The following is a 55342-nucleotide window of genomic DNA, read 5'->3' as shown; positions in this document are numbered from 1 at the left end:
GGCCGGCTTCCTGGACGGCAATGGCCGCATCTCGGTCGACGTGTTCCGGATGGATTACTCCAACCTGCAGGTGAACCAGCTCATCACCGTCGCGGGCGTGCCGCGCTTCACCACCTCGAACGCCGCAAGCGCGCGCAGCCGGGGCCTGGAGGCGGAGCTGGCGCTGGTCCCGGCGCCGGGGCTGGAGCTGACCGCGACCTACACCTATCTGGACGCGGACTTCATCGATTTCCGCAACGCCACCAGCGGCGGTGCCGATTATACCGGCAACGTGCTGGCGCTCGCCCCGCGCCACAGCGGCAGCTTCGCCGCGCAATATGTCGCGCCGGTGAGCGGCTCGCTGGAACTGTTCGCGCGCGGCGAGATGTCGGTGCGCAGCCGCGTGTTCTTCGAACCGGACAACAGCTATTCGCAGGGCAGCGTCGCGCTGTTCAACGCGCGGCTGGGCATCCGGGACGAGAAGGCGGGCTGGGGCATCTATGGCTGGGCGCGCAACATCGGCGACCGGGAATATGTGATCAACCGTTCCGACGGCGCGATCGTCCCCGGCCAGGTGATCCAGACGCTGGGCGCGCCGCGCACCTATGGCGTGGAGGTCAGCTTCGACTTCTAGTCGGGGTTCCCGGAGCTGGGGCGGTACAGCGGCCGCCCCGGCTTCGCCGGAACCGGAGAAATCGGGGGCGGGAAGGGTTGCCTTCCCGCCCCCTTTCTTGTGTCAGCCGGCCTTCCGCATCGGGAAATCGGCGTCGTAATAGCGCATCGTCAGCGTCACGCTGCCGTCGGCGGCGCGGGTGAAGGCGAAGATCTGCTCGGAATCGAGCGTGGAGACATAGCGGCCACCGCCCAGCGCGGTGAGCGGCACCAGCGGCGCCCCGCTCGCGGCGCCGCCGTAGCTGAGCTGGAGCGCGCCGTCGCGGACGACGAAGCCCAGCGCCTCGAAGCCCAGGCGGCGGTTGGTGATCCTGTAATCGCCCGCGATCCACGCCGCTTCGGCCGCATCGAACGGCGTGGCGGTCAGGTCCGGCTCGGGAAGGCCCAGGAAGATGCGCGCGATGCGATGTTCCAGCGTGAGCGGCGGATAGCGCTCGCCCTGGCTGTTGGTCAGCACCACCACCGTCAGCCGGTCGTCGGGATAATAGGCGAGGTGGCTGGAAAAGCCGTAGATCGATCCCGGGTGCGAATATTTGCGCTTCCCGTCCAGGTCGCCCGCGATCAGGCAGCCCTGGAGATAGGCGTTGGCGCTGCCGTCCTCCAGTTTGTCGCCGGAAAGCGCCATGTTGCGGACCTTGGCGGGCGTCTTGCCGCCGAACAGCCCCTGCGAGAAGCGTACCAGATCGCCCGAGGTGGATACGATCGCGCCGGCCGAGAAGGGGACCAGCCAGTCATAGGCGGGGGCCGCGCGATAGGCGCCGCCGCGGCTCAGATAGCCCGACGCGCGCACGGAGCTGGCGCCGAAATCCGAATGAGTCATCCCGAACGGCTTGAAGATATTGGCGGCGACATATCCGTCATAGCTGTCGCCCGACGCCGCCTCGGCGATCAAGCCGAGCAGATAGGTGTCGGAATTCGAATAGTTGAAGCGCGTGCCCGCGGGGAACATCAGCGGCTTGTCCGCGAAGAAGCCGAGCATGTCCTTGCGGGTGAATCCTACGGGCTTTCCATAGGGAAAATCCGGGTTCTCCAGATAGTTGGGTACACCAGCCGTATGTTCGAGGAGCTGGCGCACGGTTACGCCGCGGCTCGGCTCGGGCAGGTCGGGCAGATAGCGGCCGGCGGGTGCGTCGAGCGCGACGCGGCCCTTGCCCACGAGCTGGAGCACCGCCAGGCAGGTGACGGGCTTGGTGATCGATCCGATCGGGAAGCGCGTCTCAGGCGTCACCGCGGTGCCGCCGTCGCGATCGGCCACGCCGAAGCCGCGCTGATAGATGATCTTCCCGCCGCGCGCGACCGCGACCGAGATGCCCGGGAACGGCCCCTCCGCCATTGCCGTCTTGATCGCGGCGTCGGCGCGGGCCTCCGGCGTCTGCGCCCGGGCGGCCGATCCGGGGACGGGCAGCGGCGCGCAGGCTGCGGCCGAGACGGCGGCGAGCGCCAGCGCATTGGCCAGATAGGCTGGGGCCAGACGGGAACGGGATCGCGGCATCGGCATCACTCCAGGCACCTCACAGCCGCGAATCGCCGCGGCTTTCATAAAACTGACGTCAACGTCATAAATTGCTTGTGGGGCGCATGCAATGTGCGGCAAAGCGCGTCCGACGACAGCTTGGGGACCCCGCCATGGCCACGCCGATCGACCAGGAACTTGCCGCTGCGCTCACGGGCCTGCGCGACGCGGGGCTGTTCAAGGCGGAGCATCCGCTGGTCTCGCCCCAGGGCGGTGTGGTCAGCGTGCAGGACGATACGGGCGGCGGCGAGCGGCGGCTCATCAACCTGTGCGCCAACAATTATCTGGGACTGGCCGATGACGCGCGGCTGATCGAGGCGGCGCGTGCGGCGCTGCTGGAACATGGCCTGGGCATGGCCTCGGTCCGCTTCATCTGCGGCACCCATGCGCTTCACCGCAGCCTGGAGGCGCGGCTGGCGGCGCTGCTGGGGCAGGAGGACGCGATCCTCTTCCCTTCCTGCTTCGACGCCAATGCCGGGCTGTTCGAGGCGCTGCTCGACGAGCGTGACGCGGTGATCAGCGATGCGCTGAACCATGCCAGCATCATCGACGGCATCCGTCTGTGCAAGGCATCGCGCCACCGCTATCCGAACGGCGACCTCGACGGGCTGGAGACGCAACTCAAGCTCGCCTCGGGCGCGCGGCGGCGGCTGGTGGTGACCGACGGCGTGTTCTCGATGGACGGGGTGATCGCCGATCTGCCCGCGATCCGGGCGCTGTGCGACCGCTATGGCGCGATGCTGGCGGTGGACGATTCGCACAGTGCCGGCGTGCTTGGGCCGGACGGCAGCGGCACGGCCGCGCATCATGGCGGCGTGCGGGTGGACATTGTCACGGGCACGCTGGGCAAGGCGCTGGGCGGCGCGGCCGGGGGCTATGTGGCGGCATCGCGCCCGGTGGTCGAATGGCTGCGGCAAAAGGCCAGGCCCTATCTCTTTTCGAACGCGCTGCCCCCCGCGCTGGCGGCATCGGCGCTGGTTGCGCTCGACATCCTTGCCGCCGAGCCGGGGCGGCGCGCACGGCTGGCGGCGCTTTCGGCGCGCTTCCGCGGCGAGATGGCGGCGCTGGGCTTCACGCTGGCGGGGGCGGGGCATCCGATCGTGCCGGTAATGACCGGAGACGCGCGGATCGCGGCGGGGCTGGCCGATCGGCTGCTGCGCGCGGGCGTCTATGCCGTAGCCTTCTCCGCGCCCGTGGTCCCGCCGGGGCAGGCGCGCATCCGCACCCAGATGTCCAGCGCGCTCTCCGACGCGGACCTCGACACCGCGATCGCGGCGTTCGCCGATGCCGGGCGCGCGCTGGATCTGATCGCGTGACCGCGCTGGCGGGAAGGGCGGCGCTGATCACCGGCGCGGGGAGCGGCATCGGCCGGGCGAGCGCGCTGCGCTTCGCGCGCGCCGGGGCGCTGCTGTGCCTGGCGGATGCGAACGGCGATGCGGCCGCGGCCGTGGCCCAGGCGATCGAGGCGGAGGGCGGCCGCGCCATCGCCGTGACGGCGGACGTCACCGATCCCGTGGCAGTGGGGGCGATGGTGGATGGCGCGGTGGCCGCGTTCGGCCGGATCGATATCCTGCTGCACAGCGCCGGGATCGGCATCGAGCGCGGCTTCCTGGAAACCGGCGCGGAGGAATGGCGCCGCGTGATCGACGTTGACCTGACCGGCACCTTCCACTGCTGCCAGGCGGCGGCGCTGGCGATGCGCGGACAGGGCCATGGCCGGATCGTGACCATCGCCTCCACCGCCGGAATCCGGGGTGGCACCGGCCGTGCGGCCTATGGCGCGGCGAAGGCCGGGGTGATCGGGCTGACGCGGGTGATGGCGGTGGAGCTGGCGCCGCTGGGCATCACCGCCAACTGCCTGGCCCCCGGCGCGATCGAGACCGAGCTGGTCGCGCGGATGCACTCGGCGGAGACGCGCACCGTCTATCGCGCGGGCATTCCGATGGACCGCTACGGCACGCCCGAGGAGGTGGCCGAGGCCGCGCTGTTCCTGGCCGGCGACACCGCCGGATACATCACCGGCCATGTCCTGGGCATCGACGGCGGCTTCCTGGCGGCGGGGGTGATGCATCGCCGCCATGCCCCGCCGCCACCGCAATGACAGCAATGGGAGAGGGACCGATGACCGAAGACGATATCGCGCGGGCACGCGCCGCCTATCTGCGCGACGGCGCGACGGTGCTGCGCGGCGTGCTCGACGCGGAGTGGATCGATCGGATGCGGGACGCGATCGAGCGGGTCATCGCCGCGCCGTCCGAATCCGCGGTCGAATATACGCCGCAGGGACAGTCGGGGCGCTATGTCGGCGACTTCTTCGTGTGGATGCGCGATCCCGATTTCGCCGATTTCGTGCTGCGATCGCCGCTGCCCGCGCTCGCCCGGGCGATGATGGGATCGCAGGTCAGCCGCCTGTTCTACGATCAGCTATTGGTGAAGGAGCCGGGCACGCGCGAGCATACGCCCTGGCACCAGGACCTGCCCTATTGGCCGGTCCGGGGCGAGCAGGTGCTGTCGCTGTGGATCCCGTTCGATCCGGTGACGATCGCAACGGGCGCGGTGCAATATGCGCGCGGATCGCACCTGGAGAAGAAGCTCTATGCCCCGCGCGCCTTTTCGGCCGATTCGGGGTTCGGCGCGCTGTACGCCAAGATGGGGCTGGAACCCGCGCCGGACGAGGCGGCGCTGCGCAAGCGCTATGAGATCGTCTGCTGGGAGACGGAGCCGGGCGACGTGCTGGTCCATCATCCGCTGACCTTCCACTTCTCGGCGGGCAATCTCTCGCCCGTGGTGCGGCGGCGGGCGCTGGCGGTACGCTATCTGGGCGATGATGCGCGCTGGGACGCGCGGCCGGGAACCTTCGTGGAGAAGGACACGATCCGCAACGGGCTGATCGAGCCGATGGCGTTCGCCGACGGCGACGTACCGGAAAGCGCGAACTTCCCGGTCTGCTGACGCCTGAACCGGCGGCCGGCCGCGCGGGATGCGCCGCCAGCCGCCGTGCCGGTCACATCGCCTGCGCGCCGACGCGGAAGTCCGGACGGACCCAGCAGGCGCAATCGTCGCGGAAGCTGAGCGGGCCGGTGGGGACCAGATCGCCGCCTTCGCCGCGGCGATAGGAGCCGCCGGCCTTCTCGCCGGGGATGTCTACCTCGACCACCACCTCGGTGATGCCGTCCAGGAAGGCCTGGTTGCCTGCGCGGCGGATCGAGAAGCTGGGGCCGCCCCATTCCACGCGCTCGCACGGGCCGTCGTAATGGCCCTTCGGCGTCTCCAGCACGCAGCTTTCGATCTTCTGGACGGCCTCGCCGTCGCCGGCCACGGGCGCCGCGGCAGCGGCCGGGGCGGCGCTGGCCGGGGCCGAGGGCTGGGCGGCCGGGGCGGCCGGAGCCGCGGCGTTGCCGGCGGGCGCCGTCGCGTTGCTGGCGTTGCCGCCGGTGGCGCCGCCGCCACAGGCGCTCAGCGCCAGGATTGCGGCCATCGCGGTCGCAGTTGCATAACCAAACTTCATACGTCCTCCTTCAAACAACCCGTGACCGGGTATCTCTATTGCGCTTGGCCCCAGTCGCCGCCCGCGGTGTCGAACTGCGCGAGCAGGGTGAAGGAGCCAGGATCGAACTCGGGGTGTCCGCGGCCGAGGCGGAAAAACCAGGAAATGTGCTGGAACACGCGCCAGAACGCGGGCGAATCCGCATCCACGCCATAGGGGCCGCACGGCCTGCGCGATCCCCTGCTGCTCCGGGGCGGGACGGCGCCGGGGCGGAGATCGACGACGAGGGCGTCGGCCGGCCAGCCTTCCACCCCCGCGTTGCGCACGGTGCAGGCGGCCGCCTGGCCCCGATCGCGGATCGCCGAGCGGGCGAGCGCCAGGATCGCAACGCCGGGATCGCCCTCCTCCGCGCCCGCGAGCACGACCGCCACCTCGCCTCGCCGATCGCCGAACGCGGAGGATTCATAGGTGAGCTGCGAGGTTTCGATGTCCCCCGAATAGGCCAGTTGCGCGGTGCGGGTGCCGCAGCGCAGGGCGAGATAGAGCAGCGCGTCGCCGCCGGGCATCTCGGTTTCCTGGGGAACCCAGCGGCATCCCTCGGCCGCCGCCGGGCGCTTGCCCTCGGCGAACTCCATATAATCCACCGCGCGCGAGGCACAGATGCCGGTCAGCGGCAGCCGCTCGCAGGCAAGCCCGGCGCCGGGCGCGGTGACGTTGGCTGCCCGGGCGGGCGCCTGCGTCCGGGGCGGCTCCGCGCTGTTGCCGGCTCCGGGTTCACCGCCGCCCGAGCAGCCGGCGAGCAGCGCGGCGGCCAGGGCCAGCGGAAACCCCTGCCGGGCACCCTGGCCGGGGCGGCCGCAAGGATCGCGCCTCATCGCGCAAGGCCCGGCCACTGCGCCTGCGCTCGCGACAGGAGAACATGCGCGGTGGCGCAGGCGCAGGCCGCGCTCCCCCCCAGGGCACGGCCGGACGCGCTGGACCGGTAGGCGGAAGCGAACAAGGATGGCGTCTTCCGTGGGCGTCCCCGCGGCTCTGGGTCGCAGCGCATGGCGGCAGGATAGGCCGCGGGCGCTCCGCGGGAACTGGCCGGGAAGCCAGTCGCCCCTGTACGAATGTCCAGTGTGGCGGCGTCCCCGCGGCCCGGCCGGTGCTAGAAATCCGATGCCGCGACCAGGCCGTTGCGCACCGCCAGCGCGGCGGCCTCGGCGCGGTTGGAGACGCCCAGTTTCAGCAGGATCGCGCTGACATGATAGCGCGCCGTGGGCAGCGAGATGCCCAGATAGGTCGCGATCTCCGCATTGGTATAGCCCTTGGTCAGCAGCGCGAGCACGCGGCGCTGCTGGCCGCGCAGCGTCATGTCGCCTTCGCCCGCCGGGGGAACCGGGGCGCCGGTCTCCGGCGCGCCGCAACCCGCGCCCACCACCGTCTCGCCGGCGTGGACGCGGCGGATCGCGTCGGCCAGCTCGTCCGCGGACACCGTCTTGGGCAGGAAGCCGCTGGCTCCGGCGGCAAGCATCTGGCCCACCGTCTCGCCGTCCGCGAAGGTGCTCAGCCCGATCACGCGCACGCCGGGGTGATAGCGGCACAGCGCCTCGGTGGCGCCGACGCCGCCCATGCCCTGCATGCGCACGTCCATCAGCACAACGTGCGGCCGGTGGCGCTGGCACAGGAACAGCGCCTCCTCGCCATTCTCCGCCTCGGCGACGACGGTGAAGCCGGGCATGGCGCCGATCACCTGGGAAAGCCCCGCGCGCACGACCATGTGATCGTCCACCAGCAGGATGCGGATCGGCTCAGCGTTCATCGGAAGCCATCCATATCAGCGTGATGATGGTGCCGCGGCCGGGCGCCGCGTCGATTTCCAGCGATGCGCCGATGCGCTGCGCGCGTTCCCGCATGATCTGCAGCCCCAGATGATCGCCCACGACCGCGGCAGGATCGAATCCGCGGCCATCGTCGCCAATGACGAGCAGCGCCTGTCCCGGCAAGCCCTCGAACGTCACCCGCACGTTGCGGGCGCCCGCGTGCTTGGCGATGTTGTTCAGGCTTTCCTGCGCGATCCGGTGGAACATCGCCTGCACCTCGCCGGGCAGCTTCGCATCGCCGACGATCTCCACCTGCGTCGCCACGCCCTGGTTTGCCTCGAACGCGCGGGCCAGCGCGACGATCAGCTCGCCCAGCGGCCGTTGCTCGGCGGTGCCGGTGCGCAGCTCGGTGAGCAGCAGCCGCATCTCGGCCAGCGCATGGCGGTTGAGCTGGCTCAGCCGTTCGAGCGCGCGTTCGGCGTCCTGCGGACTGCGCTGCCATTGCTCGGGCAGGCTGTCGGCCACCATCGCGGCGGAGAACAGCGTCTGGCTGACCGAATCGTGCAGATCTCCGGACAGGCGGTTGCGCTCCTCCAGCCGGGCGTTGCGCGCGGCGAACTCGGCAGCTTCCTCGGTCCGCTCGGTCACGCGGTCCTCCAGCGTGTTGACCAGCGCGTGCTGCTCCGACGCCATGTCGTTGAACGAGGAGGTGAGATAGCCGATCTCGTCGGCGAAGGTGACCGGCACGCGCGCGTCCAGGCTGCCGCGGCGGAACCGCTCCACCCCGCGCAGCAGCCGGTTGAGCGGCACCACCAGGTTGACGCGCAGGAACACCGGCAGCCCCAGCAGGATCAGCGGGATCACCGCCAGCAGGAACCAGGCGATCGGCGCATAGATGCGATCGAGGTAGCGCAGGAAATCGAGGTAATAGTCGCTCATCATCCCGCTGCCTGGCGCTCCGTGCAGCGGAACGCCGCGCAGATCGATCCGCTGCACCGGCCCCGCGTTGCTGCCCGGGGTGATGCCGATCAGCCAGGCGGTGGCGTTGGCCAGATACAGGTCGTAGCGCGGCCGCGCGGGCAGCCTGTCATAGGCGAACTCGATCGCCCCGTCCGGATAGAGCGCGAGCTGGAAGCTGTAGCGGTTCGCCGGGTTCTCCGTTTCCCGCAGCGCGTGCCAGCTTATCAGCACCTTGTCCGCATAGCGGCTGACGAACACGCCGCTGCCCGGTGCGATCGCTTCGCCATTGTTGCCGCCCAGTTCCACCGCCAGCGGAAAGATCGCCGGCTGCGGGCCATAAAGATGCGCGGTCTCGCGCCACAGCGGCAACCGATCGAAGCCGGTCAGCCCGTCCTCGCGCACGAAGATCCGCTTGTGGTTGCGGCCATAGAAGGGGAAGGCGAAGGGCAGCGGCACCTCCGCCCGTCCGCCCGCGATCCGCTCGCCCAGCCGGTGATCGTAGAGATAGGGGACGCGCTCGGCCCAATAGCCGCCCTGCCCGTCCGGATGGAAGCGATAGGCCTGGCGCTCCGCCACCATGGTGCGGTTCTGGTACGCTTCGATATAGACCGGCCCGATCAGCCAGGCGAGGCTGGAGATCACCGCCAGGATCGCCGTGATGCTGACCCCGGACAGCTTGACCAGGAACGAGCTGCGATCGGGCAGGTGGTTCAGATAGATCAGCGCGAAGCCCGCGATCTGGGCCAGCGACAGCCAGCACACGGCGATCTCCGTGAACAGGACGCTGGTGAGCCCCATGCCGTGCGCCATCAGCGCGCCGGCATGCGCCAGCGGCAGCAGCGCGAACAGGAAATAGGCGCGCGCTGCCGCGCCATCGCGCCCGCCCCCCGAAAACAGCCGCCGGGCGATGCCGCGCTCGCCGCCCGCCTCGCCGCGCGTCGCCTGAAGGATCTGGCGGATCAGCAGGATCGCGATCCAGCCGAAGCCGCCGACGAGCCCCAGGTCCATCCAGGCGGGGCGGAACCAGATCGCGCCCTCCAGCGTGTCGCGGAAGCGCCAGACCGCCACCGCTGCCTCCCCCGCCACGCAGGCGCCGGAGACGGCCAGCGCCAGCCGTGCCTCGATGCGCGCCCCCTCCAGCGGCGCGGGGAAGCGATAGGCAAGCTGGATCATCGCCGCGAGCGTCATCGACGAGAAAGGGGCGGTCCATGGCAGGACATAGGCCTGAAGCCCCGGGACCAGCGCGACGCGCAGCATCCACAGCACCACCACCGGCACGAACAGCACCGCGGTGGCGAAGATCAGCGTCTGGGCGGCGGGCAAGCGGCCGGTTCCGCGCTCGGCAAGGCTGCGGCGCAGCAGATATCCCGCGACCGCCAGCACGAGCACGAGCTGGGCGAGATAGCTGATCGCCCGCGGATTCCAGAGCAGCCAGGTCATTCACGTTCCCGGGGAGGCGGCGCGCCTGCCCCTTCCAATCCCGGCTTATCGCACGCCCGCGCGCGAATCGGCCCTGTACGAACGTCCAGTCGCCGCTGGCCGGGCGGCCAGTCGAGGGGTCAGGCCCCGGCGGCGGGCCAGATCAGCGTGATCGCGGTGCCCCGCCCAGGCGCGCTGGCGATCTCCAGCGCCGCTCCGGCGCGCTGGGCGCGCTGGCGCATGATCTCCAGCCCGAAATGACCGGCGTGATGCGCGTCGGGATCGAAGCCGCGGCCATCGTCGGCGATGCGCAGCAGCGCCTGTCCGCCGATCGCCTCGAACCCGAAATCGAGCCTTGCGGCGCGGGCGTGGCGCGCGACGTTGACCAGGCATTCCTGCGAAACCCGGGCGAACGCCGCCTGCACCTCGGCCGGCAGGCTGTCGTCGTCGGCGATATCGGCAGCAACGGCCAGGCCGGTCGCCGCCGCGAACTCCGCAACCTGCGCCGTCAGCCGCTCGTCCAGCGGCCGTTCGCCCGCCTGGCCTGCGCGCAGTTCGGTCAGCAGGTCGCGCATCTCGTGCAGCGCGTGGCGGTGCAGGTCGCGGATCCGGTCCACCGCCGCCGCGCAGGCATCGGGATCGCTGCGCCATTGCTCGGGTAGCGTATCGGCGAGCAGGGCGGCGGAGAACAGCGTCTGGCTGACCGAATCGTGCAGGTCGGCGGACAGGCGGTTGCGCTCTTCGAGCTGGGCATTGCGCGCGGCGATATCGGTCACCTCCGCCACGCGCTCGGCCACCATCGCCTCCAGACCATGCACCATCTGGTGCTGCGACCGGGCCATGGCGTTGAAGCTTTCGGTCAGATAGCCGATCTCGTCGTTGAAGGTCACCGGCGCCTGGGCGTCTAGCTGGCCGTCGCGGAAGTGGCGCATCGCGTGCAGCAGCCGCTCCAGCGGCCGCACCAGGAAGCTGCGGAACAGCAGCGGCATGCCCAGCAGCACCGCGATCGTCGCGCCGATCATGAAGCCGGCCAGTGGAGCATAGAGCCGGTCGAGATAGGCCATGAAGGCGCGGTAATTGTCGAAAAGCATGGCGCCCGGCGGCACCGCGCCCGGCGCCGCCGATCCTGGGGTGAAGCCGAACAGCCAGGGCGCGGCCAGCGGCTCGAACAACTGGTATCCGGGGCCGCGCGGCACCGATTGATAGACGAGATCGATCCGCCCGTCGGAATGCAACACGGTCTGAATGGCAAGGCAGGGGGCTTGCGCGCCCGGTGGGCAGCGATCGCGCCGGGTCACCACCAGCCGCCCGGGCTCGACCCGCGCGGTCACGCTGCCGCCCTGCGCCGGCATCGCGACCAGCACCGGATAGATGGCGGGCTGGCGGCCATAGCTGAACACCACGTCGATCGGGTGCGGCACGCGCTCCATCCCGATCGTTCCGTCCGCCCCGATATGGACCGCGCGATAGCTGCGCCCGAAATAGGGGAGCGCGAACGGCAGCGGCACGCGCGCGCCCTCGCCGCCTATCGCGGCCCCGCCTTCCGGGGCGAAGGCGAGGTCGATCCGGGCCGGGGCATAGCGGTCCGGCCCGGCCGGCGTGTAGCGATAGGCGTCGCCGGGCATGGGCGAGGCGGGCGGCTCGAACGCGGAGAAATAGCCCGGCGCGATCGCCCAGCAGGCACCGTTCATCGCCGCCAGCAGCAACGCGACGCTGATCGTGGTCAGCTTGAACTGGAACGAGGATCGTTCGGGCAGATAGCCGAGATAGACCAGCGCAAAGCCGGTAAGCTGCGCCAGCACCGACCAGCAGATCAGCACGTCCATCGAATATTGGCCGAGCAGCCCTTCGTGCTGGAGAACCAGCGCGCTGGTGTGCGCCACCGGCAACGCCGCGAAGACCAGCAGCCCGCGCGCCGCCGTGGCCTCGCGGCTGGCCGCCGGGCCGGTGATCGCGCGCAGCACCGCCCGTCCGCGCCCCGGAAGCCCGGCCGGCACGCCGGTCAGCGGGCGCTGCGCATGGAGCAACTGGCGCAGGAACAGCACCGCCGCCCACACCATCCCGGCGTTGAACCAGCCGGCGAACCAGTCCGGCCGGAACCAGGCCTCGCCCGCCAGCGCCGCGGCGCCGGTGCGCAGCGCGATGGCGAGCTCCAGCACCACCAGCGCCGCCATGATCGCCCCCGCCACCATGCTTTCGCGCTGCGTTCCGGGCAGGCGGCGCGGAAAGCGATAGGCGAACTGGACGAAGGCGGCGGCCGCGCCGCCGCCGAAGACCGGTACCCAGGGCATCGCCAGCACCTCGGGCGAGCGCGGCGACAGCCACGGCATCAGGTAGCTCGACCAGCCCCCTCCCGCCATCGCGTGGAGCAGCGATACGAGCAGCGCCGGCACCAGCAGGCCGATGGTGAGGCCGAACAGCAATGTGGGGCCGGACGCGCGGCCCAGCCGCCGTTCCTCCAGCACCCGCCGCGCGAGATATCCGGTCAGGATGAGCGCGAGCAGAAGCTGCGACAGATAGCTGATCGCGCCCGGATTCCAGAAGAGACCGGCGCCCGCGGTCAATTTGTCCAGCGCGGCTGCTTGCCCCATCGGCCCCGGCCTAGCCCGTGCCGCAGCGCAAGGCGAGTGCGAACCGCGGAACGCGCAGGCCCTCCCGGACGATATCGGAGCCATGTGCCGATTGCGCGTTCCACCGGACCGTCACTTTCGTTAGGGTGCGGGACAAAGGAGAGCGAGGATGGATCGAGAGTACCGGATGCTGGTGGACGGCGAGCTTGTCGCGGGCGCCGGCCAGATTGACGTTGTGAACCCGGCGACGGGCGAGCCCTTCGCCAAATGTCCGCGCGCGGACGAGGCGTTGGTGGATCGCGCGGTGGCCGCGGCGAAGCGCGCCTTCCCGGCATGGGCGGCCAAGCCGGTCGAGGAGCGTGCGGCGCTGGTCGATGCGATCGCGGAGAAGCTGCACGAGCGGATCGGCGAGTTCGCCAGCCTGCTCACCAGCGAGCAGGGCAAGCCGCTCGATCAGGCCGCCTATGAGGTGATGGGCGCCTATTTCACGCTCAAGGCGTTCGCCGCGATGCGGATCGCGCCCAAGGTGCTGAAGGACGAGGGCGGCAACCAGGTATTCGAGCATCGCACCCCGCTGGGCGTGGTGGCGTCGATTACGCCGTGGAACTTCCCGATCATCCTGCTCGCCAACAAGCTGGGGCCGGCGCTGGTTACCGGCAACACGATGGTCGCCAAGCCCGCGCCCACCACGCCGCTGACCACGCTGCTGTTCGGCGAGATGGTGCAGGAGATGCTGCCGCCCGGCGTGTTCAATGTGATCGCCGACGCCAATGATCTGGGCGCGAAGCTGACCGCGCATCCGGACGTCGCCAAGGTGGCGTTCACCGGATCGACCGCGACCGGCAAGAAGGTGGCGGCATCGGCCGCCGGCACGGTGAAGCGCGTGACGCTGGAACTGGGCGGCAACGACGCCGCGATCGTGCTCGACGATGTCGATCCGCGGGTGGTGGCGCGCAAGGTCTATGGCGGCGCGATGACCAACGCGGGCCAGATCTGCGTGGCGATCAAGCGCGCCTATGTGCCCGAGGGGCTGTACGACGAGTTCGTCGACGAGCTGGCGTCGCTGGCCAGGGAAGCGGTGGTCGACGACGGATCGAAGCAGGGCACCACCGTCGGCCCGATCCAGAACAAGATGCAGTTCGACAAGGTGAAGGCGCTGCTGGACGACGCGCGCGAGCGCGGCACGGTGGTTGCCGGGGGCGCTCCGCTCGATCGCCCCGGCTATTTCATCCCGCCGACGATCGTGCGCGACCTGGACGACGATGCCCCGCTGGTGCGCGAGGAGCAGTTCGGCCCGGTGCTGCCGGTGCTGAAGTACAATGACATCGACGATGTGATCCGCCGCGCCAATGATTCGGAATATGGCCTGGGCGGCACGGTGTGGGGCAAGGATGTCGAGCGTGCGATTGCGGTGGCGAAGCAGATCGACACCGGCACCGTGTGGGTGAACCAGTATCTGGCGATCGACGCGAACATCCCGTTCCGCGGATCGAAACAGTCCGGCCAGGGCGCCGAGCTGGGCGAGGCCGGGCTGTACGAATATACCCAGGCGCACATCGTCAACGCGGTCGCGCTCGAAGACGCCTGAGCCGCGCTCCGGCAAGAAGAAACGCCGCCCGGCCGGGTCTCGGCCGGGCGGCGTTTTGCCTTGTGCGATGGCCGGGGCGATCAGGCCTTGGCGATCACCGCGTCGAAATCGCTGGCGTCGTGGCGCTCGCGCAACTGGCTTTCGGGCGAGCCGAAGGTGCGGTTGACCATCCGCCCGCGCTTCACCGCCTCGCGCGCGCCGATCAGGTCCACCCAGCGGTTGAGATGCTGATATTCATGGACCGACAGGAATTCCTGCGCGCCATAGGCTTCGCGCGCGATCGATCCGTACCAGGGCCAGATCGCCATGTCGGCGATCGTATATTCGTCGCCCGCGACATATTCGTGCCTGGCGAGCTGGGTGTCGAGAACGTGGAGCTGGCGCTTGGTCTCCATCGCATAGCGATCGATCGCATATTGGATCTTGAACGGGGCATAGGCGAAGAAATGGCCGAAGCCGCCGCCCACGAACGGCGCCGATCCCATCTGCCACATCAGCCAGTTCATCGTCTCGGCGCGCTTGTGATGGTCGGTCGAAAGGAACGCGCCGAACTTCTCCGCCAGGTAGAACAGCATCGATCCGCTCTCGAACAGGCGCGTGGGCGGATTGGTGGAATGATCCACCATCGCCGGGATCTTTGAGTTCGGGTTGATCTCCACAAAGCCGCTGCCGAACTGGTCGCCCTGGCCGATGCTGATCATCCAGGCATCATATTCGGCGCCCGCATGGCCGGCGGCGAGCAGCTCTTCGAGCATGATCGTCACCTTCACGCCGTTGGGCGTGCCCATCGAATAGAGCTGGAGCGGATGCTTGCCGACCGGCAGCGCCTTCTCGTGCGTCGCGCCCGAGACGGGGCGGTTGATGTTGGCGAACTGTCCGCCGTTCGCCGTGTCCCAGGTCCAGACCTTTGGAGGGACATAGCCTGGGGGCTGGTTGTTCGCGGGATCCATCGTATCGGCCATCTGCGTCCCTTCCGTCATCGGGTGTCAGGGCCGAGATGTATTGCGTGGCGGCGCGATTGCCAGTGCCTTCACGGCCTGCCCCGCCGCCGGTTTCACTCCTTGCAACGGCGCGCGCGAAGGCGCGGCGAGCGGCGCTTTGGCCGCCCCAAGCATTTCTTGGCAGAAAATCCCATCAAATAGATATGAATTAATGCGATGCCGAGCCGGCATGGAGTCAGTGGAGGAATGGATGGCGCGAAACGGCCTCGATCGGGATTCCATGGCGGGAAAGCCGGGCGGCTGCGGGACACCGGCGGCATGAGCGCGGCGGCGGCTGACCTCTCCCGGCCATTCCCGCCGGAGATTGCGGATGCGGTTTCCGGGCTCAATGCCGCGCGCTCGGCCTGGCGGGGGCGCCAGGGCGGGCGCCACGGCGCCGCGCGCTTTCCCGTGCCCGCGGAGGTGGCACGCGCGGTGTGGCACCTGTCCGCCGCGCTCTATCCGGTGCGGCTCGGCGGTTTCCGCGGCGGCGCAGCGCGCGAGGACGATTTCGTCGCGGAACAGCTCAGCGCCGGGCTGGCGATCCTGCGCGATCAGGTTGCGAGCGAGCTGGAATATTGGGAGGCGCATTCGCGCGAGGCGTTCGACGACGATCACGCCGACACGATCGTGCGTCATTTCGCCGCCACGCTGGCCGATGCCCGCACGCTGATCGACAGCGATGTGGAGGCCGGCTTCGTCGGCGATCCCGCGGCGCGCAGCGTGGACGAGATACTGGTCAGCTATCCGGGCGCCGTCGCGATCCTCCACCACCGGCTGGCGAGTCCCGTCCATTCGCTGGGCGCCCCGCTGGTGGCGCGTATCATATCGGAACTGGCGAACAGCCGGACGGGGATAGACATCCATCCGGGCGCCGCCATCGGCCACAGCTTCTTCATCGATCATGGCACCGGCGTGGTGATCGGCGAGACGGCGATCATCGGATCGAACGTCCGCCTCTATCAGCATGTCACGCTGGGCGCGCGCAGCCCGTTGGGCCTCAGCCGGGTCACGCCGCGCGACCGTTTCGCCCGCCACCCGATCGTGGGGGACGATGTGGTGATCTATGCCGGGGCGACGATCCTGGGCCGGGTGACGATCGGCCGCGGCAGCACGATCGGGGGCAATGTGTGGCTGCTGGAGGATGTTCCGGCCAACAGCGTGGTGGTGCAGCCCGAGGCGATCCGGCTGGGCGAGGCGCAGGCGGCTGGACTTGCGCGGCGGCTGGCGGGAGAAGCGTAATGATGCCCTTTCTCCGCCGCGATCCGTTGCCCGCGCGCAGCCCCAAGCCGGTGATCGGCGTGCTGTGCTGCAACGAAGTGGCCGACCGGCCGATCCAGGCGGTGGCGAGCCGCTTCGTCGAGCCGCTGAGCCGCATCTCGGAGGCCACCGTGCTGCTGGTCCCCGCGCTGCCCGAGGTGCTCGATGCCGGTGCGCTTACCGGCCGGCTGGACGGGCTGCTGCTCACCGGATCGCGCTCGAACGTCGCCGCCGCCAACTATGGCGCCGGCACTGTGGGACAGAGCGAGCGGCTCGACCAGCGGCGCGACGCGGTGGCGCTGCATCTGGCCGCGCACATGATCGAGGCGGGGCGCCCGGTGTTCGGCATCTGCCGCGGGCTGCAGGAGCTGAACGTGCTGTTCGGCGGCACGCTGACGCGCGACCTGCCCGATCATCACCGCGAAGGCGACGGGCACAGCTTCGACGACCTGTTCGATCATGCCCATGACGTGCGGCTGGAGGAGGCGGGCGTGCTGGCCGCGGCCACGGGCGAGCGGCGGCTGACGGTCAATTCGGTCCACCACCAGGGGATCGACCGGCTCGGATCGGGCCTGTCCGTGGAGGCGGTTGCCACCGATGACGGGCTGGTCGAGGGATTTTCGGCGCGGCCCTGCGGCGGCCAGGTGCTCGCCGTGCAATGGCATCCCGAATGGGGCGCGGAACAGCGCCCGTCGGGCCAGGCCTTCTTCCGGCTGCTCGGCGCCGCGCTGCGCGAAAGGGAACTGGCGCGGCGCGCGGTGTAGGGCGCGGGCCGGGACCTGCGGCGCGAAGCCGGGAAAAGGCTATGCCCGGAGCTCCAGTACCGGCGCCGCCTGGGTGTTTGCGGCACCGGACGTGTCTGCTCCCGCCAGCATCCGCACCAGCGCCGGGATCGCGGGCGCCCCGGCGGGCGGCACCAGCGCGCAGCCCCAGTTGGCGGCCAGCTCCTCCGCGCCCGGCGCATCCTCGATCAGCGTCGCGGCGAAGGGCAGCGGCGTGTGCGGTCCATCGAAGCGCTGTTCGGGCGACGCGCTGATCGCGCTGGCGAGCGGGCGGACGAACACCGCGCCGGCCACCTGCGCGACATAGGAGGCGGGCGAGAGCCGCGCCCACCAGGCGACCGCGAAACAGCCGATGCCGTGCGCCACCAGCACCGCGGGGCGATCGGCCAGCCGCACGGCCTCGTCCAGCCGCGCGGCCCAGCGGTTGCGGCCACAGCCGCCCTCGATCTCCAGCAGCATCGCGCCTTTGGCGATCAGGTCGCGCGCAGGCGGATCGGAACGGTCGAATATCGTCAGAACGGGAAGGTCGCGGACGTCGGCAGAAAGGGCGTACGGCATCGCAGTCTCTCCCTCCTATGGTCGGGCGCGAACCCGGGGGGGCAGCATCGGCGACGGTCGCTCTCGGGGCGACTCGCGGCCTTGTTCCCGGCCAAAGGGATATTCCCATCTTTTGACTATGCAATAGGTGATGCGCCGAATCGGGGCAGGATTGCGCCGGAGGCGCGGCGCGGGCTCAGCGATCGCCGGCTGCGGCGCCATAGAGGCGCAGAAAGGCATCGGTGCCGGTGACCACGGCCATGCGAATCTCCTCGGGATCGCCCGCGTCGATCGCGCCCAGCAGCAGCCTGTCCGGCATGTCCCATTCGACCAGCCCCTTCCAGTGCATCGCGGCGATCCACGGGTCGGCGCGGCGCAGGCTGCCCTGATCCATCAACAGCGCGAACCGGTCCGCCAGCCGCCGCCAGCCGGGCCGCAGCAGCGCTTCGTAGAAAGTCTTGCCGATGCCGCTTCCGGCGGGCTGGTTGGCCACCATGCGGATGTTGGCGATCGGACGGCTTGCCAGCCTGCGTTCCAGATAGCCGGTGCCCAGCACGATCAGCCCGTCGCGCAGGTCTTCGGCACCCAGGAACTGCTCCAACAGCGCATCGGCCTGTTCCGCGATGTCATATTCGAGCACCGCGAGCAGCAACTCCTCCTTCGACCGGAAATAGCCGTAGAGCGTGGCCTTCGATCCCCCGACGCGCTTCGAGATCAGCGACATGGTGGTGCGTTCGAAGCCGAGCTCTTCGAAGAGATCCGCCGCCACCACGACGATCTCGCGCCTCTTGTCCTCGGTGCGCACGCGCATCGCTGTACTCCCGCCGATATAACTGAACATGGCGGTACGGTTTAGTGTTGACAAGGGCGGATGCTCAAAACTAAACCATACCGTACAGTCTATAACGATTCGCACACACGGGAGAACACGAATGGCTCCGTACCGGGCCAAGCGGCGGCTCTGCCGTGCGCTGGCGTTTGCGCCGTTGCTGCTGTGTGCGGCATGCGTGGCCGCTCCCGATCTGGGAGAGGCGCCGCGGCCGCGCAGCGCCGGCACGCTGGCCGCCGCGATGCCGGCGCCCCAGGCCGGCTGGCCGGAGGCGCGCTGGTGGGAAGGCTATGGCGATCCCCAGCTCAGCGCGCTGATCGCCGCCGCGCTGGAAGGATCGCCGACGATGGACGAGGCGGAGGCGCGCGTCCGCCGTGCGCGGGCCGCAACGCTCCAGGCCGGCGCGGCCACGCTGCCCAGCGTCGAGCTGACCGGGCAGGGCGGCGCCAGCCAGATGAGCGTCAACAGCATGCCGCTGCCCGCCGGGCTGCTCCCGCATCATTGGGACGACACCGCCCAGGCGGCGCTGGGGGTGAGCTATGACCTGGACCTGTGGGGCCGCAACCGTGCCACATTGCGCGCCGCGCTCTCCGAGGAACAGGCCGCGCGCGCCGATGCGGAGGCCGCCCGGCTGACGCTGTCGACCGCGATCGCATCGGCCTATGCCGATCTCGCGCGGCTGGGCGCGGTGCGCGCCACGGCGGAGGGCGCGCTGCGTGTCCGCGGCGAATCGCTCGACATGGTCCGCGCGCGGGAGGCGCAGGGGCTGGAAAACCGCGCGGCGGTGCTCCGCGCCGAATCCGGGCGCGCGGCGGCTGCGGCCGATCTGGCGGCGGTCGACGAACAGATCGCGCTGACCCGCAACCGCATCGCCGCGCTGATGGGCGAAGGGCCGGGGCGCGGCGCGGAGATCGCGCTGCCCGCCGCGGTGCGGCTGCCTGCGTTCGGGCTTCCCGCCGATCTGGGCGTGGAGATCGTCGCGCGGCGGCCGGATATCGTCGCGGCCCGGCTGCGTGCCGAGGCGCAGGCGGACCGGATCGGCGCTGCCCGGGCGGACTTCTATCCGAACATACGCCTTTCCGCGCTGGTGGGGCTCCAGGCGCTGGGCATCGGCCGCCTGCTCGACAGCGGATCGACCTATGGCTCGGTGGGTCCCGCGATCACGCTGCCGATCTTTTCCGGCGGGCGGATCGAGGGCGGCTATCGCGCCGCGCGCGCCGATTATGATGCGGCCGTCGCCGCCTATGACCGCACGCTGATCGAGGCGCTGCACGACGTGGCCGATGTCGCGGCGCAGCAGCGGGCGCTGTCGGTGCGGCTGGCCGATAGCCGCGCATCGCTCGCGGCGTCGGAAGCGGCGCTGGAGCTGCTGCGCGCGCGCTATCGCGGGGGCCTGGCCTCCTATCTTGAGGTGCTGAGCGCGGAGGACGCGCTCAATTCCGGGCGCCGTGCCGTGGCAGAGCTGGAGGCGAGCGCCTTCGCGCTCGACGTGGCGCTGGTGCGTGCGCTCGGCGGCGGCTTCCAGGCCGCGAAATGAGTGAGGGAAACACGACGATGAACAAGCCTGTGACCCGCGACGAGCTCGCCTCCGCCCAGGAACCGCTGGAGGACGCGCCCGCTGCCCCGGTGGACGATCGTGCCGCGGCCGGCGCCCGGCGGCGCAAGGGCTTCCTGGCGCTCGCGCTGGCGGTGGCCGTGATCGGCGGCGGCTGGCTGGGCTACAACTGGTTCTTCAACCACGGCATCGTCGAGACCGACAACGCCTATGTCGGCGCCGATGTCGCGGCGGTGACGCCGCTGGTCACCGGCACGGTGGCGCAGGTGCTGGTCAGCGACGCGCAGCCGGTGAAGGCCGGGCAGATACTGGTGATCCTGGACCAGACCGACGCGCAGCTCGCGCTCGCCGAGGCTGAGGCCGCGTTCAACCAGGCGCAGCGCCGGGTGCGCGGCTATCGCGCCACCGATCGCCAGCTCACCGCGCAGATCGCGATGCGCGGCGCCGAGGCGGGGCGTGCCTCCGCCGAGACGGCGTCGGCCTCCGCGGCGCTGGAGCGTGCGCGGATCGATTTCGAGCGGCGCGAGGCGCTGGCCGCGACGGGCGCGATTTCGGGCGAGGAGCTGTCCTCCGCTCGCGCCGCCTATCAGCAGGCGCGCGCCGGCGTGGCCGCGGCGCAGGCGGCGCAGAGCCAGGCGCTCGCGGCGCAGACTGCCGCCGCCGGCCAGCGCGACGCCAATCAGGCGATGATCGCGGGCGCCGCGATCGACGACAATCCCGAGGTGGCTGCTGCACGCGCGCGGCTGGAACGCGCCCGGCTGGATCTTGCGCGCACCGTCATCCGCGCGCCGGTGGACGGCGTGATCGCCCGGCGCCAGGTGCAGGTCGGCCAGCGCGTCCAGACCGGCGCGGCGCTGATGAGCGTCGTGCCGATCCAGCAGGCCTGGGTCGACGCCAACTTCAAGGAAGGCGAGCTTGCCGCGGTGCGCCCGGGGCAGAAGGTGGAGCTGGAAGCCGATCTCTACGGCGGCAGCGTCACCTTCCACGGCACCGTGGAGGGGCTGGCGGGCGGCACCGGATCGGCCTTCGCGCTGATCCCCGCGCAGAACGCCACCGGCAACTGGATCAAGGTGGTGCAGCGCGTGCCCGTGCGCATCCGGCTCGACCCGGCCGAGCTGAAGCAGCATCCGCTGCGCGTCGGCCTGTCGATGGTCGTGCGCGTCAACACCCGCGGCTGATCCGGCGCGAACGGGAGAGAGGGCGATGAGCGCCGCCACCGCCGCACCGGCCACGGGTCAGGACCAGGCCGTCCGGTCGCCCTGGATGATCGGCATCCTGCTCGCCATGGCGAACTTCCTCGCCGTGCTGGACGTCACCATCGCCAACGTCTCAGTGCCCACTATCGCGGGGAACCTGGGCGCGACGCCCAGCCAGGGGACCTGGGTGATCACCTCCTATGCGGTGGCGGAGGCGATCATGGTGCCGCTCACCGGATGGCTGGCGGCGCGCTTCGGATCGGTGCGGGTGTTCGTCGCCGCGATGATCGGCTTCACCGGCTTCTCCGCGCTGTGCGGGCTTGCGCAGAATCTGGAGATGCTGGTGCTGTTCCGCGTGCTCCAGGGCTTTTGCGGCGGTCCGCTGATGCCGCTGTCGCAGACGCTGCTGCTGCGCGTCTTCCCGCCGAAGTCGCAGCCGGCGGCGATGGGACTGTGGGCGATGACCACGCTGATCGCGCCGATCGCCGGGCCGGTGCTGGGCGGGCTGCTGTGCGACAATTTCGGCTGGCCCTCGATCTTCTGGGTCAATGTGCCCGTGGCGATGGTGTGCGTGCCGATGCTGATCTTCGCGCTGCGCCGCTATGAGACCGAGACGGTGAAGGCGCGGGTGGACGGCGTGGGGCTGGGCCTGCTGGTGCTGTGGGTCGGTGCGCTGCAACTGATGCTCGATCTGGGCAAGGAGCATGACTGGTTCGAATCCGGGCTGATCACCGGCCTGGGCATCGTCGCGCTGATCGGCTTCGTCGCCTTCTTGATCTGGGAGCTGACCGAGAAGGAGCCGATCGTCGCGCTAAGGGTGTTCCGTCACCGCGGATTCGCGATGTCGTGCATCACGCTGGCGCTGGCGTTCGGATCGTTCATGGCGATCAACGTGCTGGTGCCGCAATGGCTGCAGCTCCACATGGGCTATACGGCCACCTGGGCGGGCTATGTCTCCGGGATGATCGGCATGCTGGCGCTGGTTTCCGCGCCGATCGTCGCGAAGCTTTCCAGCCGGGGGATCGATCCGCGCATCCTGATCTTCGCGGGCGTGATGTGGCTGGCGGCCGTTACCTGGATCCGCGCGGACGCGATCACGGAGATGAGCTTCTGGCAGATCGCGATATGGCCGCTGGTGATGGGGTTCGGCGTACCCTTGTTCTTCATCCCGCTCAACATGGTCGGGCTGGGCGCCGTGGACCCGGAGGAGACGGCCTCGGCGGCGGGGCTGATCAACTTCATCCGCACGATCGCGGGCGCCTTTGCCACGTCGCTGGTCAACACCGTCTGGGAACATGGCGCCGCGCGCAACCAGGCGGAGCTGGCCGGGGTGCTGCACGATCCGGAAGGCGCCGTCGCCGCGATGCAGGGGGCCGGCTTCACCCATGACCAGGCCGTCGCCGCGCTTGCCAACACGGTCTCGTCGCAGGCGGTGATGATCGGCACCAACGAGGTGATGGCGCTCTGCGCGTTCGGCTTCGGCATCGCCGCCATGTCGATCTGGCTGGCGCCCCGCCCGCGCCCGGGCGTGGACATGAGCGGGGTACACTGACGGTTTAGGATCAGGCGGCACCGGCCCGCTCCCGCCAAAAGCGGACAGGATCAGGAGCCCCAAAGCCAGCGCAGGATATCGGGCAGGATCGCCCCGCCATGCTGGTCCGAATGGCCGCCGTCGCCCCACACATGGGCGATGCGATAGCGCGGTCCGCGGTCGCCGCGCGCGTCGGCATCGGCATTGGCCCAGTTGAGCGCTGCAAGCATCTGCTGGTTGGCGAGGAACCAGTTGCCGTGCGCATTGTCCAGGTCGTTCGATCCGTCCTGCAGGAAGATGCTGATCGGCCGGATCGGGCTCTTGCGGATCAGCCCGGGGTAGAGGTCGCCGCCGGGGCGCATCGGGCGGCCGGCTTCTGCGGGGGCATAGCCGATCGAGGTATAGCTGCCGATCATGCTGATCACGTTGCCGAAGGCATCAGGCCGGTGCCAGGCGGCGGTGAAGGCGGCGATCGCCCCGCTGCTGGTGCCGCCGATCGCGCGCCGGGCGGGATCGTCCGTAAAGCGCCAGCGCCGCGCGACTTCAGGCAACAGCTCGCCGGTCAGCATCCGCGCATAGGCATCGTCCAGCGCGTCATATTCCTGCGCGCGGTGATCGGGGTTCTTCATGCCCAGGTCCGCCGGATAATGTTCGCCCAGGTTCCCCGGTGTCACGAACACGCCCAGCGTCGGCGGGATGGCGCCCTTGGCGATCAGATTGTCGAGCACGGCGGGGATGCGCAGCGATCCATCGGGGTTGGTGGCGCGCTGGCCGTCCTGGAACAGCAGCAGGTTGGGCGGCCGCGCGGGATCATAGGTCGCCGGGACATATACCCAGTAGCGCCGCACCGTTCCCGCGAAGACGTGGCTGTGGAACTCGAACGGCCCCTCCAGCGTGCCCCGCGCCACGCCGGGCTGGACGAGCGAGTCGGCGGTGAGGGGATAGTCGCCTGGCTTGCGCGCTTCCTGCGCCGCGGCCGGAGCCCAGGCGAGCGCCGCCAGCACGGCCGCCGCGATCCATGCGCGCATCCTTCCCCTCCTTCGTCGTTGCGGGGAGCATAGCGCGCCGCGTCGCCTGTACAACGCTGTCACATGACTTGCCCCCGGTGCCCGGCGCGGTATCGCTGCGCTGGCATCTTCCCGGAGCCGCCGCATGTCCGAAGCCGACCCGCTGCACATCGCCTTCCTGCTGTTCCCGGGCGTCACCCAGCTCGATCTGACCGCGCCGGCGCAGGTGCTGTCGCGGCTGGGCGGCGCGCGGCTCGATCTGGTGGCGAAGACGCGCGATCCGGTGCCCACCGACGCGCAGTTTCCGCTGCTGCCCACCGCGGCCTTCGCCGATGTGCCGCGCACCGATATCCTGTGCGTGCCGGGCGGCTTCGGCACCGTGGCGGCGATGGAGGATGCGGAGACGATCGCCTGGCTGAAACAGGTGGGCGCGGACGCGCGATGGGTGACCAGCGTGTGTACCGGATCGCTGCTGCTCGCCGCGGCGGGGCTGCTGGCCGGGCGGCGCGCGGCGTGCCACTGGGCCTCGCGCGATCAGCTCGCCTTCTTCGGGGTGGAGCCGGTGGCGGAGCGGGTGGTGTTCGACGGCAATCGTGTCACCGGCGGCGGGGTGACCGCGGGGATCGATTTCGCGCTGGCGCTCACCGCCGCGATCCGGGGCGAGGCGCATGCCCGCTTCGTTCAGCTCAGCCTGGAATATGATCCGTATCCGCCGTTCGATTCGGGGACGCCGGATCGCGCCGATGCCGCCACGCTGGAGCGTTATCACGCGATGGTGGCCCAACATGCGCCCGGCCGTCGCGAAAAGGTGAAGGCTATCGCGGAGGCGCTGAAGTAGCGGCTGGAGCGGTTCTCGACCCGGCTGTGCGGGCCAGCGCAGCCGCCTGGGCCTGCGGCATCGCGGCGATCCAGTCGCGCAGCAGCTTCGCGCCCTCGGCATGCACGGTGGCGCGGCCAAGCTCCGGCATGGCGATGCCGGGATCGGTGCTCTCCAGGCGATAGACCAGGATCGATGCCTCCGGATGGCCCGGCGCGATCACGAATTCGGCATCGCCGCTGCCGCGCCCCGCCGCCACGGGGCGCTTGCCGATCCCGGTCGCGTTGCCCGCGGGCCGGCTCCCTTCGAGGAACAGGCCGGAGTTGGAGGCCGCGCCCTTCGGATTGTGGCAATGCGCGCAGTTGATCTCCAGATAGGCGCGTGCCCGGGCGTCCAGCGGCTGGGCGGGATCGTCCCAGCGGGCGATGCGCGGCGCGTCCCTGGGCGCGCGGTCGAGCAGCCCGGCCTTCACCATCGCGGACAACTGGCCGCCATGGTTCAGGTAGCGCGCCTTGGGGCCGATCGGCGTGATCGTGCCTGACAGCGCGTGGCAATCCTTGCACTGGTTCTGGTTGGGCACGGCATAGCTGATGCTGCGCGGTGCGCCCGAAGGATCGGTGAAGCTGACGGGCAGCCGCATCCCCGCGCGCTTAAGATCGGCGTCCGTCCCCTCCGCGTTCCAGACATAGGGCAGCGCCACCCAGCCGCCCGCCCGGTGCAGCAGCAGCCGCGTCTCCACCGGCCGGAAGACCCCGCCGCGGCGATAGCCGAAGGTCTTGATCAGCGCGCTGCCGACGGGCAGGCCGAGGATATTCTCAGCATCATAGCGGGCCTTCGCGCCCGCGGGCACATAGAGATAGCGGTGCTTCTCCGCATAGTCGGAGAACAGCGCGGTCTCCAGGTCATAGCCCATCACCCGCGCCGCCGGGCGGGTGACGGCCGCATCGGTGAAGAAGCGATAGTCCGAAAGCTTGGGCGCGAAGCCCTCCGCCACGATCGCCGCGTCGTTCACGCCCGGCGCCGCGGGCCGCGCGGCCAGCGTTCCGGCGAACAGCAGCAGCGCGGCGGCCAGCAGCTTCACTTGGCCGCGGCCTCCATGGCGGCGGGCAGCACCACTGCGGGCGGCGGCGCGGGCTTGGCGCCGTCCAGCGTCATCGGAGCGGGCTTCGCCGTCTCCGGCGGGGCGCCGAGCGCCAGGCCCAGGCTCAGCACGGCCACGCCGCCGCCGACATGGATCTGCGCGGCATCGCCCGTCCCGTCCCACAGCACGGGCGGCAGCGATCCGCCCAGCGCCGCCGCGATCTGTTCACCGCCGGGAATAGCGGGTGCGAAACCGGCGCGGCCCTGGGCATTGCCCTCCACCACGATCCCGCGCGGCAGCGGATTGTAGCGCTTGTCGTCGAACGGCTGGCGATAGGAAACGATCATCACATTCGCCGTGCCGTTGCCCGACATCGCGTTATTGAAGACATGGACATTGTCGTTCGCCATCACCAGCACGCCCGTTCCCGTGGGAACGCTGGCGACGATATTGCCCTTGGGGGCGAAGTTGGGCGTGTCGTTGTCGACCACGGCGTTGTCGAACACGCGCACCTCGCCGCCGCCCATCACCGGCAGGCTGGGCAGATCGAACACCAGGATGCCGCCGGTATTGTGTGTGGCGACATTGTCGTAAACGTCGGCGTTGCGGCTGTTCTCTATCTCGATCCCCGCCACATTCTGGCTCACCGTCGAGTTGCGCACCACGATCTGCTGCGACTGGCCGACATAGATGCCCGCGTCCGACGCGCCCTTCACCGTGACGCCATCGACCAGGACCCATTTGGATTCGACCGGATAGACGCCATAGGCGCCGTTGGTCGCCTTTGGCCCGCCGGTCCATTCGACGCGGATGTTCTTGTAGACGATGCGGTCCGCGCCTTTCGACTTGATGCCGTCGCCCCGGCTGTCCTCCACCGCGAAGCCGCGCAGCACGACATCGTCGGAGGTGACCAGCAGCCCCTCGCCCGCGCCGAGCTGGCCCTTGAAGCTCAGGATCGTCGCGTCCGGCCCCGCGCCCTGAACGGTGACGCGATCGACGTCCAGGCTCAGGCCGTCGGTCAGGTCGAAACGGCCCGCGCCGATCTTCACCACATCGCCCGGCTGCGCCTCGATCAGTGCCGCCTGCAGGCGTTCCTGGGCGTTGGCGCCCGCCTCCACCACGATGTCGCGCGCGGCGGCGGGGGCGGCGGCAAGCAACGCGGCGATCGCCGCCGCGGGCAGGGCATTTCGGGTCATCGGCCTCTCCTGTTTGCGCGCATCATTGCGCGGCGGGAGGCGGGGGTCAATTGACAGGGGTGTAAGTTACCTCACTCGCGCGCGTCGCCCGGCAGTTCGGATTCCGCGCGCTCCAGCTCGCGCGGCTTGCGGCGCTCGAACGCGCGGCCCAGCCGTTCCTCCTCCGCCGCGGAGAGGCGCTTCTCCGCCGTGGGGAACATCTCCTCCTCTTCCTCGTCGATATGGTGGAGATAGCGTTCGCGCATCGTCTTGAACCGCGTCAGCCAGCCGGGCGAGGACATCTCCGTCTCCACCAGCTCGCCCAGGATGTCGTCCACCTCCTTGTGCTCGGAAACCGAATGGCGCGCGTCGTCGCGCAGCTCCGGATCGGCGAGCATCGTGGCATAGAGCGTCTCCTCCTCGGCGGCGGCATGCGCCTGGAGCTCGCGGCGCAGCGTCTCGAACAGTTCGCGCCGCTCCGGGCTGTCGCCTGAGGTTTCGGCGATGCGGGTGATCAGCTCGCGCTGGCGCTCATGGTCGGCGATCAGATCGGCGAAGATTCGTGATTTGCTCATGCGGCCTAAACGTGCCGCGCCGCCGATGTTTCCCCGGAACGATCCGCGCGCTAGGCATGGGGCCATGTTCTCGACCTGGGATTCGCTGCTCAAGAAGCTGATGGCCGTGCTGGCTGTCACCTGCTTCCTCGGATGGCTCTTCAAGGCGCATTGCCTCGGCGGCGGCTGGACCGGGCTCGAGCAATATACCACCGGCTGCTACAGCGACGCCGTTCCCTTCTGGACGGCGCGGGGCCTGGCGAACGGCGCGGTTCCCTATCTCACCGGGCGGATGGAATATCCAGTGCTCACCGGCATCCTGATCGCGGTGGAGGCGGTGCTGGCGCGGCCGTTCACGGCCGGGACCGAAGAGGGGCCGTTCCTGGCGATGACCGCGCTGGGCAACGCCATGCTGGCGGCGGTGGTGATGTGGCATCTGTGGCGCGCGGGGATGGAGCCGCGGCGGCTGTGGGCCTGGGCCTGCGCGCCGGCGCTGATCCTCTATGTCGGGCATAATTGGGACATGCTGGCGGTCACCTTCGCGGTAACGGCGATGCTGGCGGCGCGCGACGGGCGGCTGGCCAAGGGCGCGGCGCTGGGCGGTCTGGGGCTGGCGGCGAAGCTCTATCCGGTGCTGCTGTTGCCGCTGATCGGGCTGCAGGCGCTGGCCAACGGGGCCGATTGGCCGGACCGCATCCGGCGCGGCGTGATCGTTACCGCGTCGGCGGTGGGCGCCTGGGCGGCGGTGAATCTGCCGGTGGCGCTGATCAGCTATGAGAATTGGAGCGAATTCTACCGCTTCTCCAGCGAACGTTCGGGCACGGCGGCGTCGATCTGGGAGATCACCGGCATGCTCGGGATCTGGTCTACGGATATCCCCCAGCGCAACCTCTATTCCGCGATGCTGCTGGTGCTGGGCTTCGCCGCGATCGTCGGGTTCGGCTGGCGGCGGCACCAGGCGCATCTGTGGGTGCTGTTCGGGCCGGTGCTGGCGTGGTTCCTGCTGGTCAACAAGGTCTATTCGCCGCAGTTCGACCTGTGGCTCTATCCGGTGCTGCTGATGACGGCGCCGCGGCTGCGCCCGGTCGCGCTGTTCGCGGTGGCTGGGATCGCCTGCTATTTCGCCGAATTCTGGTGGTTTGCGGGCAATGAGGGCGGCTGGCCTGCCACCACACCCACGCATATCGCGATCGCCGCCGGGGTGCGCGGCGCGGCGATGCTGTGGATCATCGCCGACGCGATACGCCTGCCGCCACCCGCCTGGATCGCGGCGCCGAAGCGCGAGGTGTTGTTCGACGCCGACAAAGAGGATGTTCCCGCCGCCGCCTGAACCGGCGCGGCGGGGCTATCGGGCGGCAGAAGCAACCCCGGTCAGGGGAGCGGCAGGTTCGCCTCTTCCTTCTTGCGCGCCTTGCGGTCGGCCTTCCAGTTCTTCACGTCCTGACGGTAACAGCCGGTGCCGCCGCCCGCGCCGGTGGCCGAACAGCTTCCGGTGCCGCTCCCCCCGGCTTCCAGCGTGCCTTCCTGGCGGACGGCCCAGCTCTGGTTGTCGCGCGGGATCTCGGTGTCGGTGCGCAGTTCCTTGGGGATGCGATAGCGGTCCGCCTCCGGCGCGCGGACGCAGATCTCGCCCTCCGGGCAGGGGTCGTTGCCATAGACCAGCCGTACGCCGTTGACCGGCGCGTTCTGCGCGGCCGCGGAGCCGGACCACAGCGCCGGTACCGCGATGGCCGCGGCCACCAATGCCATCCGAAGCGCCTTGTCGCTCAGCATCTCGTTCTCCTCCTCGGCTCCGGCCCGCCAACGCGCGAGACCGGGTGCCGTTTCCGCCTGATTATATTCGTTTCGCCAGCGCGATAGCAGCCCGGCAGCCCGCACGTATCAATCCGGACATGAACGGATACCCAATCGCCTGCTCGGCACCGGCGGCGATCGCGGCGTCGCGATGCTCGATCTCCTCGGCGCGGAACTCGGCCACGGCGGCGCCCAGCTCGGGATCGCCGTCGCCCAGACGGTCGAGCTGCTCGGCATAGTGGCGGTCGATCTCGGTCTCCACGGCGGCGGTGCAGGCCATGGCGGCGCGCGGGCCGATCGCGGCGGTAACCGCGCCCAGCGCGAAGCCCGCCACGTTCCAGAAGGGCTGGAGCGCGGTCGGCCGCACGCCGCGGCGGGCCATCATCGCGTCGAAGAACTTGCGGTGGCGCTCCTCCTGCGCCGCCATGCCGGCGATCGTGCGCGCGGCGGGCGATCGATCGCCCATCACCGCGAGCTGGCCGGCATAGATGCGCGTCGCGCCATATTCGCCGGCCTGATCGACGCGGATCATCGAATCGGCCGCCGGACGCGGATCGCCGGGTTTCCAGCCGCCCATCACCGCCCCTTGCGCAGCGCCAGCACGAACACCGCGGCCGCGCCCGCCAGCGAGATCATCGCGTTGAACCCCGCCAGCGAGATGCCCCACAGCGTCCATTGCGGCGCATCGCACCGCACCAGCGGCCCGCGCGAGATCGCGTTGATCAGGTCCATGCCGCTCTGCCCCTTGCCGGCCGCGGCGGTGCAGGGGGTGATGCCCTGCCACCAGTGATATTCGACGCCGGCGTGGAACACGCCGATCGCGCCACTGACCGCCACCAAAGCGCCGGCCAGCAGCACCAGCGGCAACACCGCATGGCGCGGCTTTACCGCGAAAGAGGCCGCCGCCACCACGATCGCGGCGTAATGCGGCCAGCGCTGCCAATGGCACATCTCGCACGGATAGAGCCCGCCGATATACTGGGAGCCCAGCGCCCCCGCCATCAGCCCGAGCGGAACGAGCAGCGCGATCCAGCGCGCCCTGGCAAGCCCATCGGCAGGCATCGGCTATCCTCCCTGCCTTACGGCGCCTTGGCGGCCGTGGCGCGCGTGCCGCCGCCCAGCCGGGCGATCGTTTCCAGCGCATAGTGGAGCTGGAAATCCTCGATGCCCTTCTTCTTCAGGTCCTCCGCGGACATGCTGAAGCGCGGATCGGGCTTGCCGTCCTCCTCCAGCACGCCGTCCTCCACCTTCGCCTGGTTGACCAGGTGGCGGCGCAGGTCGGCCTCGCGCAGCACCGGACGGCTCTTGTAATCCGGATCGGAGATCTGCGGCACGGCGATGTCGGGCTTGATGCCGCCCTCCTGCACCGAATGGCCCGACGGCGTATAGTAGCGCGCCGTGGTGAGCCGCAGCGCCGCGCGCGGGCCCATCTGCAGGATCGACTGCACCGATCCCTTGCCGAAACTGCGCTCGCCCATCACGATCGCGCGATGGTGGTCCTGCAGCGCGCCGGCCACGATCTCGGACGCGGAAGCGGTGCCGGCGTCCACCAGCACGATCACCGGCAGCCCGCGCGCCATGTCGCCGGGCACCATCCGCTCGGCGAAATAACGCTGGATGTCGCTCTTCTCGCGCCCGCGCTGCGACACGATCTCGCCGTGGCTCAGGAACACGTCGGACACGCCGATCGCCTCGCTCAACAGGCCGCCACCGTTCTGGCGCAGGTCGACGACATAGCCCAGCGGCTTGCGGCCCAGCTTCTTCTCGATCGCCAGGATCGCATCGCGCGTGTCCTGCGTGGTCGAAGCGTTGAAGGTGTTGATGTTGATATAGCCCACGTCGCCGCGGACCTCCCACTTCACCGGGCGCTGGACGATCGTCTCGCGCGTCAGGGTGAACTGGAGCGGCTTGTCGGCGCCGGGGCGGACGATGGTCAGCGCGATCTTGGTGCCGGGGGCGCCGCGCATCTGCTCGATCGCCTCGTCCAGGCTGCCGCCGACGATGAACTTGCCGTCCAGATGGGTGATATAGTCGCCGGACTTGATGCCCGCGCGCGCGGCGGGGGTATCCTCGGTCGGCGCGACGACCTTCACCGCGCCATCCTCCATCGTCACCACCAGGCCCAGCCCGCCATAGCTGCCGTCGGTCTGGATCTTCAGATTGTCGAACTCCAGCCCGTCGGCATAGCTCGAATGCGGGTCGAGCGCGGCGAGCATGCCCTGGATCGCGCCTTCGACCAGCGTCTTGTCGTCGACCTTGTCGACATAATCGGTCTTCACGCGATTGAAGACCTCCATGAAGGTCTCGAGCTCGCGATAGCTGCTGCTGTCGACACCCGCCATGGCGCTGGTGGCGGCGGGGATCAGCGCCAGAGCGCTGACGGCGGCGGTTACCTGAAGAAACGGACGGAGCATTCGGCAACTTTCCGGTTGGGATACGCGCAACATAGGCGCGGAATTGCTAAGAACGAATAGCGGCTTTTCCACGGCGGGCAAAATCGGGACAGCGCCTGCTACGGGACATCAATCGAGTAGCCGGGTGATGTCCATCGGGCGGCCGCGGCGGCGCAGCTCCACGGTGATGCGCGGCTGTTCGGCCTGGGGTACGCGGCCGATGGCGGCGCCCTGGGCCACGGTGTCGCCCCGGCGCACGGAGATCGCGTCGAGCCCGGTGACCAGCGTGGTCCAGCCGTTGCCGTGATCGACGATCACCACGCCGCCATAGTCGCGGAAACGCTGGGCATAGATCACGCGGCCGCCCGCGGGCGCCACCGCCTCCGCGCCTGCGGCCGCGGCCAGCGTCAGCCCGCGAGCGCGCACCCCGGTGGGCGAAAGCTCGCCCATGCCGGTGACGAGTTGCCCCGCGACCGGCAGGCGATAGGGCGGGGTGCGTTTGGCCATCACACCGGCCGCCGCCTCGCCCGGCGCCGGCGGTCGCGGCAGCGGGCCGGGCAGCGCCTGCAGGTCGCCCTGCACCTCGGCCGCCTCGCCCATCGTCTCAAGCTGTTCGACGATGTCGCGCGCCTGCTCGCCCAGCGCCATCGCGCGATCGGATTCGGTCATCGCGTTGCGGTCCAGCTCGGCGGAGCGGGCACGGTGCTCGGCCTCCAGCCGGACGAGCGCGATGCGCTCCGCCTCGATCCGGCCGCGTGCCTCGCGTAGCGCGGCGACGGCGGCTCCCGCATCGGCGCGCAGCTTGCGCACGCGCTCCAGCTCGGCGCGCACATCGGCGGTGCGCTTCTCCACCACCGGCATCACCGTGCCCAGCACGGCGCGGACATGCACCATGTCCTCGGTCGATCCCGGCTGCACCAGCGCCAGTGCGGAGGGGCGCCGCGCCATGGATTGCAGCGCCGCGATCAGCCGCAGGATCGGCCCCTGCTGCTCGGCCACGCGCGTGCGCTGGCGGGCGAGCATCTGATCGACGATGGCGATGCGCGCGCGGGCCGCCAGGATATCGGCCTCGGCGGCCTTGATCCGCTCGGCGGCGGCGGCCTCCTGCGCGCGCGCCTGGGCGGCCTGGTCGCGCTCGCCGGCCGCCTGTTGCTCCAGTGCCTTGGATTGCGCCTGGGCGGCCTGTGATCGCTCGGTCGCGCGCTTCAGCCGGTCCTGCTGCTCGGAAAGGCTCGGCACCTGCGCGCGCACCAGCGGGCCGGCCGCGAGGATCGCGATCAGCATGGCGGCGGCGATCGGGCGGCGGTGCCTCATCGCCTCAGCCTTCGCGATGATAGGGGTGGTTGGCAAGGATCGAGGTGGCCCGCCAGAGCTGCTCGGCCAGCATCGCGCGCGCCATCAGGTGCGGCCAGGTGGCGCGGCCGAACGACAGCAGCAGGTCCGCCTGGCCGCGCTGGGTGTCGTCGAACCCGTCGGCCGCGCCGATCAGGAAGCGCGCCTCACGCACGCCGTCGTCGCGCCATGCGCCCAGCCGCCCGGCCAGCACGCGCGACGGCAGGTTCTCGCCCGTTTCGTCGAGCATCACGATGCGGGTGCCGTTTTCGGCGGGCGGGATGCGCCCGCCCTGATCGGGCAGCTCGGTGACCTTCGCCGGCCACGATAGGCGCTTGAGGTAACGGTCGACCAGCTCGGCCTCCGGCCCGCGTCCGATCTTGCCGCGCGCGACGATGTGGAGAAGCATGGCGCTGGGGGACCGCGGCGCCGGGGTCAGGCCTGGCCGGCCGGATCCCCGAACGCCCACATGCGCTCCAGGTTGTAGAAGCTGCGCACTTCGGGCCGGAACAGGTGGACGATCACGTCGCCCGCGTCGATCAGCACCCAGTCCGCCGTCGGCAGTCCCTCGACGCGCGCCGAACGGCCGAACTCGGCCTTGATCTTCTCGGCCAGCTTGTTCGCCATCGACGCGACCTGGCGGGTCGAGCGGCCGGACGCGACGACCATATAGTCCGCGATGCTGCTCTTGCCCGCGAGCGGGATCGATACGGTCTCGAGCGCCTGATCGTCGTCGAGCGAATCGAGCACGAGCTTGTGCAACGCCTCGACGCCTTCGGCGCCGGACGATCGAACGACATTGGGGGATGTGGCCAAGGTGACTCCTAGGGGTTCGACGCGGTCGTGCGGGAACTTCGCAATGGCCGGTATTGCCGGTGCCAGGCAGGATCGGCGGCGCGAATGCGGGTCGCCGAAGTCGGATCGGGTTGGAAGCGCAACAGCACGAGGGCCGGCAAACTCCAGTTCGTCCAGTTCTTCGCCTGGCCTGCGGGCCGCACGAAGCGCCGCAGCCAACCCATCGCAGGGCTTGCGTGGGCAGCGCCATCATACCCCGGACGCGCCACCACCGCAATCGCAACATGACGGGCGATTCCGCGCCAGTCGCGCCATTTGTGGAATTGGGCCAGATTGTCCGCCCCCATCAGCCAGATGAAGCGGCGCCGGGGATAGCGGCGGGCAAGCGCGCGGACCGTATCGACGGTGTAGCGGGTGCCCAGCCGCGCCTCGATCGCGGTGGCGCGGATCGGCGCGCGGCGGGCCATCGCCCGCGCCGACGCCAGCCGCGCGTGCAGCGGCGCCATCCCCTCCACCGGCTTCAGCGGATTGCCCGGCGAAACCAGCCACCACACCTCGTCCAGCCCCAGCGCGCGCGCGGCATGCAGCGATATGCCGCGATGCCCCGCATGCGCCGGATTGAACGATCCGCCGAGCAGCCCGGTGCGGGTCATCCGCCGATCAGCCGCGCGCCCGGCCGGGCTTGCGATAGTCGGACTGGCGCTCGATCATCCAGCCCGGATATTCGGGCGGCAGCGCGGTGGCGGCGTTCAGCGCGGCCAGTTCCTCCGGCGTCAGCGCGATGTCCGCGGCGGCAAGATTGTCGGCAAGCTGGTCCGCGCGGGTGGCGCCCACGATCACGCTGGTCACCGCGCGCTGATGGAGCAGCCAGGCGATCGCGACCTGCGCCAGCGATGCGCCGTGCGCCGCCGCCACCGGCTCCATCGCGTCGAGCGCGGCGTCGAGCCGGGCGGTGTCCACGGGCGGGAAGTGGAAATCCTTGCGGCGGCCCTCGGCACCTTCCTTGCGGAACTTGCCGCTCAACAGGCCGCCCGCCAGCGGGCTCCACACCATCAGGCCAACGCCTTCCGAAGCCATCATCGGCACCAGCTCGCGCTCCAGGTCGCGGCCGGCGATGGTGTAATAGGCCTGCAGGCTGTCGAACCGCGCCAGCCCCTGCGCGGCGGAGATGCCCAGCGCCTTGGCGATCTGCCACGCTGCCCAGTTGGATACGCCGATGTAGCGGACATGCCCCTGGCGGACGAGATCGTCGAGCGCGCGCAGCGTCTCGTCGATCGGGGTCACCGGGTCCCAGCCGTGGATCTGGTAAAGGTCGATATGGTCGGTGCCCAGCCGCTTCAGGCTCGCCTTGGCCTGGTCCATGATGTGCCCGCGCGAGGTGCCGGCCATGTTCGGGCCTTCGCCCATCGGCCCCATCACCTTGGTGGCGATCACCACCTCGTCGCGCGCGATCCCCAGGTTCTTCAGCGACTGGCCGGTGATCTCCTCGGAGAGCCCGCGTGAATAGACGTTGGCGGTGTCGATGAAGTTCACGCCCGCGTCGATCGTCGCGCGCATCAGCGCATCGGCATCGTCCTGCTGGAGCGATCCGACCACCTTGAACATCCCGGCGCCGCCGAAGGTCATGGTGCCGAGGCAGAGCTCGGAGACGAACAGGCCGGTGCGGCCAAGCTGGTTGTATCGCATATGGGTGTCCTCCCCGGTCCCGGCGTCAGCGCGGGATGGTGCGCCGCGGGGCCGCGGCACGCCAGCGAGATGGCGTGCCCGCGCCGATCTTCAAGGGCGCGCCTGGCCCGTGCCGCGCACCACCCATTTGTAGGTGGTCAGTCCTTCCAGCGCCACGGGGCCGCGCGCGTGAAGGCGGCCGGTGGAGATGCCGATCTCCGCGCCCAGGCCGAATTCGCCGCCGTCCGCGAACTGGGTGGAGGCGTTCCACATCACGATCGCGCTGTCCACGCCCGCCAGGAAGCGTTCGGCCACCGCCGCGTCCCCGGTGACGATCGCGTCGGTATGGTGCGATCCGTGCGCGGCGATGTGCGCCATCGCTTCGGCCGGGCCGTCGACCAGCTTCACCGACAGGATCGAATCGAGATATTCGGTGTCCCAGTCCTCGGCCGTGGCGGGATTGGCGCGCGGCTCGATCGCCTGCACCTCGGCGTCGCCGCGCAGCTCGCATCCGGCATCGGCCAGCGCCTTCAGCACCGGGGCGGGATCGGCGAAGCCGCGGTCGATCAGCAGCGTCTCGGTCGCGCCGCAGATGCCGGTGCGGCGCATCTTGGCGTTCAGCGCCAGCGCGCGCGCCATCTCGGGATCGGCGGCGGCGTGGATATAGGTGTGGTTGAGCCCGTCCAGATGCGCCAGCACGGGCACCCGCGCCTCGGCCTGCACGCGCGCGACCAGGCTCTTGCCGCCGCGCGGCACGATCATGTCGATCGCGCCCTCGGCCGTGAGCATCGCGCCCACTGCGGCGCGATCGGCGATCGGCACGAGCTGGATCGCATCGGCGGGGGCGCCCGCCGCCTCCAGCCCGCGGGCGAGCGCGGCGTGGATCGCGCGGTTGCTGCGGATCGCTTCCGATCCGCCGCGCAGGATCGCGGCGTTGCCCGACATGAAGCACAGCGCGCCCGCATCGGCGGTCACGTTCGGGCGGCTTTCGTAGATGATGCCGATCACGCCGATCGGCACGCGCACGCGCGTCAGCACCAGCCCGTTGGGCCGCTCGACGCGCTCGATCACCTGGCCCACCGGATCGGCGAGGCGGGCGACCGCCTCCACGCCTGCGGCCATCGCCTCGATCCGTCCGGCGTCGAGCCGCAGCCGGTCCAGCATCGCGCCCGACAGGCCGTTGGCGGCGCCGGCGGCCATGTCCTCGGCGTTGGCGGCCTCGATCGCGGCGGCGTCGGCGCGGATCGCGGCGGCGGCGGATGCCAGCGCGCGCGCCTTCTCCGCGCCCGGCATCGCCGCCAGCAGCACGGCGGCGGCGCGTGCGCGCGCGCCCATTCCGGCGATCAGCGAGGCGGCGTCGATTCCAGACATGCCCGGCCCGCTAGCACGCGCGCCCGCAAGCTGATAGTCCGAAGCGCATGGGGGAAATCGACGCCGCGGGCGATATCGTCACCGGAGCGCTGCTCGGCCGCGCCATGGAGCCGCATGCCGGCGAAGGCGCGGAGGGCGGCCATGGCGGCACCTGCCTCAACTGCGGTACGGCGCTGATCGGCCCGCACTGCCACCAGTGCGGCCAGACCGCGCACATCCACCGCTCGCTGGGCGCGATCGGGCACGATATCCTGCACGGCGTCGTCCATTTCGAGGGCAAGCTGTGGCACACGCTGCCGCTGCTCGCCTTTCGCCCCGGCAAGCTGACGCGGCGCTATATCGAGGGCGAGCGGGCGCGCTTCGTGTCGCCGATCGCGCTGTTCCTCTTCTCGATCTTCACGCTGTTCGCGGTCTTCTCGCTGCTGGGCGTCGCGCCGCAATCGTTCAAGACCACGCCGATGACGCCCGAAAAAGCCGCCGAGACGCGGGCGAAGCTGGTCGAATCGCGGCAGAAGGCGGTGGCCGAGCGCGCGCGCGTGACCCCGGGCAGCGGCCCGGCCAAGGCGCTGGACGGAACGATCGCCGGGCTGGACGATGCGATCGCACGGGCGGATGCGGGCAAGCCGGTGATGGGGCCGGTCGCCACCGATCTGGATATCGAGACCGGCTGGGAACGGCTGGACCATGGCATCAAGAAGGCGATCGAGAACCCGTCGCTGGCAAGCTACAAGCTCCAGTCGAACAGCTACAAGCTGTCCTGGGCGCTGATCCCGCTGTCGCTGCCCTTCCTGTGGCTGGCCTTCGCCTGGCGCCGCGAATTCGGGCTGTACGATCACGCGATCTTCGTCACCTATTCGATCGCGTTCATGTCGCTGCTGTTCATCGCGGTGACGCTGCTGTCGGCCGCCGGGCTGCCGGGCGGGCCGCTCAATGCCGCGGTGGCGGTCGCGGTGCCGCTGCACATCTACAGCCAGTTGCGCGACGCCTATCGCCTCAGCAGGCTGGGCGCGGTGCTGCGCACGATCTACCTGCTGGCGTCCGGGGTGATCGTGCTGATCGTCTTCCTGGCGGGCGTACTCGCGCTGGGGCTGCTCGGATAGCATGCCGCGAGGCCGGGCGGGCTCTCACTCCCGCTCCCGAATGAGGCGGACGCGGCCGGTCCGCATCCCGGCCCGCCCCTTGCCGGGGAGGACCGGGAAGCCGGCTCAGGCGCCCTGCGGCGCGGGGTTGCCGAACGGCCCCTTGCGGCGGCGCGTCTTGGGGATCGAGGTGCCGGCGGCCGGCGCGGGCGTGTGCAGCCCGGTCGAATCCTCGCGGCCGATGTCGCCGCTGGTCACCAGCCGCTTGATCTCGTCGCCGCTCAGCGTCTCATATTCCAGCAGCGCCTCCGCCAGCAGGTGCAGCTTGTCGAGCTGTTCGGTCAGCACGTCGCGCGCGCGGGTCAGCCCGCTTTCGACGAGGCGCTTGATCTCCTTGTCGATCACCTGGGCGGTGCGGTTCGACATCGGCGCGTTGCGCAGCCCGGCCTGCCCCAGATAGCTGTCGTCGGCATAGGTCAGCTCGAGCGGGCCGATCGTGTCGGACATGCCCCACATCGTCACCATCGCCCGCGCCAGCCGCGTCGCGCTCTGGATGTCGCCGGAAGCGCCGGAGGACACCTTGTCATAGCCGAAGATCAGCTCCTCGGCCACGCGCCCGCCCATGGATACCGCCAGGTTCGCGTGCATCTTGTCGCGGTGATAGCTGTAGGAATCGCGTTCCGGCAGGCGCATCACCATGCCCAGTGCGCGGCCGCGCGGGATGATCGTGGCCTTGTGGATCGGATCGGATGCCGGCTCGTGCAGCGCGACGATGGCATGGCCCGCCTCGTGATAGGCGGTCATCCGCTTCTCGTCCTCGGTCATCACCATGGATCGCCGTTCGGCGCCCATCATCACCTTGTCCTTGGCCTCCTCGAACTCGCTCATCGCGACGAGGCGCTTGCCCCGGCGCGCGGCCAGCAGCGCCGCCTCGTTGACCAGGTTCGCCAGGTCCGCGCCGGAAAAGCCGGGCGTGCCGCGCGCGATCACGCGCGGGTCCACGTCGGGCGCCAGCGGCACCTTGCGCATATGGACCTGCAGGATCTTCACGCGGCCCTCGATATCCGGCGTCGGCACGACGACCTGGCGATCGAAACGGCCGGGACGCAGCAGCGCGGGATCGAGCACGTCGGGCCGGTTGGTGGCCGCGATGATGATGATGCCCTCGTTCGCCTCGAAACCGTCCATCTCCACCAGGAGCTGGTTCAGCGTCTGCTCGCGCTCGTCGTTCTGGTTGCCCAGGCCCGCGCCGCGGCTGCGGCCCACCGCGTCGATCTCGTCGATGAAGACGATGCAGGGCGCGCTCTTCTTCGCCTGTTCGAACATGTCGCGCACGCGGCTCGCGCCCACGCCCACGAACATCTCGACGAAGTCGGAGCCGGAGATGGTGAAGAAAGGCACGCCCGCCTCACCCGCGATCGCGCGGGCGAGCAGCGTCTTGCCGGTGCCGGGCGATCCGACCAGCAACGCGCCCTTCGGAATCTTGCCGCCCAGCCGGGCGAACTTGGTCGGGTCCTTCAGGAACTCGACGATTTCCTGCAGCTCCTCGCGCGCCTCGTCGATGCCGGCGACATCGTCGAAGGTGACCTTGCCCTCCTTCTGCGTCAGCAGCCGGGCGCGGCTCTTGCCGAAGCCCATCGCGCCCGAACCGGAATTCTTCTGCATCTGGCGCAGCACGAAGAAGGCGATGCCCAGGAACAGCAGGAACGGCAGCGACTGATATAGGAGATAGACCCAGACGGACGGCGTCTCCTCCGCGCGCGCGGTGATCACGACGTTCTTTTCCTGCAGCTTGTTCACGAGCTGTGGATCGCCGGGATTGTTGGTGCGGAACTTGGTATCGTCCGCCAGCGTGCCGGTGATCGGGCCGGAGCCGGGGGTAACCGCGGCGTCCTTCACCTGGCCGGACTCGAGCTTGTCGAGGAATTCCGAATAGGCGATCGATCCGCCCGACGCCTGCGTGCCGGGGCCTTCGAACAGCGTCACGAACAGCGCGAGCGCCGCCAGGATGCCCACCCAGATCAGCAGGCTCTTCAGCCAGGGATTGCCGCCGCCGTTGTCGGGGCCGTTCTGCCGGTCGTTGTCGCTCATTCGGAATCGGTACCTTTCACCAGCGCCCAAGATAGGGAGGCGCCGGTTAATGGCAATGGAACATCGCCGGGAATGAATCGATCAGGGTGATCGGCGCGGCGGCGCGGGGCGGAAATGCCATGATCCGCGGCGGGCCGATGCCTGCACCCCGGCCTGGGTCGCGCCGCGCCCCGCCTCCAGCGCGTCGAGCAGCGGCTCGATGTTCGCGGCGTCGTTCCATTCGCCCTCCGCATCGGGCGCAGCGGCACGGACATGGCCGATCGCGTTGCGGACCAGGCGGCGGAGCAGCTCGCGCGGCAGATCGCGCGGATCGAGCGTCACGGCCGCACCTTCGATCGCGGCGCGATCGTCCCACAGCATGTCCACCGCCGCGATCAGCGCGCGTTCCGCCTCGGCCAGGTGCGCGGCGCAGCGGGCGATGTTGCCCACGTCCAGCCAGCGGTTCGCCTCCAGCATCCGGCGGAAGCGGGTGCGATCGAAGCTGTCGTCGGCGTTGCTGGGATCATGGACGAAGGGCAGGTCGCAATCCTCGGCGATCGCGCGCAGCTCGTCGCGGCGCCAGTTCAGCAGCGGGCGGACCAGCAGCATCGCCGCGCCGCAGCCCGCCATATGCTCGCGCCGCTCACGGATCGCGGCCAGCCCGGGCAGGCCCGATCCGCGCGCGGCGCGCATCAGCAGCGTCTCCGCCTGGTCGTCGGCATGGTGCGCGGTGGCCAGCGCGGCGGCGCCTTCGTCGCCGGCCCAGGCGAACAGCGCGGCATAGCGCGCCTCGCGCGCGCGGGCCTGGACGCTGGCGCCCGCGGGCGGGCTTTCCAGCGTCAGCGTGCGGTGGGGGATGGCGGCGGCGGCGCAATGGCTGGCGACCATCGCCGCCTCCATCGCCGCCGCGGGGCGCAGCCCATGGTCCACGGTGGCGGCGATCACGCCGCCGGGTAGCGCGGCATGCGCCAGCGCCAGCATCGCCATGCTGTCCGGCCCGCCCGACACCGCGAGCGCGATCCGCGCGTCCTCCGCGGGGACCCCGAGGGCGGCCTCGAGATCCTGGCGGAAGCGGGCGGTCAGCCCCGGGCCGGGCGTTGCCACCTTACTTGCACTTGTTGCGTGTCCGCCCCTCGGCGACCCGGGCCTTCATCTCCTCGCTGATCCGGTCGCCATAATTCTGGGTCAGCTCGCCATAGACCTTGCAGATCTCGGCGGCGGGCTTCTTGAGCTGGGTCAGCGCCTGGGCAAGGTAGAACAGGCTGTCCGGCGCGCGCTCGCCGTTCGGGTTGGTCTTGTAGTTCTGATAGAAGGCGACCGCCGCCAGGCTGGGGGCGCCGGCGTCCAGATAGGCGCGGCCCAGCAGGTTCTGCGCCCAGCTCGCGCGGCGATGCTTGGGATATTTGGTCGCGACCTGCTCCAGCTCCTTGCGCGCCTCCGGATAGAGCTTGGCGCTCCACAGGCGGTAGCCATAGACATATTGGTCCTCGGCCGCATCGCCGGTGCTGGGGCGCTCGATCGCGGCGACCTGCTGGGCGCGGTTGCCGGTGGCGGGCTGGGGCTTGTCGGCGGCGGGCGGCGGCGAAACGGGCGGTTTGCTGACCGGCGGGCGCACCGTTGCCTCGGCCGGCACGGTCGAAGGGCCGGGCACCGTCACGGGCGCCGGCACGTTGCCCGCCGTCTTGTCCTCCACCGCCGCCACGCGGATGTCGTTCGACCGCTTATAGGCGCTGAACGCATCCTCCATCAGCTTCAGCCGGTATTGCATCTGCTCGACCTGGCCGGTCAGCGTCGCCACCTGGCCTTCGAGTGAGGCGACCCGCTGGGTCAGGTCCGCGACCGGGCTGGAGGCGGGCAGGCCGGGGACGGTGGTGTTGCTCTCCGGCGCGATCTGCGGCTCGAAGGTCTGGCCGGCGCCGCCCGGGAACACCTTGCGCTGCACCGCGCGCATCTCGCGCTCCAGCCGGTCCACCCGCGCCTCCACCGGTGAAGTCTGGGCCTGAACGGGGGCCGACGCGCATGCGACGGCCGCGAGCGCCGATAAAGCGAACAGGAAACGCATTCTCACACCCCCCAAGGATGATGACGATCCAGCGATCGAAACTATAGCTGACACGAACCGGCTGTCGCCAGCCTTAAGGCTGTGGCGACGGATTGCCCGCCGGCGGCGCAACGGGCGCGGGCACCGGGACCACCGCCGGGGCGGCGGGGCGCGGCGTTTCCGTTGCGCGCGGCCGCGGCCGGCTGGCGGCCGCAGAGGGCGTCGCAGGCGAAGGCGAGGCGCTCGGGGCCGGTGACGGAGCCGTTCCGCCCGCGGCGCGCGCGCGCAGGGCATCGGCGCTCACCGGCACCTCGATCGACTGGCTCGGCGCGCCCAGCGGGGCCACGGCGGAGCCGTTGAGCAGCACCTGCAGCGCCTCCGGACGGCCGGTGCGGATCACCGGGCGATCGGCGTCCTGCGGCAGCTCATAGCGCTCGTCCTTCGCCAGCTCGCGCTCGAACAGCTTCTTGCCGTTGGCGTCGCTGATCCGCAGCCACACCTTGTCCAGCGCGACCAGCGTCACCTGGCCGCCCGTCTCCGCCACCGGGGAGGCGCTGGGCGTGGGCGAAGGATCGGCCGGCATCACCAGATCCTCGGGCGGGGCGACGCCGCCGCGCAGCCAATCGGTGCCATACCAGACCGCCGCGCCGGCGACGGCCAGAAGCGCGATGACGATGCCGATCCACACCAGCCCGCCGGGCGCGGCGCGATCCGTGTCGGATGCCTGATAGGCCGGGATCGCCGCCGGGCGCTCGATCGGCGCACCGCCCAGCTCCGAACGCAGCTCGCGCGCCACCGCCACCTCGTCCATGCCCACGGCGCGGGCATAGGCCTTGGCAAAGCCCAGCGCATAGGTGATCGACGGCAGCGTGGAATAGCCGGAGCGCTCGATCGTCTCCAGGTGGCGCTGCGGGATGCGGGTGCGCGCGGCGATCTCCGCCACGTCCAGGCCCATGGCCTCGCGCGCGGCGCGCAGCTTTTCGCCCACCTTGGCGGGAAAAAGCGTCGCTTCGGGCTCGGGCTGGGTGGGCTCGGGCTCGCCTTCCATCACGATCTCCGGCGGGAAGGGTTGCGCAAAGGCCCGCCTGTTCCCGGCCGGTGTCTAACAGGCGCTGGCGGCTGTCAACGCCGCAGCGCGGAATTCCGTCCCCGGATCAGGCCAGTTCGACCGAATGTTCCTCGGCCCATCGCGCCAGCGTGGCGCGCATGTTCTGCGGCGGATGATCCAGCATCGCCCCCATCTCGCTCATCAGCGCGCCGCGATCCAGCGTGCGCAGCATCGCCTTGATCGGTCCGACCGCCGCCGGCGTGATCGAAAGCCGCTCGATCCCCAGCCCGATCAGCGCCATCGCCTCCAGCGGGCGGCCGCCCATCTCGCCGCAGATCGCCACGGGCACGCCCGCCGCCTTGGCCTGTCCCGTCACGCGCCGCACGAAGCGCAGGATCGACGGGCTCAGCCAGTCATAGCGCAGCGCCAGCTTGGGATGCGCGCGATCGGCGGCGAACAGGAACTGGGTAAGGTCGTTGGTGCCCACCGACAGGAAATCCACCGTGGGCAGCAGCAGGTCCAGCACCTCGGCAAGCGCGGGCACCTCCAGCATCGCGCCATAGCGCACCTCGGCCGGCAGCTTGCGCCCGCGCGATCCCAGCCAGGCACGCTGCGCCTCGAACAGGCTGCGTGCCTCGTCGAACTCCCAGGGTTCGGAAACCATCGGGAACATCACGTTCAGCGTGCGCCCGGCCCCCGCCTCCAGCAGCGCGCGGGCCTGCGCCTTCATCAGCCCCTCACGATCGAGCGCGAGCCGCAGCGCGCGCCATCCCATCGCCGGGTTCTCCTCCTCGCCGCTCTCGTCATGGTCGAGATAGGGGAGCGCCTTGTCGCCGCCGATATCGACGGTGCGGAAGACCACCGGCCGCTCGCCCGCGGCGTCGAGCACGGACTTGTACAGCTTCTGCTGGTCCTGCTGGCGGGGCAGCGTGGCGGAGACCAGGAACTGGAATTCGGTGCGGAACAGGCCGATGCCATCGGCGCCGGTCAGGTCCAGCGCGGCCACATCGTCGCGCAGGCCCGCGTTGACCATCAGCGTCACGCGGTGCCCGTCCTTCGTGACCGGCGGCACGTTCTTTAGCTGGGCAAAGGCGGCGCGGCGCTTCTGGCTCAGCGCCAGCTTGGCCTCGAACGCTTCCTCGATCGCGCCGGTCGGGCGGATGAACAGCTTCTCCTCGCCCACGTCGAGCAGCAGCATGTCGCCCTCGGCCACCTGGCGCCGCACGTCGCGCACGCGGCCCAGCACGGGCACGCCCATCGCCCGCGCCACGATGGTGACGTGCGCGGTCAGCGATCCTTCCTCCAGCACCACGCCCTTCAGCCGCCGCCGGTCATATTCCAGCAGCTCGGCCGGGCCCAGGTTGCGCGCGATCAGGATCGAATCCTGGCGCAGCCCCATCTGCGCGGCGGTGCCGAGCTGGCCCGACACGATGCGGATCAGCCGGTTGGAGAGGTCCTCCAGGTCGTGCATCCGGTCGCGCAGCAGCGGATCGTCGATCTCGCGCATGCGCATGCGGGTGCGCTGCTGCACGCGCTCGATCGCCGCCTCGGCGGTCAGGCCGCTGTCGATCGCCTCGTTGATCCGGCGGCTCCAGCCCTCGTCATAGGCGAACATCTTGTAGGTCTCGAGCACCTCGTCATGCTCGCCGCCCACGCCGAATTCGGCCTGGCTGGCCATCCGGTCGATCTGCTCGCGCATCTTGTCGAACGCTGCATAGACGCGGTGGCGCTCGGCCTCGGTATCCTCGGCCACGGTATGCTCGATCGTAATACGCGGCTGGTGGAACACCGCCACGCCGCGCGCCATGCCGTCCACCAGCTTGAAGCCCAGCAGGCTGGTCGACTGGGTGGGTAGCGTCCGCTCGGTGCTCTGCGCCGCGGCATCGACCAGGCCGGCGTTGGCGATCAGTTCCGAAAGCACCATCGCCACGGTCTGCAGCGCCTCGATCTCCACCTCGTCGTAACGGCGCGGATCGGCATGCTGCACCGCCAGCACGCCAACCGCGCGCTCACGCCGGATGATCGGCACGCCGGCCAGGCTGTGGAACTTCTCCTCGCCCGTTTCGGGGCGATAGGCGAAATCGGGGTGGGCGGCCGCTTCGGCCAGGTTCAGCGTCGCGACATTGGCGGCGATCGTGCCTACCAGCCCCTCGCCCATCGCCAGCTTGGTGACGTGGACCGCCTCCTGCGCCAGCCCGCGCGTGGCGAACAGCTCCAGCACGCCCTCGCGCAGCAGGTAGATCGAGCAAACCTCGCTGTTCAGCGCGGTGCCGATGATCTCGACGACGGCGTTCAGCTTCGATTGCGCGGGCAGGCGCTTCGCCATCACGTCGTGAAGGCGGGTCAGGATCTCGCGAGCGGAAGCGGCAGCGCTGACGGGCATGGCCTTGCGCTAACAGATTGCGTGGCAAAGCGCCAAGTTTCCCCGCGAAAACGTGGCATGCGATATACCTTGCGTCGCACAGTGCTATGTGTCATACAGTGTGTGTCATACACGATGTGAGACACGGCAATGCCCGTCGAGGACGACCTGTTCGAAAAGCTTCGCGTCGAGCTGCGGCGCGGGTCGCTGGGGCTGGCGGTGATGGGCGCGTTGCGCGAGGAGCAATATGGCTACTCGCTCCGGCAGAAGCTGGAGCAGGCCGGGCTGCCGATCGACGAAGGCGCGCTCTATCCGCTGCTGCGCCGCCTGGAATCCCAGGGGCTGCTGACCAGCGAATGGCGCGAGGACGCGCGGCGCAACAAGCGCTTCTACCGGCTTTCCCCCGATGGCGAGCGCGTGCTCGCCGAACTGCTCGGCGAATGGAACGCGATCTCGGAATCGATCCTGCGCCTCACCGAAAGGGATCAGTGATGCAACTCTACGACCGCTATCTGGCGGCGATCCGCCGCAACCTGCCGCCCGCCAAGGCCGACGATATCGTCGCCGAGCTGCGCGACGATCTGCTGAGCCGCGCCGAGGCGCGCGAGGAGGCGCTGGGCCGTCCGCTCGAAAAGGCGGAGCAGGAGGCGCTGGTTAAGGAATTCGGCCGCCCGATGCTGGTCGCGGCGCGCTACCTCGATCACCAGCATCTGATCGGGCCGGAGCTGTTCCCTTATTATCGCACGGTGATGAAGCTGGTGCTTTCGATCCAGCTCATCGTGCTCGCGGTGCTGGCGGGGGTGGACATCGCCCTGGGATCGGGACGGCTGTGGCAGGCGGTGCCCCAGATGCTGGGTCAGTTCCTCTCGGCGGCGATCACCGCCTTCGCGATCGTGACGCTGATCTTCGCGGCGATCGAACGCCATGGCGGGCGGCGCCGGATCGAGGAGTGGGAAGTCGGCGACCTGCCGTCGATCGAGGATCTGGCGCGCAAGGATTCGCGGCGCGACGCGCCGTTCGAAATCGTGGTGGGGGCGTTGTTCCTGCTGTGGTGGATCGGCGCGATCCCCTTCCCGCCGCAGGGCTGGGACAAGTTCGTGCTGGTCCCCGCGCCGGTCTGGGCGCAGCTCCACCTGCCCATCGCGCTGCTGCTCGGCGCACGGCTCGTGATGAGCGTGCTGTCGCTGATGCCGTCGCGGCTGCCGGGATTGCGGCAGGCGCTGAACCTGGGGACGATCCTGGCGGGACTCGCGATCCTGTACCTGCTGTACCAGCCGGGCCATTGGGTCGATGTCCTGCCCGGCACCGCGGGCGGCGAGCAGGTGGCGAAGCTGGAATACAGCATCAACCTGTCGGTGCGCGTCACGATCGCGGTCTGCGCGGTGGTGTGGACGCTGGGGGCGATCGGCGGCGCGTGGAAATGGTGGCGCCGCCGCGGTTCGCCCGCGGACTGAACCTGCCCGCGGGAGGGGATCAGGCCGCCCGGCGCTCCAGCGCCTGGGCGGCCTCTTCCATCAGCGTGGCGATGATCCCGGCCACGGGTTCCTCCCGGGCGACCATGCCCACCGATTGGCCGGCCATCACGCTGCCATGCTCCACGTCCCCGTCGATCACCGCGCGGCGCAGCGCCCCGGCCCAGTAATGTTCGATCTGGAGCTGGGCCTCGCCCATCTCGATCCGCCCTTCGTCCAGTGCCTGCGCCACCTCGCGCTGCTTGGCGGTGAACAGCTCGCTGCCCGCGTTCTTCAGCGCGCGCACCGGGATTACGGGAAGGCGGGGGTCGATCTGGACGCTGGCCACCGCGTCGCGGGCGGAGGCGCGGATGAAGGCCTTTTTGAAGTTCGCATGCGCGATGCTCTCGGTCGCGCAGACGAAGCGGGTGCCGAGCTGAACGCCCGCGGCGCCCATGTCCAGATATCCGGCGATCGCCTCGCCCCGGCCGATGCCGCCGGCGACGAACACCGGCACCTGATCGGCCACCGCCGGCAGGATCTCCTGCGCCAGCACGCTGGTGGACACCGGGCCGATATGCCCGCCGGCCTCCATCCCCTCGACCACCAGCGCGTCCACGCCCGAACGGATCAGCTTCTTCGCCAGGCTCAACGCCGGGGCGAAGCAGATCAGCTTCGCGCCATTGGCCTTGATCGCGTCGAGCGATCCGGCCGGGGGCAGCCCGCCCGCCAGCACCACATGCCCCACCTGATGCTTCGCGCACACCGCGATCAGGTCAAAAAGCTGGGGGTGCATGGTGATCAGGTTGACGCCGAAGGGCTTGCCGGTCAGCGCCTTTGTGCCCGCGATTTCGGCGTCGAGCAGCTCGGGCGTCATCGCGCCGCAGGCGATCACGCCGAATCCGCCCGCGTTGGATATGGCGGCGACCAGGTTGCGCTCGCTCACCCACGACATGGCGCCGCCCAGGATGGCGACCTCGCTGCCCAGAAATTCCACGCCGCGCGCCATCCGGCGCTTCAGTCTGTCTTGGCCGATGCTCATGCAAGCGCGCCTAGCCCCGGTCAGGGATGCGCCGCAAGCGCGGAGTGGCGGCTCAGCTGCCCAGTGCGAGCAGGAAATCGGCGGTGCAGGTGTCGAGATCGGGCATGGGTCCGTTGCGATAACGCCGGGTCACTTCGCTGTACCGCTTGGAACGATAGGCGAAACCGCGGGGTTTTCCAGTGAGGCTAGGGACAAAGGACTCCACCGACTGATGGCGTCCGAGGGGGCATTGCGCCCGATAGGACGGCCACGCCGCCTCAAGGCGCGCTGCCGTTAGCGGAAATGCCCGAGGCAGCGCGCGGCCGGGTGCATTGGGCGGCTCGGTGCCGGAGGTGCAATGGCCCGTCAGCCGACCGTTGGCAAAGCTAACATCGACCGGTCCTGCAGGCATGCGGCAAGCGGCCCAGAGCACCGTCATGCGGCCGCCGTTGATCACCTGGGTGTTCTGGCCGCCGAACACGGACTGGACCCACAGGATCGATTTGTCGCAGTCGAGGCCGAGGATGCAGTAGACGAAGATGACCTCATAATCGCATTTGTTCGCGACCCGCTCTGGGCTGGGCATCGACAGGCAGTCGCCCGCCGCCCAGCTATCGTCGATCGCGGGGTAATAGAGCTTGCTGTTGTTCGCGCGCGGCGTCGGCGTCGGCGTGGTGCGATTGGGCTGGATTCCGGGGAGGCCAAGCCCGCGAAAGACGGGAGGGACTACGCCTTCCGCCGGGTGCGCGGCCTCCTGCGCAGCTGCGGGAATCGCAAGGCATAGCGCCAGGACCGTGAGTGCAATTCGCCCGATCATCTGTCCCTCCCCGCCGGTGGAGTGACCTGCAATATCGCGCAGGAACGCGATGTCCAGCGGCGAAGCTGCCTTGACCGGTTACGCGGCGCGCCGGCGTGCCGATCAGGCCGCGGCTTCTTCCGCGTCCAGCCCATAAGCGGTGTGGAGCAGCCGCACCGCCAGTTCGGTCTCGTCCTCGTGGATCAGCACGCTCACCTTGATCTCGCTGGTGGTGATCGCCTGGATGTTGATGCCGCGCTCGCCCAGCGTCTTGAACATCGTCGCCGCCACGCCCGCATGGCTGCGCATGCCCACGCCGACGATCGAGATCTTCGAAACGCGCGTATCGTGGCGCAGGTCGCGGTGGCCGATGTCGGGCTGGGCCTTCGCCAGCACGTCGATCGCGCGGGCCAGCTCGGCGCGGGGCACGGTGAAGGTCACGTCGGTCGAACCCGCCTCGTGCGCGATGTTCTGGATGATCATGTCCACGTTGATGCTGGCATCGGCGAGCGGGTTGAAGATGCTCGCCACCGCGCCGGGCCGGTCGGGCACCGCCAGCAGCGTCACCTTCGCCTCGTTCTTGTCGTGCGCGATGCCCGTGATGAGCTGGCGTTCCATGTCCTCGATCTCCTCTTCGCCCACGATCAGCGTGCCGCGATGCCCGTCGTCCCCGCGCGCATCCTCGAACGAGGAAAGCACGCGCACGCGCACCTTCTCCTTCATCGCCAGGCCCACGGAGCGCGTCTGCAGCACCTTGGCGCCGACGCTGGCGAGTTCGAGCATCTCTTCGTAGGTGATCTTCGAAAGCTTGCGCGCACGCGGCACGATGCGCGGGTCGGTGGTGTAGACGCCATCGACGTCGGTATAGATGTCGCAGCGGTCCGCCTTCATCGCGGCGGCTACGGCGACCGCGCTGGTATCCGATCCGCCGCGGCCCAGCGTGGTGATGCGCTCGTCGGCGGTCATGCCCTGGAACCCGGGGATCACCGCCACCTCGCCGCCGGCCAGGCTGGCGTTCAGCGCCACGGTGTCAATCTCCTCGATCCGCGCGCTGGAATGCGCGGCGGTGGTGTGGATCGGCAACTGCCAGCCCATCCAGCTCCGCGCCGGCACGCCGATCGCCTGGAGCGCGATGGCCAGCAATCCGCTGGTCACCTGCTCGCCGGAAGAGACCACCACGTCATATTCGCGCGTGTCGTAGAGCGAGCTTGCTTCGCGGCAGAAGCCGACCAGCCGGTCGGTCTCGCCCGCCATCGCGGAAACGACCACGGCGACCTGGTTGCCCGCCTCCCATTCGGCCTTCACCCGGCTGGCAACGTTGCGGATACGCTCGATGCCGGCCATCGAGGTGCCGCCGAACTTCATCACGATACGCGCCATGGTGGTATTTTGCCCCGGGACTTGGGAGGATCGGGGCCGCCTGATAGGAGCGCCGCATGGCGAAGGCAACCAAAGCTACGATTGACCCCCGCGAAGCTGAGCATTTCGGCCGGCTGGCGGCGGACTGGTGGGATCCCAAAGGCAGCTCGGCGATGCTCCACCGGCTCAATCCCGCGCGGCTGGCCTATCTGCGCGAGGCGGTGGACCGCCATTGGGACGGCGATTCCGGCGGATTCACCCCGCTCGCGGGCCGCACCGCGCTCGATCTGGGCTGCGGCGCCGGGCTGTTGACCGAGCCGCTCGCCCGTCTCGGCGCGCGGGCGACGGGGGTGGATGCCGCGCCCGAGAACATTGGCGCCGCGCGCGCGCATGCCGCCGCCGCGGGTCTCGACATCGAATATGTCGCGGGCGGCGTCGAGTCGCTGGCGGGGCGCCGGTTCGATCTGGTCGTGTCGATGGAGGTGATCGAGCATGTCGCCGACACCGAAGCCTTCGCCGCCGGGCTGGCGGGCGCGCTGGCGGAGGACGGGCTGATGGTGCTTTCCACGCCCAACCGCACCCCGCTCTCGCGCCTCGCGCTGATCACCGTCGGCGAAGGGCTGGGCGCGATCCCGAGGGGCACGCACGACTGGAACCGGTTCCTGCGGCCCGAGGAGCTGGGCGAACTGCTCGCCGCTGTGGGGCTGAAGGTGACGGACGTGCGCGGCCTTTCGTTCAGCCCCGCGCGCGGCTTCGTCCTCTCCGACGATACCAGCATGGACTATCTGGTGACGGCGGTGCGCGCCTGACCGCGCGTGGCCGCGCCCGGCTATTGCCCCATGTTCATCGCCGCCACCGGGCCGATGTCGATCGTATGCGCCCCGGTGTTCAGGTGGAATCCGACGCACAGGTCGCCCTTGGCATAGTCGCGGTCCGCCCGGCCCTGGACCTGGAACAGCTTCCACTCCCCGGTCGCTTCGGCCGATCCGGCGAAAACGGGGGTATAGGGATCGCGGGCGAGCTGGAGCTGGGCCGCGGCGATCCGGGCGGTGGCCTTTCCATCCTCCAGCTTCTCCGCGCGTGCCCAGAAATAGATCACGATCCGGTCGCCGGCCTTTACCGGAGCCAGTATGGGCACGTTGATTCCGATGCGCCATGGATCGCCGCCGCCGCCGGGCAGCGCCAGCCGCAGCGCGCGCCCCTCCTGCACGCTGGGATCCTTGTGCGCACGCGGCGCCTGTTTCAGCCCGAACACCTGGAAGCTGTCGGGCCGGCTGTTGTTGATGATCCGGTTCGCGGCCTCGGCCTCGGCGTCCTGCGCGGCGGCGGGAGCGACTGCCGGCAGGGCGGCGGCCAGCGCGAGCATCCCGAGCGCGAATCCCATGCGAAGCTTCATGGCATCTCTCCCCCAAGAGCGGACGGTTTCCGTCCTGCGGGGCTCAGCCTATGGCGCCTCGCCGGGGCGGGCAACGGCAAATTGTCGCACGTTGTCAGGAGGGGATTTCAGAACAGCCGCCCGCCGTTCGGCACGGGCTGCGAGGGGTGGAACAGCACCACCCTGCCCGCCTCGTCCGGAAAGCCCAGCGTCAGCACCTCCGACATCATCGGGCCGATCTGGCGCGGGGGGAAGTTGACCACCGCGGCCACCTGCACGCCCACCAGCGTTTCCGGCCGGTAATGTTCGGTGATCTGCGCCGACGATCGTTTGACGCCGATCGCGGGGCCGAAATCGATGGTCAGCTTGAACGCGGGCTTGCGCGCCTCCGGAAAGGGCTCGGCGGCGATCACCGTGCCGACGCGGATGTCCACCGCCAGGAACTGGTCGAAGCTGATCGTATCCGCCGCGGGCGCGGACGGATCATGGGTCATGTGCATGGGCCTGCTCCCGGGCTGTTGTCGCGCGCAGCTATCCGCGATGCCCGCGCGGCGCAAACCACGTTGACAGCGCATCGTCCGTTGCGGAGAGCGTGGGCATGGCCGATGTGAAGCTGCACCCGAGCTGGCTGGAGCCGCTGCGCGGCGAATTCGACAGCCCCTATATGGCGGCGCTCCGCCAGTTCCTGGTGGCGGAGAAGGCGGCGGGCAAGCGCATCTTCCCCGCCGGCAGCGAATGGTTCCGCGCGCTGGACCTGACCCCGCTGGAGCAGGTGCGCGTCGTCATCCTGGGGCAGGACCCCTATCATGGGCCAGGGCAGGCGCACGGCCTGTGCTTCTCGGTACGCCCCGGGGTTCGCACGCCGCCCAGCCTGGTCAACATCTACAAGGAGATCGAGGCGGACCTGGGCATCGCGCCCGCGCGCCACGGTTTCCTGGAACATTGGGCGAAGCAGGGGGTGCTGCTGCTCAACGCGGTGCTGACGGTGCAGATGGGCATGGCCGCGTCGCATCAGGGGCGCGGATGGGAACGGTTCACCGACGCGGTGATCCGGCTGGTCAACGCGCGGGCGGAGCCGGTCGTCTTCCTGCTGTGGGGCAGCCACGCCCAGAAGAAGGCCGCGTTCGTTGATTCGATCGATCGCGGCGGCCGCCATCTGGTGCTGAAGGCGCCGCATCCCTCGCCGCTGTCGGCGCACGGCGGCTTCTTCGGCTGCCGTCATTTCTCCAAGGCCAACGCCTTTCTGAAGGAACATGGCCAGAAACCGGTCGACTGGGCGCTGCCCGCCGCGGAGATGGTGGCCGCCGGGGCCTGACAAGCGCCGCGCGCGCCGCTAAGCTCCGGCGATTGCTGGGAGACATGCGCGTGAGGTTTCGGCGTTGGGTGGCGGCCATCAGCACGGCCGCGATGCTTGCGGGATGCGGCGGCGGGGGCGGCGGATCGACCTCCACGGGCGGCGGCGGCAGCGGCGGGGGTGGCGGCACGCCCACCCCGACGGCCTGTTCGCTGCGCGACCGGCAGAACTGGGTGCTGGCCCAGATGCGCGAATGGTATCTGTTCCCCGAAACGCTGCCCGCCAGCCTGGACCCTACGCCCTATGCCAGCGTGCAGGATTATATCGACGCGCTGACCGCGACCGCGCGATCGCAGGGCCGCGACCGCTATTTCACCTACATCACCTCGATCGCCGAGGAGAACGCCTATTACAGCTCGGGATCGAGCGCGGGCTTCGGCGTGCGGCTGAGCTATGACACGGGCGCGCGCCGCGTGTTCATCGCCGAGGCGTTCGAGGGCGCCCCGGCGCTGGCCGCGGGGCTCGACCGGGGCACCGAAATCCTGGCGATCGGCACCAGTTCCGGATCGTTGCAGACGGTTAACGCGCTGATGGCGTCGGGCGGGGCGGATGCCGTGGTCACCGCGCTCGGCCCGTCCACCGCGGGCACCACGCGCGTGCTGCGCGTCACCGATGCCGGGGGCACGCGCGAGGTTACGGTGGCCAAGGCGGATTACAACCTGACGCCCGTTTCCAGCCGCTATGGCGCGCGCATCATCACCGATGGCGCGCGGCAGGTGGGCTATGTCAACCTGCGCACCTTCATCGACACCGCCGATCCGGCGTTGCGCACCGCCTTCCAGCAGTTCCGCACCGCCGGGATCACCGATTTCGTGATCGACCTGCGCTACAACGGCGGCGGGCTCGTCTCGATCGCCGAGCTGATGGGCGACCTGATGGGCGCCAACCGCACCGGCAGCGAAGTGTTCGACTATATGACCTTCCGGCCGGAAAAGTCGTCGAACAACAGCGTCAATTATTTCGCGGTCCAGCCGCAGTCGGTGTCGCCGGTGCGCGTCGCCTTCATCGGCACCAGCGCCACCGCATCGGCCAGCGAGCTCGTGATCAACGGCTTCCTGCCCTATCTGGGCACCAGCATGGCGCTGGTGGGCGGCAACACCTATGGCAAGCCGGTGGGGCAGATCGCGCTCGATCGCACGGCCTGCGACGATCGGCTGCGCGTGATCGCCTTCGCGGTGGAGAACCGCGATCACCAGAGCAACTATTACAACGGCCTGGCCGGCACCGTGAGCCGCACCTGCCGCGCGGGCGATGATCTGACCCGCCAGCTCGGCGATCCGGCGGAGGCCTCGACGCGCGCCGCGCTCGATTTCCTGGCGGGCAACGCCTGCACCGCGATCACCGCGGACAGCGGCGGCGGCGGGCTGGAGCCGCAGGGCGCGCGGGTGCAGGTGACCGGCCCCGATGCGGAGCTGCAACCGCTGATGCCGCGCCGGCCGACCACGCCGCAGCGCGAGCTGCCCGGGTTGTTCTAGGCCGGTGTCCGGCGGCGCGATCCGCGGCGGATACCATCATGTGGACCTGAACGTCGGCGATCTGGCCGCGTCGCGGCGCGTGTACGGCCTCGTGCTCGAATTCCTCGGCTACACCATGGTCAAGGATACGGCGCGCGGCTGCGAATGGGATCTGCGCGGGCCGGGCGAGGGGCGCGGCGCATCGCTGGGCCTGCGCCAGTGCGATCCCGGAGAGGCGGGGCATGCCCACCGCCGCTACGCGCCGGGGCTCCACCACCTGGCGTGGCGCGCGGAAAGCCGGGCCGATGTGGACCGGCTGCACGCGCTGCTGGTGGCCGGGGGCGTGCCAGTGCTCGATCCGCCCGCGCACTATCCCGAATATTCGGGCGATTATTACGCGGTCTTTTTCGAGGATCCCGACGGGATCAAGCTGGAGCTGGTATACGCCCCCGGCTGGATCTGATGATCCGTCAGTCCTTGACCTGCTTCGCGGCGGTAAGCTGCTTGGTGCCGTCGAACCGCGCATAGACGGTCACGTCCCAGCGCGTCCCGTCGCTCAGCGTCAGCACGAAGCCATAGTTCATGCCGGCCACCACCTGCTGGCGCGGATTGCCGATCGCGGCGATCGTCGCGCCCGGGCGGTTGAGCTGCGCCAGCGCGAAATCGGCGGCGGCCTTCACCTCGGGATCGGCGGCATCGGCCGCGCCCCACCCGCCGGGGACCATCGCCTGCGGCTCGATCTGCTCGGATGCGGTGATCTCATAGTTGCCCGAGAGGTTGCGATAGACCTGCACGCGCAAGCGCGATCCGTCCGACAGCGTGAGGGCGAAGCGATAGTTCATCCCCGCCACCACCTGCTGCTGCGCATCGGCGATCGCGGTGATGGTCACGCCGGTGCGCCCCGTCTGGGCCAGCACCGCATCCGCCGCGGCGCGCACCCCGGCATCGTCGGCGGCAACGGCGCTCCAGCCGCCCACGACCGGCATCGGCGCTTCCTGCGCGGCGGCGCAGGCCGAAACGGTGGTTCCTCCGATCCCCAGCGCCAGCGCTGCGGCGACACCAAGCAACTTCATACGATAACCCTCCCCATGCGCGGCAACGGCCGCGGAAGCTCCCCTCGCCGGATACTCCGGCACCGGCAAAGAAGATGCCGGCGCACCGGCGTTAGCGGCCGGCATCCTTACGCTGGCTGAACGAAATGGCGAGGGCGGCCTATTTTTCCTGGCTGCTGGTGAGCGTGTAGGCGCCGTCCCATTTGCGATAGACCACCACTTCCCACAGGTTG

At 69.9% G+C, this 55342-nt stretch carries 54 protein-coding genes (2 of these 54 only partly in view); 19 read left to right on the top strand and 35 right to left on the bottom strand.

From position 1 onward, the window contains the following. A protein-coding gene (locus OM513_RS01355) for a TonB-dependent receptor (protein ID WP_264942351.1) crosses the window boundary here: on the top strand, nt 1–613 show its 3' end. Its footprint begins 1547 nt before the window's first position; the window shows 613 of its 2160 coding nt (coding positions 1548–2160); its start codon lies beyond the left edge, outside the window; it ends in the stop codon at nt 611–613. 102 nt (nt 614–715) lie between these two features. Here the strand turns inward: OM513_RS01355 and OM513_RS01350 are convergent, their stop codons facing one another. Beyond that, entirely contained in the window at nt 716–2143 is a 1428-nt protein-coding gene (locus tag OM513_RS01350) for a serine hydrolase domain-containing protein (RefSeq protein WP_264942350.1), read from the bottom strand. A gap of 134 nt (nt 2144–2277) precedes the next feature. On the opposite strand from OM513_RS01350, the gene OM513_RS01345 reads away from it, so the two are divergent. Genes OM513_RS01345 through OM513_RS01335 form a run of 3 tightly spaced genes read left to right on the top strand, consistent with a single transcriptional unit; the run spans nt 2278 to nt 5116 of the window. Then, a complete protein-coding gene (locus OM513_RS01345; RefSeq protein WP_264942349.1) occupies nt 2278–3480 on the top strand; it encodes a glycine C-acetyltransferase in 1203 nt (400 codons plus the stop codon). Then, nucleotides 3477–4265, top strand: a complete 789-nt coding sequence (locus OM513_RS01340; RefSeq protein WP_264942348.1) for an SDR family NAD(P)-dependent oxidoreductase — start codon at nt 3477–3479, stop codon at nt 4263–4265. Before OM513_RS01345 ends, OM513_RS01340 begins: the two co-directional genes overlap by 4 nt. Nucleotides 4266–4285: 20 nt before the next feature. Next, a complete protein-coding gene (locus tag OM513_RS01335; protein WP_264942347.1) occupies nt 4286–5116 on the top strand; it encodes a phytanoyl-CoA dioxygenase family protein in 831 nt (276 codons plus the stop codon). A gap of 52 nt (nt 5117–5168) precedes the next feature. Here OM513_RS01335 and OM513_RS01330 read toward each other — a convergent pair whose 3' ends face one another. The 5 genes from OM513_RS01330 to OM513_RS01310 all read right to left on the bottom strand — a co-directional run bounded on the left by OM513_RS01330 (nt 5169) and on the right by OM513_RS01310 (nt 12426). Further along, nucleotides 5169–5672: a hypothetical protein gene (locus tag OM513_RS01330; RefSeq protein ID WP_264942346.1), complete on the bottom strand. Its 504-nt coding sequence runs from the start codon at nt 5670–5672 to the stop codon at nt 5169–5171. A 35-nt stretch (nt 5673–5707) separates the two neighbouring features. Continuing rightward, nucleotides 5708–6526, bottom strand: coding sequence for a hypothetical protein (locus OM513_RS01325; RefSeq protein ID WP_264942345.1), 819 nt, complete (start codon nt 6524–6526; stop codon nt 5708–5710). Between the two features lie 275 nt (nt 6527–6801). Further along, nucleotides 6802–7455 (bottom strand): response regulator transcription factor, encoded by a 654-nt coding sequence (locus OM513_RS01320; RefSeq protein WP_264942344.1) that lies wholly within the window; start codon nt 7453–7455, stop codon nt 6802–6804. Continuing rightward, nucleotides 7445–9856: a HAMP domain-containing sensor histidine kinase gene (locus tag OM513_RS01315; protein ID WP_264942343.1), complete on the bottom strand. Its 2412-nt coding sequence runs from the start codon at nt 9854–9856 to the stop codon at nt 7445–7447. The genes OM513_RS01320 and OM513_RS01315 overlap by 11 nt, the downstream gene beginning before the upstream one ends. A gap of 119 nt (nt 9857–9975) precedes the next feature. Then, complete coding sequence (locus OM513_RS01310) at nt 9976–12426, bottom strand: sensor histidine kinase (RefSeq protein WP_264942342.1); 2451 nt, start codon at nt 12424–12426, stop codon at nt 9976–9978. 148 nt (nt 12427–12574) lie between these two features. On the opposite strand from OM513_RS01310, the gene OM513_RS01305 reads away from it, so the two are divergent. Continuing rightward, nucleotides 12575–13993 (top strand): aldehyde dehydrogenase family protein, encoded by a 1419-nt coding sequence (locus OM513_RS01305; RefSeq protein WP_264942341.1) that lies wholly within the window; start codon nt 12575–12577, stop codon nt 13991–13993. Nucleotides 13994–14073: 80 nt separating this feature from the next. On the opposite strand, the gene yghU is transcribed toward OM513_RS01305, so the two are convergent. Further along, nucleotides 14074–14955, bottom strand: a complete 882-nt coding sequence (gene yghU, locus OM513_RS01300; RefSeq protein ID WP_264942340.1) for a glutathione-dependent disulfide-bond oxidoreductase — start codon at nt 14953–14955, stop codon at nt 14074–14076. Nucleotides 14956–15252: 297 nt separating this feature from the next. Here yghU and epsC point away from each other — a divergent pair, with 297 nt between their 5' ends. Continuing rightward, a complete protein-coding gene (epsC, locus tag OM513_RS01295; RefSeq protein ID WP_264942339.1) occupies nt 15253–16215 on the top strand; it encodes a serine O-acetyltransferase EpsC in 963 nt (320 codons plus the stop codon). Further along, nucleotides 16215–16997 (top strand): gamma-glutamyl-gamma-aminobutyrate hydrolase family protein, encoded by a 783-nt coding sequence (locus OM513_RS01290; RefSeq protein ID WP_264942338.1) that lies wholly within the window; start codon nt 16215–16217, stop codon nt 16995–16997. The genes epsC and OM513_RS01290 overlap by 1 nt, the downstream gene beginning before the upstream one ends. A gap of 39 nt (nt 16998–17036) precedes the next feature. Here OM513_RS01290 and OM513_RS01285 read toward each other — a convergent pair whose 3' ends face one another. Beyond that, a complete protein-coding gene (locus OM513_RS01285; protein ID WP_264942337.1) occupies nt 17037–17573 on the bottom strand; it encodes an alpha/beta hydrolase in 537 nt (178 codons plus the stop codon). A 175-nt stretch (nt 17574–17748) separates the two neighbouring features. Continuing rightward, nucleotides 17749–18363 (bottom strand): TetR/AcrR family transcriptional regulator, encoded by a 615-nt coding sequence (locus OM513_RS01280; RefSeq protein ID WP_264942336.1) that lies wholly within the window; start codon nt 18361–18363, stop codon nt 17749–17751. Nucleotides 18364–18484: 121 nt separating this feature from the next. Between OM513_RS01280 and OM513_RS01275 the strand changes: the two genes are divergently transcribed. The 3 genes from OM513_RS01275 to OM513_RS01265 are packed head-to-tail and all read left to right on the top strand — an operon-like array spanning nt 18485 to nt 22684. After that, nucleotides 18485–19918 carry an efflux transporter outer membrane subunit gene (locus tag OM513_RS01275; RefSeq protein WP_264942335.1) on the top strand — a complete coding sequence of 478 codons (1434 nt, stop codon included), beginning with the start codon at nt 18485–18487 and terminating at the stop codon, nt 19916–19918. A 17-nt stretch (nt 19919–19935) separates the two neighbouring features. Then, nucleotides 19936–21114: an HlyD family secretion protein gene (locus tag OM513_RS01270; protein ID WP_264942334.1), complete on the top strand. Its 1179-nt coding sequence runs from the start codon at nt 19936–19938 to the stop codon at nt 21112–21114. A 25-nt stretch (nt 21115–21139) separates the two neighbouring features. Then, complete coding sequence (locus tag OM513_RS01265; protein ID WP_264942333.1) at nt 21140–22684, top strand: DHA2 family efflux MFS transporter permease subunit; 1545 nt, start codon at nt 21140–21142, stop codon at nt 22682–22684. Nucleotides 22685–22734: 50 nt separating this feature from the next. On the opposite strand, the gene OM513_RS01260 is transcribed toward OM513_RS01265, so the two are convergent. Beyond that, on the bottom strand, nt 22735–23691 hold the full coding sequence (locus tag OM513_RS01260; RefSeq protein WP_264942332.1) for an alpha/beta hydrolase: 957 nt from the start codon (nt 23689–23691) through the stop codon (nt 22735–22737). Between the two features lie 124 nt (nt 23692–23815). On the opposite strand from OM513_RS01260, the gene OM513_RS01255 reads away from it, so the two are divergent. Beyond that, nucleotides 23816–24508: a DJ-1/PfpI family protein gene (locus tag OM513_RS01255; protein WP_264942331.1), complete on the top strand. Its 693-nt coding sequence runs from the start codon at nt 23816–23818 to the stop codon at nt 24506–24508. Here OM513_RS01255 and OM513_RS01250 read toward each other — a convergent pair. From OM513_RS01250 to OM513_RS01240, 3 genes are all read right to left on the bottom strand, one after another. Then, nucleotides 24486–25568, bottom strand: a complete 1083-nt coding sequence (locus tag OM513_RS01250; RefSeq protein ID WP_264942330.1) for an SO2930 family diheme c-type cytochrome — start codon at nt 25566–25568, stop codon at nt 24486–24488. The two genes, OM513_RS01255 and OM513_RS01250, sit on opposite strands and share 23 nt — an antisense overlap. Next, nucleotides 25565–26764: a parallel beta-helix domain-containing protein gene (locus tag OM513_RS01245; RefSeq protein ID WP_264942329.1), complete on the bottom strand. Its 1200-nt coding sequence runs from the start codon at nt 26762–26764 to the stop codon at nt 25565–25567. The genes OM513_RS01250 and OM513_RS01245 overlap by 4 nt, the downstream gene beginning before the upstream one ends. Before the next feature lie 71 nt (nt 26765–26835). After that, nucleotides 26836–27318: a hemerythrin domain-containing protein gene (locus OM513_RS01240; RefSeq protein WP_264942328.1), complete on the bottom strand. Its 483-nt coding sequence runs from the start codon at nt 27316–27318 to the stop codon at nt 26836–26838. A gap of 64 nt (nt 27319–27382) precedes the next feature. Between OM513_RS01240 and OM513_RS01235 the strand changes: the two genes are divergently transcribed. Further along, nucleotides 27383–28627: a hypothetical protein gene (locus OM513_RS01235; RefSeq protein WP_264942327.1), complete on the top strand. Its 1245-nt coding sequence runs from the start codon at nt 27383–27385 to the stop codon at nt 28625–28627. A gap of 41 nt (nt 28628–28668) precedes the next feature. On the opposite strand, the gene OM513_RS01230 is transcribed toward OM513_RS01235, so the two are convergent. From OM513_RS01230 to OM513_RS01185, 10 genes are all read right to left on the bottom strand, one after another. Then, nucleotides 28669–29070 carry a hypothetical protein gene (locus OM513_RS01230; RefSeq protein WP_264942326.1) on the bottom strand — a complete coding sequence of 134 codons (402 nt, stop codon included), beginning with the start codon at nt 29068–29070 and terminating at the stop codon, nt 28669–28671. Between the two features lie 61 nt (nt 29071–29131). Continuing rightward, entirely contained in the window at nt 29132–29668 is a 537-nt protein-coding gene (locus OM513_RS01225; protein ID WP_264942325.1) for a demethoxyubiquinone hydroxylase family protein, read from the bottom strand. Further along, nucleotides 29668–30153, bottom strand: a complete 486-nt coding sequence (locus OM513_RS01220) for a disulfide bond formation protein B (protein ID WP_264942324.1) — start codon at nt 30151–30153, stop codon at nt 29668–29670. Before OM513_RS01220 ends, OM513_RS01225 begins: the two co-directional genes overlap by 1 nt. 17 nt (nt 30154–30170) lie before the next feature. Then, on the bottom strand, nt 30171–31505 hold the full coding sequence (locus tag OM513_RS01215) for a S41 family peptidase (RefSeq protein WP_264942323.1): 1335 nt from the start codon (nt 31503–31505) through the stop codon (nt 30171–30173). A 108-nt stretch (nt 31506–31613) separates the two neighbouring features. Then, on the bottom strand, nt 31614–32798 hold the full coding sequence (locus OM513_RS01210; protein ID WP_264942322.1) for a murein hydrolase activator EnvC family protein: 1185 nt from the start codon (nt 32796–32798) through the stop codon (nt 31614–31616). Between the two features lie 4 nt (nt 32799–32802). Beyond that, nucleotides 32803–33225, bottom strand: coding sequence for a 23S rRNA (pseudouridine(1915)-N(3))-methyltransferase RlmH (locus OM513_RS01205; RefSeq protein WP_264942321.1), 423 nt, complete (start codon nt 33223–33225; stop codon nt 32803–32805). A gap of 26 nt (nt 33226–33251) precedes the next feature. Then, a complete protein-coding gene (gene rsfS / locus OM513_RS01200) occupies nt 33252–33632 on the bottom strand; it encodes a ribosome silencing factor (RefSeq protein ID WP_264942320.1) in 381 nt (126 codons plus the stop codon). Between the two features lie 8 nt (nt 33633–33640). Beyond that, nucleotides 33641–34264, bottom strand: a complete 624-nt coding sequence (locus OM513_RS01195) for a nicotinate-nucleotide adenylyltransferase (protein ID WP_264942319.1) — start codon at nt 34262–34264, stop codon at nt 33641–33643. A 7-nt stretch (nt 34265–34271) separates the two neighbouring features. Further along, nucleotides 34272–35297: an aldo/keto reductase gene (locus OM513_RS01190; protein ID WP_264942318.1), complete on the bottom strand. Its 1026-nt coding sequence runs from the start codon at nt 35295–35297 to the stop codon at nt 34272–34274. Between the two features lie 90 nt (nt 35298–35387). Continuing rightward, entirely contained in the window at nt 35388–36647 is a 1260-nt protein-coding gene (locus tag OM513_RS01185) for a glutamate-5-semialdehyde dehydrogenase (protein ID WP_264942317.1), read from the bottom strand. Nucleotides 36648–36694: 47 nt separating this feature from the next. Here OM513_RS01185 and OM513_RS01180 point away from each other — a divergent pair, with 47 nt between their 5' ends. Then, a complete protein-coding gene (locus tag OM513_RS01180) occupies nt 36695–37747 on the top strand; it encodes a DUF3667 domain-containing protein (RefSeq protein ID WP_264942316.1) in 1053 nt (350 codons plus the stop codon). Between the two features lie 105 nt (nt 37748–37852). On the opposite strand, the gene ftsH is transcribed toward OM513_RS01180, so the two are convergent. The 5 genes from ftsH to ptsP all read right to left on the bottom strand — a co-directional run bounded on the left by ftsH (nt 37853) and on the right by ptsP (nt 45268). Then, nucleotides 37853–39817, bottom strand: coding sequence for an ATP-dependent zinc metalloprotease FtsH (gene ftsH, locus OM513_RS01175; RefSeq protein WP_264942315.1), 1965 nt, complete (start codon nt 39815–39817; stop codon nt 37853–37855). 81 nt (nt 39818–39898) lie between these two features. Beyond that, nucleotides 39899–40900: a tRNA lysidine(34) synthetase TilS gene (tilS, locus tag OM513_RS01170; RefSeq protein ID WP_264942314.1), complete on the bottom strand. Its 1002-nt coding sequence runs from the start codon at nt 40898–40900 to the stop codon at nt 39899–39901. A gap of 1 nt (nt 40901) precedes the next feature. After that, the gene (locus OM513_RS01165; protein ID WP_264942313.1) at nt 40902–41858 is read right to left on the bottom strand and encodes a tetratricopeptide repeat protein; all 957 of its coding nucleotides are present in this window, start codon (nt 41856–41858) and stop codon (nt 40902–40904) included. A gap of 73 nt (nt 41859–41931) precedes the next feature. Further along, nucleotides 41932–42885, bottom strand: a complete 954-nt coding sequence (locus tag OM513_RS01160) for a helix-turn-helix domain-containing protein (RefSeq protein WP_264942312.1) — start codon at nt 42883–42885, stop codon at nt 41932–41934. A 106-nt stretch (nt 42886–42991) separates the two neighbouring features. Further along, nucleotides 42992–45268 (bottom strand): phosphoenolpyruvate--protein phosphotransferase, encoded by a 2277-nt coding sequence (ptsP, locus tag OM513_RS01155; RefSeq protein WP_264942311.1) that lies wholly within the window; start codon nt 45266–45268, stop codon nt 42992–42994. A 129-nt stretch (nt 45269–45397) separates the two neighbouring features. Here ptsP and OM513_RS01150 point away from each other — a divergent pair, with 129 nt between their 5' ends. Together OM513_RS01150 and OM513_RS01145 are read left to right on the top strand one after the other, a co-directional pair. Continuing rightward, nucleotides 45398–45739: a PadR family transcriptional regulator gene (locus OM513_RS01150; protein ID WP_264942310.1), complete on the top strand. Its 342-nt coding sequence runs from the start codon at nt 45398–45400 to the stop codon at nt 45737–45739. Then, entirely contained in the window at nt 45739–46701 is a 963-nt protein-coding gene (locus tag OM513_RS01145; protein ID WP_264942309.1) for an HAAS signaling domain-containing protein, read from the top strand. Before OM513_RS01150 ends, OM513_RS01145 begins: the two co-directional genes overlap by 1 nt. Nucleotides 46702–46720: 19 nt before the next feature. Here the strand turns inward: OM513_RS01145 and OM513_RS01140 are convergent, their stop codons facing one another. The 3 genes from OM513_RS01140 to OM513_RS01130 all read right to left on the bottom strand — a co-directional run bounded on the left by OM513_RS01140 (nt 46721) and on the right by OM513_RS01130 (nt 49895). Then, the gene (locus OM513_RS01140; protein WP_264942308.1) at nt 46721–47740 is read right to left on the bottom strand and encodes an NAD(P)H-dependent flavin oxidoreductase; all 1020 of its coding nucleotides are present in this window, start codon (nt 47738–47740) and stop codon (nt 46721–46723) included. A 52-nt stretch (nt 47741–47792) separates the two neighbouring features. Next, a complete protein-coding gene (locus OM513_RS01135; protein WP_264942307.1) occupies nt 47793–48536 on the bottom strand; it encodes a hypothetical protein in 744 nt (247 codons plus the stop codon). A 102-nt stretch (nt 48537–48638) separates the two neighbouring features. Further along, complete coding sequence (locus tag OM513_RS01130) at nt 48639–49895, bottom strand: aspartate kinase (protein ID WP_264942306.1); 1257 nt, start codon at nt 49893–49895, stop codon at nt 48639–48641. Nucleotides 49896–49951: 56 nt separating this feature from the next. Between OM513_RS01130 and ubiG the strand changes: the two genes are divergently transcribed. Beyond that, nucleotides 49952–50683 carry a bifunctional 2-polyprenyl-6-hydroxyphenol methylase/3-demethylubiquinol 3-O-methyltransferase UbiG gene (gene ubiG, locus OM513_RS01125; RefSeq protein WP_264942305.1) on the top strand — a complete coding sequence of 244 codons (732 nt, stop codon included), beginning with the start codon at nt 49952–49954 and terminating at the stop codon, nt 50681–50683. A 20-nt stretch (nt 50684–50703) separates the two neighbouring features. Here the strand turns inward: ubiG and OM513_RS01120 are convergent, their stop codons facing one another. Together OM513_RS01120 and OM513_RS01115 are read right to left on the bottom strand one after the other, a co-directional pair. Beyond that, nucleotides 50704–51270, bottom strand: a complete 567-nt coding sequence (locus OM513_RS01120) for a carbohydrate binding domain-containing protein (RefSeq protein WP_264942304.1) — start codon at nt 51268–51270, stop codon at nt 50704–50706. Nucleotides 51271–51377: 107 nt separating this feature from the next. Further along, nucleotides 51378–51749 carry a tRNA-binding protein gene (locus tag OM513_RS01115; RefSeq protein WP_264942303.1) on the bottom strand — a complete coding sequence of 124 codons (372 nt, stop codon included), beginning with the start codon at nt 51747–51749 and terminating at the stop codon, nt 51378–51380. Between the two features lie 98 nt (nt 51750–51847). Between OM513_RS01115 and ung the strand changes: the two genes are divergently transcribed. Genes ung through OM513_RS01100 form a run of 3 tightly spaced genes read left to right on the top strand, consistent with a single transcriptional unit; the run spans nt 51848 to nt 54520 of the window. Further along, nucleotides 51848–52564: a uracil-DNA glycosylase gene (gene ung / locus OM513_RS01110; RefSeq protein ID WP_264942302.1), complete on the top strand. Its 717-nt coding sequence runs from the start codon at nt 51848–51850 to the stop codon at nt 52562–52564. A 44-nt stretch (nt 52565–52608) separates the two neighbouring features. Then, nucleotides 52609–54078, top strand: coding sequence for a S41 family peptidase (locus OM513_RS01105; RefSeq protein ID WP_264942301.1), 1470 nt, complete (start codon nt 52609–52611; stop codon nt 54076–54078). Between the two features lie 4 nt (nt 54079–54082). Beyond that, complete coding sequence (locus OM513_RS01100; protein ID WP_264942300.1) at nt 54083–54520, top strand: VOC family protein; 438 nt, start codon at nt 54083–54085, stop codon at nt 54518–54520. Between the two features lie 7 nt (nt 54521–54527). On the opposite strand, the gene OM513_RS01095 is transcribed toward OM513_RS01100, so the two are convergent. Together OM513_RS01095 and OM513_RS01090 are read right to left on the bottom strand one after the other, a co-directional pair. Further along, nucleotides 54528–55130 (bottom strand): cystatin domain-containing protein, encoded by a 603-nt coding sequence (locus OM513_RS01095; protein WP_264942299.1) that lies wholly within the window; start codon nt 55128–55130, stop codon nt 54528–54530. Between the two features lie 139 nt (nt 55131–55269). Further along, nucleotides 55270–55342 carry the end of a cystatin domain-containing protein gene (locus OM513_RS01090; RefSeq protein WP_264942298.1) on the bottom strand. It continues 272 nt past the right edge of the window, so the window shows 73 of its 345 coding nt (coding positions 273–345); its start codon lies off the right edge, out of view — the gene reads right to left on this strand; the stop codon is at nt 55270–55272.

The organism is Sphingomonas canadensis (assembly GCF_026013525.1).
In the GTDB taxonomy this organism is placed as follows: Bacteria; Pseudomonadota; Alphaproteobacteria; order Sphingomonadales; family Sphingomonadaceae; genus Sphingomonas; species Sphingomonas canadensis.
The sequence above is the reverse complement of the archived record's forward strand: the minus strand, read 5'-3'. Positions and strand labels throughout refer to the sequence as shown.

Bases quoted from the DNA above. Each gene is read 5' to 3' on its own strand.
- OM513_RS01350 (WP_264942350.1), bottom strand. From the start codon at position 2,143: ATGCCGCGATCCCGTTCCCGTCTGGCCCCAGCCTATCTGGCCAATGCG.
- OM513_RS01345 (WP_264942349.1), top strand. From the start codon at position 2,278: ATGGCCACGCCGATCGACCAGGAACTTGCCGCTGCGCTCACGGGCCTG.
- OM513_RS01335 (WP_264942347.1), top strand. From the start codon at position 4,286: ATGACCGAAGACGATATCGCGCGGGCACGCGCCGCCTATCTGCGCGAC.
- OM513_RS01330 (WP_264942346.1), bottom strand. From the start codon at position 5,672: ATGAAGTTTGGTTATGCAACTGCGACCGCGATGGCCGCAATCCTGGCG.
- OM513_RS01325 (WP_264942345.1), bottom strand. From the start codon at position 6,526: ATGAGGCGCGATCCTTGCGGCCGCCCCGGCCAGGGTGCCCGGCAGGGG.
- OM513_RS01320 (WP_264942344.1), bottom strand. From the start codon at position 7,455: ATGAACGCTGAGCCGATCCGCATCCTGCTGGTGGACGATCACATGGTC.
- OM513_RS01315 (WP_264942343.1), bottom strand. From the start codon at position 9,856: ATGACCTGGCTGCTCTGGAATCCGCGGGCGATCAGCTATCTCGCCCAG.
- OM513_RS01310 (WP_264942342.1), bottom strand. From the start codon at position 12,426: ATGGGGCAAGCAGCCGCGCTGGACAAATTGACCGCGGGCGCCGGTCTC.
- OM513_RS01305 (WP_264942341.1), top strand. From the start codon at position 12,575: ATGGATCGAGAGTACCGGATGCTGGTGGACGGCGAGCTTGTCGCGGGC.
- yghU (WP_264942340.1), bottom strand. From the start codon at position 14,955: ATGGCCGATACGATGGATCCCGCGAACAACCAGCCCCCAGGCTATGTC.
- epsC (WP_264942339.1), top strand. From the start codon at position 15,253: ATGAGCGCGGCGGCGGCTGACCTCTCCCGGCCATTCCCGCCGGAGATT.
- OM513_RS01290 (WP_264942338.1), top strand. From the start codon at position 16,215: ATGATGCCCTTTCTCCGCCGCGATCCGTTGCCCGCGCGCAGCCCCAAG.
- OM513_RS01285 (WP_264942337.1), bottom strand. From the start codon at position 17,573: ATGCCGTACGCCCTTTCTGCCGACGTCCGCGACCTTCCCGTTCTGACG.
- OM513_RS01280 (WP_264942336.1), bottom strand. From the start codon at position 18,363: ATGCGCGTGCGCACCGAGGACAAGAGGCGCGAGATCGTCGTGGTGGCG.
- OM513_RS01275 (WP_264942335.1), top strand. From the start codon at position 18,485: ATGGCTCCGTACCGGGCCAAGCGGCGGCTCTGCCGTGCGCTGGCGTTT.
- OM513_RS01270 (WP_264942334.1), top strand. From the start codon at position 19,936: ATGAACAAGCCTGTGACCCGCGACGAGCTCGCCTCCGCCCAGGAACCG.
- OM513_RS01265 (WP_264942333.1), top strand. From the start codon at position 21,140: ATGAGCGCCGCCACCGCCGCACCGGCCACGGGTCAGGACCAGGCCGTC.
- OM513_RS01260 (WP_264942332.1), bottom strand. From the start codon at position 23,691: ATGCGCGCATGGATCGCGGCGGCCGTGCTGGCGGCGCTCGCCTGGGCT.
- OM513_RS01255 (WP_264942331.1), top strand. From the start codon at position 23,816: ATGTCCGAAGCCGACCCGCTGCACATCGCCTTCCTGCTGTTCCCGGGC.
- OM513_RS01245 (WP_264942329.1), bottom strand. From the start codon at position 26,764: ATGACCCGAAATGCCCTGCCCGCGGCGGCGATCGCCGCGTTGCTTGCC.
- OM513_RS01240 (WP_264942328.1), bottom strand. From the start codon at position 27,318: ATGAGCAAATCACGAATCTTCGCCGATCTGATCGCCGACCATGAGCGC.
- OM513_RS01235 (WP_264942327.1), top strand. From the start codon at position 27,383: ATGTTCTCGACCTGGGATTCGCTGCTCAAGAAGCTGATGGCCGTGCTG.
- OM513_RS01230 (WP_264942326.1), bottom strand. From the start codon at position 29,070: ATGCTGAGCGACAAGGCGCTTCGGATGGCATTGGTGGCCGCGGCCATC.
- OM513_RS01225 (WP_264942325.1), bottom strand. From the start codon at position 29,668: ATGGGCGGCTGGAAACCCGGCGATCCGCGTCCGGCGGCCGATTCGATG.
- OM513_RS01220 (WP_264942324.1), bottom strand. From the start codon at position 30,153: ATGCCTGCCGATGGGCTTGCCAGGGCGCGCTGGATCGCGCTGCTCGTT.
- OM513_RS01215 (WP_264942323.1), bottom strand. From the start codon at position 31,505: ATGCTCCGTCCGTTTCTTCAGGTAACCGCCGCCGTCAGCGCTCTGGCG.
- OM513_RS01210 (WP_264942322.1), bottom strand. From the start codon at position 32,798: ATGAGGCACCGCCGCCCGATCGCCGCCGCCATGCTGATCGCGATCCTC.
- OM513_RS01205 (WP_264942321.1), bottom strand. From the start codon at position 33,225: ATGCTTCTCCACATCGTCGCGCGCGGCAAGATCGGACGCGGGCCGGAG.
- OM513_RS01195 (WP_264942319.1), bottom strand. From the start codon at position 34,264: ATGACCCGCACCGGGCTGCTCGGCGGATCGTTCAATCCGGCGCATGCG.
- OM513_RS01190 (WP_264942318.1), bottom strand. From the start codon at position 35,297: ATGCGATACAACCAGCTTGGCCGCACCGGCCTGTTCGTCTCCGAGCTC.
- OM513_RS01185 (WP_264942317.1), bottom strand. From the start codon at position 36,647: ATGTCTGGAATCGACGCCGCCTCGCTGATCGCCGGAATGGGCGCGCGC.
- OM513_RS01180 (WP_264942316.1), top strand. From the start codon at position 36,695: ATGGGGGAAATCGACGCCGCGGGCGATATCGTCACCGGAGCGCTGCTC.
- ftsH (WP_264942315.1), bottom strand. From the start codon at position 39,817: ATGAGCGACAACGACCGGCAGAACGGCCCCGACAACGGCGGCGGCAAT.
- OM513_RS01165 (WP_264942313.1), bottom strand. From the start codon at position 41,858: ATGCGTTTCCTGTTCGCTTTATCGGCGCTCGCGGCCGTCGCATGCGCG.
- OM513_RS01160 (WP_264942312.1), bottom strand. From the start codon at position 42,885: ATGGAAGGCGAGCCCGAGCCCACCCAGCCCGAGCCCGAAGCGACGCTT.
- ptsP (WP_264942311.1), bottom strand. From the start codon at position 45,268: ATGCCCGTCAGCGCTGCCGCTTCCGCTCGCGAGATCCTGACCCGCCTT.
- OM513_RS01150 (WP_264942310.1), top strand. From the start codon at position 45,398: ATGCCCGTCGAGGACGACCTGTTCGAAAAGCTTCGCGTCGAGCTGCGG.
- OM513_RS01145 (WP_264942309.1), top strand. From the start codon at position 45,739: ATGCAACTCTACGACCGCTATCTGGCGGCGATCCGCCGCAACCTGCCG.
- OM513_RS01140 (WP_264942308.1), bottom strand. From the start codon at position 47,740: ATGAGCATCGGCCAAGACAGACTGAAGCGCCGGATGGCGCGCGGCGTG.
- OM513_RS01135 (WP_264942307.1), bottom strand. From the start codon at position 48,536: ATGATCGGGCGAATTGCACTCACGGTCCTGGCGCTATGCCTTGCGATT.
- OM513_RS01130 (WP_264942306.1), bottom strand. From the start codon at position 49,895: ATGGCGCGTATCGTGATGAAGTTCGGCGGCACCTCGATGGCCGGCATC.
- ubiG (WP_264942305.1), top strand. From the start codon at position 49,952: ATGGCGAAGGCAACCAAAGCTACGATTGACCCCCGCGAAGCTGAGCAT.
- OM513_RS01120 (WP_264942304.1), bottom strand. From the start codon at position 51,270: ATGAAGCTTCGCATGGGATTCGCGCTCGGGATGCTCGCGCTGGCCGCC.
- OM513_RS01115 (WP_264942303.1), bottom strand. From the start codon at position 51,749: ATGCACATGACCCATGATCCGTCCGCGCCCGCGGCGGATACGATCAGC.
- ung (WP_264942302.1), top strand. From the start codon at position 51,848: ATGGCCGATGTGAAGCTGCACCCGAGCTGGCTGGAGCCGCTGCGCGGC.
- OM513_RS01105 (WP_264942301.1), top strand. From the start codon at position 52,609: ATGCGCGTGAGGTTTCGGCGTTGGGTGGCGGCCATCAGCACGGCCGCG.
- OM513_RS01095 (WP_264942299.1), bottom strand. From the start codon at position 55,130: ATGAAGTTGCTTGGTGTCGCCGCAGCGCTGGCGCTGGGGATCGGAGGA.